Source organism: Neorhizobium huautlense (assembly GCF_030811685.1).
Taxonomy (GTDB): Bacteria; Pseudomonadota; Alphaproteobacteria; order Rhizobiales; family Rhizobiaceae; genus Neorhizobium; species Neorhizobium huautlense_A.
Map to the genome: position 1 here is coordinate 56,796 of NZ_JAUSRF010000021.1, position 40,855 is coordinate 97,650.

44 protein-coding genes (1 of these 44 running past the window's edge) are annotated in these 40,855 nt (G+C 59.1%); 17 read left to right on the forward strand and 27 right to left on the reverse strand.

Annotation, left to right across the window (positions count from 1 at the left end; all coding sequences use genetic code 11):
• Window positions 1–97: the start of a redox-regulated ATPase YchF gene (ychF, locus tag J2T09_RS23535; protein ID WP_306839181.1), read on the reverse strand. Its footprint begins 1,007 nt before the window's first position; only the first 97 of its 1,104 coding nucleotides appear in the window; it begins with the start codon at window positions 95–97; the stop codon falls past the left edge of the window.
• Between the two features lie 137 nt (window positions 98–234).
• Here ychF and J2T09_RS23540 point away from each other — a divergent pair, with 137 nt between their 5' ends.
• From J2T09_RS23540 to clpS, 3 genes are all read left to right on the forward strand, one after another.
• Window positions 235–537, forward strand: a complete 303-nt coding sequence (locus tag J2T09_RS23540) for an AbrB/MazE/SpoVT family DNA-binding domain-containing protein (RefSeq protein ID WP_306839183.1) — start codon at window positions 235–237, stop codon at window positions 535–537.
• The gene (locus J2T09_RS23545) at window positions 527–925 is read left to right on the forward strand and encodes a type II toxin-antitoxin system VapC family toxin (RefSeq protein ID WP_306839185.1); all 399 of its coding nucleotides are present in this window, start codon (window positions 527–529) and stop codon (window positions 923–925) included. The genes J2T09_RS23540 and J2T09_RS23545 overlap by 11 nt, the downstream gene beginning before the upstream one ends.
• Before the next feature lie 77 nt (window positions 926–1,002).
• Entirely contained in the window at window positions 1,003–1,311 is a 309-nt protein-coding gene (gene clpS, locus J2T09_RS23550; RefSeq protein WP_373458614.1) for an ATP-dependent Clp protease adapter ClpS, read from the forward strand.
• 8 nt (window positions 1,312–1,319) lie between these two features.
• Here the strand turns inward: clpS and J2T09_RS23555 are convergent, their stop codons facing one another.
• From J2T09_RS23555 to J2T09_RS23575, 5 genes are all read right to left on the reverse strand, one after another.
• Window positions 1,320–2,249, reverse strand: a complete 930-nt coding sequence (locus J2T09_RS23555) for an oxygenase MpaB family protein (RefSeq protein ID WP_306839189.1) — start codon at window positions 2,247–2,249, stop codon at window positions 1,320–1,322.
• Between the two features lie 81 nt (window positions 2,250–2,330).
• Window positions 2,331–3,068, reverse strand: coding sequence for an aminoacyl-tRNA hydrolase (gene pth, locus J2T09_RS23560; protein ID WP_306839191.1), 738 nt, complete (start codon window positions 3,066–3,068; stop codon window positions 2,331–2,333).
• A gap of 95 nt (window positions 3,069–3,163) precedes the next feature.
• Window positions 3,164–3,889, reverse strand: coding sequence for a substrate-binding periplasmic protein (locus J2T09_RS23565; RefSeq protein WP_306839193.1), 726 nt, complete (start codon window positions 3,887–3,889; stop codon window positions 3,164–3,166).
• A gap of 52 nt (window positions 3,890–3,941) precedes the next feature.
• Window positions 3,942–6,317: an EAL domain-containing protein gene (locus tag J2T09_RS23570; protein ID WP_306839267.1), complete on the reverse strand. Its 2,376-nt coding sequence runs from the start codon at window positions 6,315–6,317 to the stop codon at window positions 3,942–3,944.
• A 330-nt stretch (window positions 6,318–6,647) separates the two neighbouring features.
• Window positions 6,648–7,259, reverse strand: a complete 612-nt coding sequence (locus J2T09_RS23575) for a 50S ribosomal protein L25/general stress protein Ctc (RefSeq protein ID WP_306839195.1) — start codon at window positions 7,257–7,259, stop codon at window positions 6,648–6,650.
• 26 nt (window positions 7,260–7,285) lie between these two features.
• On the opposite strand from J2T09_RS23575, the gene J2T09_RS23580 reads away from it, so the two are divergent.
• The 3 genes from J2T09_RS23580 (at window position 7,286) to J2T09_RS23590 (ending at window position 11,229) form a co-directional block, all read left to right on the forward strand.
• Window positions 7,286–7,555, forward strand: a complete 270-nt coding sequence (locus J2T09_RS23580; RefSeq protein ID WP_306839198.1) for a hypothetical protein — start codon at window positions 7,286–7,288, stop codon at window positions 7,553–7,555.
• Between the two features lie 32 nt (window positions 7,556–7,587).
• The gene (locus tag J2T09_RS23585; protein WP_306839200.1) at window positions 7,588–9,663 is read left to right on the forward strand and encodes a putative bifunctional diguanylate cyclase/phosphodiesterase; all 2,076 of its coding nucleotides are present in this window, start codon (window positions 7,588–7,590) and stop codon (window positions 9,661–9,663) included.
• A 111-nt stretch (window positions 9,664–9,774) separates the two neighbouring features.
• A complete protein-coding gene (locus J2T09_RS23590; protein WP_306839202.1) occupies window positions 9,775–11,229 on the forward strand; it encodes a hypothetical protein in 1,455 nt (484 codons plus the stop codon).
• A 118-nt stretch (window positions 11,230–11,347) separates the two neighbouring features.
• Here J2T09_RS23590 and J2T09_RS23595 read toward each other — a convergent pair whose 3' ends face one another.
• The 6 genes from J2T09_RS23595 to lgt all read right to left on the reverse strand — a co-directional run bounded on the left by J2T09_RS23595 (window position 11,348) and on the right by lgt (window position 17,458).
• A complete protein-coding gene (locus J2T09_RS23595; RefSeq protein WP_153359654.1) occupies window positions 11,348–12,280 on the reverse strand; it encodes a ribose-phosphate pyrophosphokinase in 933 nt (310 codons plus the stop codon).
• Between the two features lie 150 nt (window positions 12,281–12,430).
• Window positions 12,431–13,264 (reverse strand): hypothetical protein, encoded by an 834-nt coding sequence (locus tag J2T09_RS23600; RefSeq protein ID WP_306839205.1) that lies wholly within the window; start codon window positions 13,262–13,264, stop codon window positions 12,431–12,433.
• Between the two features lie 93 nt (window positions 13,265–13,357).
• Entirely contained in the window at window positions 13,358–14,524 is a 1,167-nt protein-coding gene (locus J2T09_RS23605; RefSeq protein WP_306839207.1) for a M24 family metallopeptidase, read from the reverse strand.
• 1 nt (window position 14,525) lies between these two features.
• Window positions 14,526–15,323 carry a peptidoglycan editing factor PgeF gene (pgeF, locus tag J2T09_RS23610; protein ID WP_306839208.1) on the reverse strand — a complete coding sequence of 266 codons (798 nt, stop codon included), beginning with the start codon at window positions 15,321–15,323 and terminating at the stop codon, window positions 14,526–14,528.
• 201 nt (window positions 15,324–15,524) lie between these two features.
• The gene (locus J2T09_RS23615) at window positions 15,525–16,628 is read right to left on the reverse strand and encodes a class I SAM-dependent methyltransferase (protein ID WP_306839210.1); all 1,104 of its coding nucleotides are present in this window, start codon (window positions 16,626–16,628) and stop codon (window positions 15,525–15,527) included.
• Between the two features lie 14 nt (window positions 16,629–16,642).
• Window positions 16,643–17,458: a prolipoprotein diacylglyceryl transferase gene (lgt, locus tag J2T09_RS23620; RefSeq protein ID WP_373458615.1), complete on the reverse strand. Its 816-nt coding sequence runs from the start codon at window positions 17,456–17,458 to the stop codon at window positions 16,643–16,645.
• 269 nt (window positions 17,459–17,727) lie between these two features.
• Here lgt and J2T09_RS23625 point away from each other — a divergent pair, with 269 nt between their 5' ends.
• From J2T09_RS23625 to J2T09_RS23640, 4 genes are all read left to right on the forward strand, one after another.
• Complete coding sequence (locus tag J2T09_RS23625) at window positions 17,728–17,985, forward strand: accessory factor UbiK family protein (protein WP_306839216.1); 258 nt, start codon at window positions 17,728–17,730, stop codon at window positions 17,983–17,985.
• 462 nt (window positions 17,986–18,447) lie between these two features.
• A complete protein-coding gene (locus J2T09_RS23630) occupies window positions 18,448–18,948 on the forward strand; it encodes a YbjN domain-containing protein (protein ID WP_306839218.1) in 501 nt (166 codons plus the stop codon).
• Window positions 18,948–19,766, forward strand: a complete 819-nt coding sequence (gene proC / locus J2T09_RS23635) for a pyrroline-5-carboxylate reductase (protein WP_306839220.1) — start codon at window positions 18,948–18,950, stop codon at window positions 19,764–19,766. The genes J2T09_RS23630 and proC overlap by 1 nt, the downstream gene beginning before the upstream one ends.
• A gap of 2 nt (window positions 19,767–19,768) precedes the next feature.
• Entirely contained in the window at window positions 19,769–20,110 is a 342-nt protein-coding gene (locus J2T09_RS23640) for a tRNA-binding protein (RefSeq protein ID WP_306839222.1), read from the forward strand.
• A 39-nt stretch (window positions 20,111–20,149) separates the two neighbouring features.
• On the opposite strand, the gene J2T09_RS23645 is transcribed toward J2T09_RS23640, so the two are convergent.
• The 4 genes from J2T09_RS23645 to J2T09_RS23660 form a co-directional block, all read right to left on the reverse strand.
• The gene (locus tag J2T09_RS23645; RefSeq protein WP_306839224.1) at window positions 20,150–20,599 is read right to left on the reverse strand and encodes a MarR family winged helix-turn-helix transcriptional regulator; all 450 of its coding nucleotides are present in this window, start codon (window positions 20,597–20,599) and stop codon (window positions 20,150–20,152) included.
• A gap of 101 nt (window positions 20,600–20,700) precedes the next feature.
• Window positions 20,701–22,083: an ATP-binding protein gene (locus J2T09_RS23650; protein WP_306839226.1), complete on the reverse strand. Its 1,383-nt coding sequence runs from the start codon at window positions 22,081–22,083 to the stop codon at window positions 20,701–20,703.
• Window positions 22,084–22,135: 52 nt separating this feature from the next.
• Entirely contained in the window at window positions 22,136–22,834 is a 699-nt protein-coding gene (locus J2T09_RS23655) for a response regulator (protein ID WP_306839228.1), read from the reverse strand.
• A 6-nt stretch (window positions 22,835–22,840) separates the two neighbouring features.
• Window positions 22,841–23,299 (reverse strand): MarR family winged helix-turn-helix transcriptional regulator, encoded by a 459-nt coding sequence (locus J2T09_RS23660; protein WP_306839269.1) that lies wholly within the window; start codon window positions 23,297–23,299, stop codon window positions 22,841–22,843.
• Window positions 23,300–23,599: 300 nt separating this feature from the next.
• Here J2T09_RS23660 and J2T09_RS23665 point away from each other — a divergent pair, with 300 nt between their 5' ends.
• A complete protein-coding gene (locus tag J2T09_RS23665; RefSeq protein ID WP_306839230.1) occupies window positions 23,600–23,815 on the forward strand; it encodes a hypothetical protein in 216 nt (71 codons plus the stop codon).
• Between the two features lie 76 nt (window positions 23,816–23,891).
• Complete coding sequence (locus tag J2T09_RS23670) at window positions 23,892–24,539, forward strand: MBL fold metallo-hydrolase (protein ID WP_306839232.1); 648 nt, start codon at window positions 23,892–23,894, stop codon at window positions 24,537–24,539.
• 112 nt (window positions 24,540–24,651) lie between these two features.
• Here J2T09_RS23670 and J2T09_RS23675 read toward each other — a convergent pair whose 3' ends face one another.
• Window positions 24,652–24,867, reverse strand: coding sequence for a cold-shock protein (locus J2T09_RS23675; RefSeq protein ID WP_003494703.1), 216 nt, complete (start codon window positions 24,865–24,867; stop codon window positions 24,652–24,654).
• A gap of 584 nt (window positions 24,868–25,451) precedes the next feature.
• Complete coding sequence (locus tag J2T09_RS23680) at window positions 25,452–25,769, reverse strand: hypothetical protein (protein WP_306839235.1); 318 nt, start codon at window positions 25,767–25,769, stop codon at window positions 25,452–25,454.
• Between the two features lie 362 nt (window positions 25,770–26,131).
• Between J2T09_RS23680 and J2T09_RS23685 the strand changes: the two genes are divergently transcribed.
• A complete protein-coding gene (locus J2T09_RS23685) occupies window positions 26,132–27,334 on the forward strand; it encodes a pyridoxal phosphate-dependent aminotransferase (RefSeq protein WP_306839237.1) in 1,203 nt (400 codons plus the stop codon).
• A 75-nt stretch (window positions 27,335–27,409) separates the two neighbouring features.
• Here the strand turns inward: J2T09_RS23685 and J2T09_RS23690 are convergent, their stop codons facing one another.
• From J2T09_RS23690 to J2T09_RS23710, 5 genes are all read right to left on the reverse strand, one after another.
• The gene (locus J2T09_RS23690) at window positions 27,410–29,896 is read right to left on the reverse strand and encodes a TonB-dependent receptor (RefSeq protein ID WP_306839239.1); all 2,487 of its coding nucleotides are present in this window, start codon (window positions 29,894–29,896) and stop codon (window positions 27,410–27,412) included.
• A gap of 112 nt (window positions 29,897–30,008) precedes the next feature.
• The gene (locus J2T09_RS23695) at window positions 30,009–30,992 is read right to left on the reverse strand and encodes a FecR family protein (protein WP_306839241.1); all 984 of its coding nucleotides are present in this window, start codon (window positions 30,990–30,992) and stop codon (window positions 30,009–30,011) included.
• Between the two features lie 6 nt (window positions 30,993–30,998).
• On the reverse strand, window positions 30,999–31,559 hold the full coding sequence (locus tag J2T09_RS23700; protein ID WP_306839243.1) for an RNA polymerase sigma factor: 561 nt from the start codon (window positions 31,557–31,559) through the stop codon (window positions 30,999–31,001).
• Window positions 31,560–31,713: 154 nt separating this feature from the next.
• Window positions 31,714–32,937 (reverse strand): PQQ-dependent sugar dehydrogenase, encoded by a 1,224-nt coding sequence (locus tag J2T09_RS23705; protein ID WP_306839245.1) that lies wholly within the window; start codon window positions 32,935–32,937, stop codon window positions 31,714–31,716.
• A 220-nt stretch (window positions 32,938–33,157) separates the two neighbouring features.
• On the reverse strand, window positions 33,158–34,330 hold the full coding sequence (locus tag J2T09_RS23710; RefSeq protein ID WP_306839247.1) for a calcium:proton antiporter: 1,173 nt from the start codon (window positions 34,328–34,330) through the stop codon (window positions 33,158–33,160).
• Window positions 34,331–34,556: 226 nt separating this feature from the next.
• On the opposite strand from J2T09_RS23710, the gene J2T09_RS23715 reads away from it, so the two are divergent.
• On the forward strand, window positions 34,557–34,823 hold the full coding sequence (locus tag J2T09_RS23715; RefSeq protein ID WP_306839249.1) for a DUF2188 domain-containing protein: 267 nt from the start codon (window positions 34,557–34,559) through the stop codon (window positions 34,821–34,823).
• Window positions 34,824–34,893: 70 nt separating this feature from the next.
• Here the strand turns inward: J2T09_RS23715 and J2T09_RS23720 are convergent, their stop codons facing one another.
• The 4 genes from J2T09_RS23720 to trxB form a co-directional block, all read right to left on the reverse strand.
• Entirely contained in the window at window positions 34,894–36,021 is a 1,128-nt protein-coding gene (locus J2T09_RS23720; RefSeq protein WP_306839251.1) for an alkene reductase, read from the reverse strand.
• 38 nt (window positions 36,022–36,059) lie between these two features.
• Entirely contained in the window at window positions 36,060–36,380 is a 321-nt protein-coding gene (locus J2T09_RS23725) for an ArsR/SmtB family transcription factor (RefSeq protein WP_306839252.1), read from the reverse strand.
• A gap of 591 nt (window positions 36,381–36,971) precedes the next feature.
• Entirely contained in the window at window positions 36,972–37,868 is an 897-nt protein-coding gene (locus tag J2T09_RS23730; RefSeq protein WP_162700796.1) for a LysR family transcriptional regulator VtlR, read from the reverse strand.
• Between the two features lie 29 nt (window positions 37,869–37,897).
• Window positions 37,898–38,872 carry a thioredoxin-disulfide reductase gene (trxB, locus tag J2T09_RS23735; protein ID WP_306839256.1) on the reverse strand — a complete coding sequence of 325 codons (975 nt, stop codon included), beginning with the start codon at window positions 38,870–38,872 and terminating at the stop codon, window positions 37,898–37,900.
• Window positions 38,873–39,128: 256 nt separating this feature from the next.
• On the opposite strand from trxB, the gene J2T09_RS23740 reads away from it, so the two are divergent.
• From J2T09_RS23740 to J2T09_RS23750, 3 genes are all read left to right on the forward strand, one after another.
• Window positions 39,129–39,596, forward strand: a complete 468-nt coding sequence (locus J2T09_RS23740; RefSeq protein ID WP_306839258.1) for an Lrp/AsnC family transcriptional regulator — start codon at window positions 39,129–39,131, stop codon at window positions 39,594–39,596.
• A 75-nt stretch (window positions 39,597–39,671) separates the two neighbouring features.
• Entirely contained in the window at window positions 39,672–40,439 is a 768-nt protein-coding gene (locus tag J2T09_RS23745) for a hypothetical protein (RefSeq protein ID WP_306839260.1), read from the forward strand.
• A gap of 241 nt (window positions 40,440–40,680) precedes the next feature.
• Window positions 40,681–40,855: transposase (locus J2T09_RS23750; protein WP_306839271.1), on the forward strand; the 175-nt coding region annotated here is incomplete at its 3' end.

The following is a 40,855-nucleotide window of genomic DNA, read 5'->3' on the forward strand; positions in this document are numbered from 1 at the left end:
AGTTGGCGGCCTGCGCGGCTGCCGTCTTGGTGAGTGCGTTGAAGAGGGTGGACTTGCCGACATTCGGCAGGCCCACGATACCGCATTTGAAGCCCATGGTCGGGAACCCGTATCTTTGAATAAACTGGGTCTGGCTATGGGGGAAAGCGCCGTGAGGGTCAAGAGCGGGCTCGGATGCTTCTCTTGCGAGCCGGGCTTATATCACTTACTTTTAAGCTTCACGGAGTGTTGGTCATGACGATATTGACTGTCACCAGCAGGGGTGATGTGACCCTTGGCAAGGAACTTCTCGAAACGCTGGACATTGCGCCGGGCGACCGGTTGGTCGTGTTGCCGCGCGCCGATGGCGGGTTTTCGCTTTCGCCCTTGCCGGAGACGGGGACGACTTCGGCACAGGGCAAGAAGAAGGCAGGCGGGCTTGAGGCTTTTTATGGTTCACTCAAGAACAGGCATAATGTCCATGTGACATTGGACGAGATCAAAAAGTCGATTGAAGAAGGTTGGGCGTCAGAGATGCGCTTGCGCGATGATCCTTGATACAAATGTGCTTCTGCGCGCATCCATTGACGATGATCCCGCGCAAACGAGCGAGGCGCGTGCGCTGGTCGATGCCGCTGAGCGCCTCGTCATATCAAATACCACCTTGTGCGAATATGCCTGGGTGGCGAACCGGAACTACAAGGAAAGTCGCAAGAATATTGCCGACGCCATCCGTGCGCTGATTGCTGATCCGCGAACTATAATTGACGGCGATGCCGTAACCGCAGGGCTCGCCTTTCTCGATGCGGGCGGTGATTTTGCCGATGGCGTCATTGAATTCGAAGGAAGAAGGCTCGGCGGCAAGGTTTTTGCCACGTTCGATCGTCAGGCCGCCGCGATCGTTCGTGCTCAGGGCCGGCAATGCCTGCTGCTGGGTGCGGAATAACATCGTCATATTGTTGTATTATTGAAGCGAGCTCATGCGCACCATGTCTTGTCCGAGAGGCGCGTCATCACCAGGAGATGCCGATGGCCGGAAACACCACGCTCAAGCCGACGACCAATCCCAAGGTGGAGCGACCCAGGCTCTACAAGGTGATGCTGCTCAACGACGATTATACGCCGCGTGAGTTCGTCATCATGGTGCTGAAGGCGGTCTTTCGCATGAGCGAGGACACCGGTTACCGGGTGATGATGACGGCCCATAAACTCGGCACCAGCGTCGTCATGGTCGCCGCCAGGGATATTGCCGAGACCAAGGCGCAGGAGGCGGTGGATCTGGCCAAGGCGGCCGATTTTCCGCTGATGTTCACCACTGAGCCGGAGGAATAAATGCGGTTTCAGCGTTTCATCGGGCGATACAGGTAATCGTCCGGCAGACCGAGGCGGCGGCAGGCCTGTACGGGTGGGGAAGAGCGCAGCAGAAGCCGGTCGGCGCTGCGGGCCGCGACCGTGACCGTCGCGCGCTCCAGCCGGTTCAGCGACCATTCCGGGCCAAGTTCCAGCCTGTGCCGGATCCAGTGCGGCAGGATTTCCACGGCTGCCTTGATCAGCAGGCCTTGCAATGGACGCGCTGGGCCGGGAAGGGCCGGCACATCGCGCATGATTGACAGAAACTCTCCAACGATGGGCGAGGGCTCAAGCCGCGGTCCCATGGCGACGAAAAGGTGGTCCAGCTCTACCTGCGACCGTGGCGCGCCCACGGCTCCGTAGAGTTTTGCGGCGGGTTGAGCTTCGGAAAACAGCGCGTCGCGCTCTTCGGCAGCGAGAGGTCGCACGTATCGATGATAGGCCTCCATGAAGCCGAACCCGGCGGTGGCCTGCACCCAGTCGAGCAGGTCCTGATCATTGGCATTGTAAGCCTCGCCGCCGCTGGTTCTGCCCTCGACCTTGCCATGGCGGCGCACGACGCCCGCAATCATCGCCTCGGCCTGGCTGCGGGCGCCATAGACAGTCACCATGGCGGCAAGGCCGGTGCGTTGCAGGCGTGTCAGGGTATCGCCGCGAAACGTGCTGTGTTGCCAGACACCGTCGCGCACTTTCGGTTCGGCGAATTCCAGCAGCACGGCCGCAATGCCGCCGATGAACATCGAGATCTGGTTCTTGAAGACGACCCAGGACACGGAGGAGGCCGGGACGAGAGCAGGTTCGCCAGTCGGTCGGGAAAAGTCGATCTTCAGGCCGCTATTGCCGAGAAGATCGGTCGCGGCGCGGTCGAGTCGGTCATGCAGCAGTCCGGGCAGGGGCAGGGCGGTCGAGTGGTGGAACATGGGCATCTCCTTCCCGACCAGAATTCGGTCGGAAAGGAGTTTGTTCCAATATTGTGACTTTGTGTCGTCTTGGGGTTCTGCCTATTCGCCCTTGTTGCCGAACATCTTCTTCAGCATTTCGGCCATTGGTCCTGTTGTCGGAATATTCGGCTTTGCGCCGCCTCGGGCCTGATGGACATGCGATTTTCCAACAGGTTTTGGCGCGGCGGGTTTGTCCATCTTCGGCTTGTCAGTCTTTTCCGCTTCAGGCTTTGCGCCGACGGCCAGCGCCAGCTTGTTCATCAGCTGCGAATCCTCCCGCTTGGCCAGCATGTCGGCATTGTCCGCCAGCGTTTCGAGCAGCGGCTCCAGCCAGACCTTGTCGGACTTGGCAAAGTCTCCGAGCACGTGGTTATGCACCTGCTCCTTGTTGCCGGGATGGCCGATGCCGAGGCGCAGGCGGCGGTATTCCTTGCCGCAATGGGCATCGAGCGACTTGACGCCGTTATGGCCGCCATGGCCACCGCCCGTCTTGATGCGGGCGCGGCCGGGGGCAAGGTCCAGCTCGTCGTAGATGGCGACGATGTCGCCGGGGCCGAGCTTGTAGAAGCGCATCGCCTCGCCGACGGATTCGCCCGAGAGGTTCATGTAGGTCTGCGGTTTGATCAGCAGCACCTTTTCGCCGCCGAGTTCGCCTTCTGAAATGAGCGCCTTGAACTTTTTAGACCATGGCGCAAAGCCCGGCAGGCGCTGGATGGCATCGAGCGCCATGAAACCGATATTGTGGCGGTTGCCCGCATATTGCGTGCCGGGATTGCCCAGCCCTGCGATGATCTGCATGTCTGCACCGTTCTTGGTGATCTGTCTGGCCCTTCACCACCGCGAAACGGTGCGGAAGTCAACCGCCTTGAACCGTCCGTGCGTTATCAGTCGGCTCAGCGGGGTGGCTCCAACCCGTGGGTGCGATAAATTTTCGCCTGCGTGCCATCGGCGATCATGCGGTTGAGTTTTGTCTGCATGGCCTTGATGGTCTGCCAGGAAACGGAACGATTGCAGGCTATGCCGAGATGCTGGTCCGTCAGCTGTGCGACCTTTTCGATCTCGACACCGCGTTTGTGCAGTTGATCATAGACATCCTGGGACATCGGCATGAGATCGATGCGATCGCGCAAAAGCTTGGCAAGCGTCACGTCGAATGTCGAGCTGATGTCGATCTTCGGAAATTTCAGCTTCTGCAGAACGGTTTCCGTATAGTCCGAGCGATGGGTGCCGACCGTAAATGCCTTGGCTTCTTCGAGCGTCTGGGCTGCAACGCCGGCACCGCGGTGCCTGACAAGGATACTCTGGCTTTTGGCGAGCGGCATCACCCACCTGAACCGCGCCTGCCGCTCGGGCGTTTGGGCTGCGGAAAAAACGCAGGTTGCGGCCTGTGTTTCGGCAAGCGCTATGGCGCGTGCCCATGGCATGATCTCGATGCGATAATCGATATCGATGCCTTCCATGATGGCCCTGACCTGATCGGCGGAAATGCCGCTGACAGGGCCGGTGGCGCCTTGAAAGATGAAGGGCGGATAGGATTCCGTGGTGAAGAGCAGAGTGTCATCTGCCACCGCTTGTCCGGCAGCGAAGATCAGGCCGAATGTCAGAGCCGGAACCTTCATTTATTCTCCATGCCGGTGCGCCCTTGGCCGGTGCGACTGTGGACTGTCTTCATCAAACCGCCATTGATTTCAGTTCATGGTCCGTGTGTGCCAATGTCGTCATCAGGTCTGCAATGCCGAGCGGTTTGGCGTAAAGATAGCCCTGGGCGCAGTCTACACCAATTTCCTTCAGGAAGGTACGCTGATCATCCGTCTCAACGCCCTCGGCAATGACGGAGCATTTCATCTTGTGTGAGATCGCGCTGATGCCTTCCACCAGCATGCGACTTTTCTCGGCCTCTTCCAGGCGATTGCCGCCAAGCGAGCGGATGAAGGACTGATCGATCTTGACGATATCAACCGGAAAACGGCTCATGTAGCTGAGCGACGAGTAACCGGTACCGAAATCGTCGATGGCAATACGGCAGCCGAGCTGATGAACGGCGTCGAGGATACGACGGATTTCCGGGTTGTCATGCATCAACACTGCTTCGGTAATCTCGACGACAAGGCGCGACGGATGGATGTCGTAACGGTTCAGGATGCCGGCGAGATAGGGTGCCAGATGGCTGTCGAACTGTAGCGGCGAGAAATTGACGGCGACATAGGTCTGGCCAAGCCCCGGCAGACGCGAGACGCGAGCGAGGTTGGCAATCGCATCCTCAAATATCTGCTCGCCGATCTGGCCAATGGCGCCGGTTTCTTCCGCCACATCGATGATGGGAGCAGGCGGCAGCAGGCCCTTGCGCGGGTGGCGCATGCGCATCAGAGCCTCGAAGCCGATGATGCGACCGGTTTCGATCTCGACGATCTGTTGGAAATGCGCTTCGAACCAGTTGCCCGCAAGTGCGGCATGGATGTCGTTTTCGATTTCGGCGCGTTCGCGGGTACGGTCGAGAATGCTGGCATCGAAGACCTGGGCGCCGTTCTTGCCCTCGCGCTTGCGCTCATACATCGCCATGTCCGATTTCTGCAGCAGTTCGGCGGCGCTGTCGGCGTGAAGCGGATAGAAGGCAAGGCCCATGCTGGCGCTGAGGCGCACATGCTGGCCTTCCGCCTGGAACGGCAGGTCGAACAGGTTCACGACCTGATCGCACAATGCGGTCGCACGTGCCTGCACGTCATCGCCGGTGACGAGGATGGCGAATTCATCGCCGCCAAGGCGCGATGCCGAGTCACCGTGGCCGATCAGCGGAGCAAGGCGCTGGGTGAACTGGCGCAGGACGGAATCGCCGGCCGCATGGCCGAGATTGTCGTTAATCGCCTTGAAGCGGTCGAGGTCGATGAACAGGCAGGCGACTTCGCTGCCGGCGGCGTCGGCCTCGGCAATGCGCGCGTCGAGTGCGGACTCGAAACCCTGGCGATTGAGAAGGCCGGTCAGGTAATCGGAAATCGCCTGATGGTGGTTGCGCAGTTCCGACTGTTTCAGCTCCGTCACATCGGTCATGACGCTGAGCGAGGCCGGCAGGTCTGCTGCGGCCGACATCAATTGCGTTTCCGCGATCAGCGCGTCCATGACCCGTCCGTCAGCGCAAACGAAGCCGATGGTCACGTCGCTGGCAGCGCCCGCTACCACACCGCCGCCCTTGCGCCGTGTGTAGCGATCACGATCCGCCGGCGCAACGAGAGCACGGAACGGACGGCCGAGCACATCCTCGCGGCGATATCCCGTCGCCAGCAGCCAGTAATCGCTCACGGCCGAGATTGTGTCGTCGGCATCGAGGGAAAACAACATGGCAGGCGTGAGGTTATAGGTTTCCTTCATCAGTTGGTGGGCGCGTTTCAGCTCGCGCTCCTCGCGATCCAGCTGGATCTGCATGTCGTTGAAGCTCTTGGCGAGCCGCCCCATCTCGTCGCCGGAGCGCCAGTCGACATGGTGGCGCGAGCCGAGGCGGCGCGTGGCCTCTATGGCCGCCGTCAGGCGCATCAGCGGTTTGATGATCATGATGCGGTTGCCGATGATGGCGGCGCAGAAGACGGTGAGGATGGCGATCACAAAGATCGAGATGAAGGCCATTTCCATCTGGTTCAGCGCGGCGAACCAGCCGATCTTGACATATTGCAGCGTCAGCCTGCCGACATTGCGCGGGCCGTCCGCCGACTGGAAGAAAATCTGGCGGGAAATCTGCTCGACTTCGCCGCCTCCATCCTGCGGGTTGCTGTCGGTGATATCCAGCTTGCCGAGCGTATCGGTGATCTTGACCAGCGAAACGCCACGCTCCGCCACCAGCATGCCGGAAATGCGGCGAACGCTTTCGATATCGAGTTCCCACAGCGGCTTGCTCAGGGCCTGCGCATTGGCGGCAACGAGGATTTCGATCTGTTCATTGAGACTTTTGGCGGCCTGTTGCGATGACAGGGCGAGAAAAAGCGTAAATAACGGTGCGACGACAGCAAGCAGCGCGCCTGAAATGATGGCGACAAAACGGCTTTCGACAGAATGAGTCATCATTCGTACTTTCGGGGTCGCAGCGTTCTCTTTTATGGCGTTTTCTACGCCTTGATTGGTTCCGATTTTTACTCGGGACAGATTAAGCTTTGCTGAAAGATCGTCATGTTGTTCTTGTTCTTCCGCGTCGCATTGCAGCCGTTCTGCGGAAAGGCAAAGTTCAATCGCAAGACATCGATTATAATGCGATCGGTTATCACTTTCTGAACGGCTACGTTTTTTCAAGTGACGTTATGTGTCACCAGGGTGACGTGCTTAAGCAAGCCTTAAAAATGAAAAGGCCCGCCTTGGACAAGGCGGGCCTTCATGCGTGCATTGAAGAAAAACGTATTATTCCGAAGCAGCAGCTTCGTCGGCAGCGTCGTCTTCGATACCGGCAGCCGGAGCAACGATCGTTGCGATGGTAAAGTCGCGGTCGGTGATGACCGGACGAACGCCCTTCGGCAGCTTGACGGCGGAGATGTGGATGCTGTCGCCAACCTTGGCGCCAGCCAGGTCAACCGTCAGGAATTCCGGGATCTGGTCAGCTGGGCAGTGCAGTTCGACCGTGTGGCGAACGATGTTGAGAACGCCGCCCTGCTTGATGGCCGACTTGTCTTCGTTTTCGAAGTGAACCGGAACTTCGACGTTGACTTCGGTCTTTGCAGACACGCGCAGGAAGTCGACATGCATGGTGAAGTCGCGGACCGGGTCCAGCTGGTAGTCCTTCGGCAGAACGTTGATTTTCTTGCCATCGAGAACGATGGTCGCGATCGTCGTCATGAAACCGCCGGCGTGGATACGCTTGGTGACTTCGTTCGTGGACAGGGCGATAGAAATCGGGGCCTGCTTGTCACCATAGATGACAGCGGGAATGAGACCATTGCGGCGAAGTTCACGGGAGGACCCCTTACCGACCCGTTCGCGCGCCTCGGCCTTGAGCTCGTAAGTGTTCTGGCTCATGGCATTTCCTTTCGAGGTTATTTGGAGTGTCTGCCGCAGCTGATATGGCTGAAATTGGCAAACCGGAGGATATCTCGCGATACTCTCCCATCCGCATTGCCTCCAAGGGTGTCTACGCGGACGAGGGGGTCCTTAATACAAAGGCCCTCGATTGGCAAGCGAAGCTCGGTGGAAAGCGTTTGCAGCCTGCAGTTTATGGCGCGGCGACCTTTCGGCACAGGCTGCAACCTCACCCTGTTGATATTGCCAAAGCCTTAACCGTGCTCGCCAACGCTTCGATTATCATTTGTTTCTAAAACGGCATGGACACTCCAAGCCGGAACCTGAAATGCTGCATATATTGAATTGTATCGCCGTCGACCACGACTGGCGTTACGTGGCCACCGCCGTGATGATCTGCGTGGTGGGCGCCTTCCTGACCATCCGGCTATTTTCTCGCGCGCGTCGTGCGGCGGGGCTTGAACGGGCCATCTGGATCTTTCTGGCCGGTTTCATCGGCGGCACCTCGATCTGGACAACGCATTTCCTCGCAATGCTCGGTTATCATGCCGGTGGTGCGGCCGCATACGAAGGCGAGCTGACATTGCTGTCGTTGGTCATTGCTGTGGCGGCCAGTGTGTGCGGCATTGCCATTTCGACCTATGCCGGTCGTTCCGCCCTTGCGGAAGCCGGCGGGGTCGTTCTGGGTCTCGGCATTGCCGCGATGCACTATACCGGCATGGCCGCCTATGAAATCCGCGGCACCATCGTCTGGGATCAGGCCTATGTCTTGGCGTCGCTGGCTCTTGCAGCCTTTTTCGGTGCGCTGGCGATGAACCGCGTGGTGCGGCCGGTCAGCCGTTTCTGCCGGCATGGCGGGCCGCTTGCCCTGGTTCTGGGGATTGCCAGCACGCATTTCACCGGCATGGGGGCCATGTCGGTGACAATAGACCCGGCAATGGCGGCGGCAACGGAAACGATTTCGCCGGTTCTTCTTGGTTTCACCATTCTGTCCGTGATGATGGTCCTGCTGGTTCTGGCTGCCTGCGCCTATCTTCTCGATGCGCGCACCACGGAAGCCGCCGTTGAGCGTTATCGCCATCTGTCGCGTCACGATGCACTGACGGGCCTGCCGAACCGATCGGCCTTCAACGAGGAAATCGAAAGCCTGCCGCGCCGCAATCACGATACGTCCGCACGTATCGCCGTCCTGTCCTTCGATCTCAACCGGTTCAAGGAAATCAACGACGTCCATGGCCATGCGGCCGGTGATGCCGTTTTGCGCGAGATTGCCGCCCGGCTTGCGGCGTCACTGCGCGAGGGCGAGTTTCTGGCGCGTGTCGGCGGCGACGAGTTCATCGCGTTGACCCGCAATTATTATATCCGCGCCGATGCCAGTGCCATGGCCGCGCGCCTGATCGGAGAGATCGGCAAGCCGGTTGAGTGGAACGGCAATACGTTCATCGTCGGCTCCAGCGTCGGTATCGCCATCCATCCGGACGATGCTTCCGATATCGACGATCTGCTGGCGCAGGCGGATGTCGCCATGTACCGGGCCAAGCAATCCGGCGAAAACGCGGTCTGCTTTTACGATCCGTCGATGGATCGGCTCGCACGCGAACGCAACATTCTCGCCATGGACATGCGCGCGGGGCTGCGTCGAGGTGAGTTCGAGCTCTATTATCAGAAACAGAACGATACGCTGACTGGAGAAGTCATCGCTTTCGAGGTGCTGTTGCGCTGGCAGCACCAGACGCGCGGCATGGTTTCGCCAGTCGAATTCATCCCGATCGCCGAGCGTAACGGCTTTATCAACGAACTCGGAGAATGGGTTCTGCGGCAGGCCTGCATGGAGGCGGCAAGCTGGAAAAATCCGCTGCGCATCGCCGTCAACGTCGCGGCACCGCAATTGGCGGACATGTCATTCCCGGCAAAGGTTCGCGACATCCTTGCCGCCAGCGGCTTGCCGGCGGCACGGCTGGAGCTTGAGATCACCGAGACGGGTATCGTCGCCGACCAGCAGCGGGCACTCGTCATCATCCGGCAGTTGAAGGAAATCGGCGTGAAGATCGCCATGGATGATTACGGCACCGGTTATTCGTCGCTGTCGACGCTTTTGACCTTCCCGTTCGACAAGATCAAGATCGACCGTACCTTCGTGGACGGTGTGCCGACCAGTGCTCAATCCGCCGCCATCGTCCGCTCGACCCTGATCCTGGCGTCGAGCCTCGATATTCCGGTGCTGGCGGAGGGCGTGGAAACCGATGAGCATATCGCCTTTCTGCGCGACGAAGGATGCCGGCAGGTGCAGGGTTACCTGTTCGGCAAGCCGGGTCCCCGCGCCGGTATCGAGGAGATCGTCAACGGCCCGAATGATGGCAAAGAGGGTATTTCTACGGTTGCGGAGAGCGTCGCTGCGGCGTGATTTGCAGTTGTTCCGATCCACCGGCATTATCTTCGCAGGCCGCGCATTGACTTTCGCCTTTCGGCTTGCAGATTTGCCCACGAAATACATCAAAACGACAGGAGTCGATCCATGCGTCTCAACCTCGCTACGGCCAGCGCCGTGGCCATCGCTGCCGCGATGTTCCATCAGCCGGTACAGGCAGCCGACGTCAATGAACAGGGGGCCAAGGAGCTGCAGGGCAGCCTGACCAAGTGGCTGCCGGAAAAGGCGGTTGAGAAGGGCGTCGTCGCGGTCACCTCGCAGAGCGACAAGTATCAGATCCTCTTCGATCTGCCGAAGCTGATCGGTCTTTATGACACGCCGCAGTTTTCCCTGAAGCAGATCACGCCGATGACGCTGTTTGCCGCACCGGCGGATGGCGGCCTCTGGAAGGTGGACGGGACCAACGATTTTGCCATGTCCAGCACCGGCAAGGATCTGGAGGGCAAGGAAAGCAGCCTCAGCTATACGATTGCCAAGATTGCCTATAGCGGTCTTTTCGATCCGGCGATCAGCTATTTCCGTTCCGGCGACTTTTCCTCTGGCGCGGGCACGCTGGCGATGACGGTCGGCGAAGACAAGATGGATGTCGGCTTTTCGGGCATGAACTACACGCTGTCTTCCGTTGCCGGCGCTGGTGCCAATACGGTCGATTTCCGCGCCACTGCCGAGATCCGCGATTACAAGCAGACCATGAAGACGCCGCAGGCGCCGGTCGAGATTGCCGCCGAAAGTGTCACCGCTGATGTCGGTGCTGCTGGCGTCAATGCGCAGAAGCTGCGTGATCTCTATGTGTTTATTGCCGAAAAGGCGACCAAGGAGAAGCTCGACGCGGCCGAGGTCGAGGCCATGAAAGGTCACGTGCGTGGCGCATTGCCTTTCTTCACCAGCATTGACGAGACGTTTGAACTGCGCAAGCTCAAGGTCAACAATGGCGCGGAATCGGTTCTGGCCGATGCCGGCACCTATATGCTGAAGATTTCCGGCCCGCTGGAAGCGACGGAAATCGGGATCGGTTTTGGTGCGCAGGGACTTTCCCTGCCGGCCGGCCTGGTGCCGCCGATCTATGCGCCTTTCGTGCCGACAGTGACGGATGTCAATATTTCGGCGCCGAACCTGAACCTGCAGGCGCCGATCGACGTGATGCTGAATGCCGATTACAGCAAGGAAAAGCCGATCAGCGATGCTGAAGCGGCTGCCATGGGCCTGTCTGTGTTTCCGGGCGGAGCCTACACGGTCAATATCAGCAAGTCGATTGTGACCGCGCCTTCCTATGATCTCGAAATCAGCGGCAAGGTTTCCGGTTCGCTGATGGCGCCGGATCGTGTGGCTGTCGATGCCGTCATTCTGGCGCGTGACTTCGACAAGACGATGGCTGCCGTGCAGGAACTCGGCCAGGCCGATCCGCAGGCCATGCAGGCCTTCCTCGGTATGACCATGGTCAAGGGCCTTGCCAAGACCGATGCCGATGGTCGTTCGCGCTGGGAAGTCAGTGTCGACCAGAATCGCAAGGTGACGATCAACGGCAACCTCCTGCCGTTCTAAGCGGCGATTGGCGGATGCGGTCCTCCGCATCCGCTGCCGGCCCGGATGGGTGGAGAGACGACCAACAAAAAAGCCGCCCGGGCGAGGGCGGCTTTTTTAATGCGTGCTGATCTTTGGATCAGTCGAACAGGCTGGAAACCGATTCTTCCAGAGCCGTGCGGTTGATCGCTTCGCCGAGAAGGTTGGCGGTCGAGACCACGCGGATGTTCGGAGCGGACTGTACGGCCGTCGTCGGCTGGATCGAGTCGGTGATGACCAGTTCCTTCAGCATCGACGACGCGATACGGGTGACCGCACCACCGGACAGGACGCCGTGGGTGATATAGGCCGTCACGCTGGTGGCGCCGTTCTTCAGAAGGGCCTCAGCAGCGTTGCAAAGCGTGCCGCCGGAATCGACGATATCGTCGATCAGCAGACAGTCCTTGCCGGTCACGTCACCGATGACGTTCATGACTTCCGATTCACCGGCGCGTTCGCGGCGCTTGTCGACGATGGCCAGCTGGCAATCGAGACGCTTGGCGAGCGAGCGGGCACGGACCACGCCGCCGACGTCGGGCGAAACGACCATGACGTTCTTCAGGTCATAGTGTTCCTTGACGTCGCGCGCCAGGATCGGCACGGCGTAGAGGTTGTCGGTGGGGATGTCGAAGAAGCCCTGGATCTGGCCCGCATGCAGGTCGAGTGTCAGGACACGATCGGCGCCGGCCTCGGTGATGAGGTTGGCGACGAGCTTTGCCGAGATCGGTGTGCGCGGCCCGGCCTTGCGGTCCTGGCGTGCATAGCCGAAGTAGGGAATGACTGCCGTGATGCGCTTGGCGGAAGACCGCCTGAACGCATCAATCATGATCAGCAGTTCCATGAGATGGTCGTTTGTCGGAAAGGACGTCGACTGAATGACGAAGACATCTTCGCCACGAACGTTTTCCTGGATCTCTACGAAGATCTCCTGGTCCGCGAACCGTCTGACGCTGGCTTTTCCGACAGGAACATTGAGATAGTTGCAGATCGCATCGGCTAGGTGCCGGTTCGAATTTCCTGCGAAAACCTTCATTTCGGTCCGCCTATTGTGTGCTGGATGGGGGCCTTTTACCGTTGCCGTTTGTGAATGCAAGTCCGATTGGCAGATGCCCCTACTTTTTTATGAAGACTCGATGACGCAGGCGCTGTTTTTGCATCAGTCAATGTGGTCAAGCGCCGCGCTTCAGCCGGGTTGAGCATGTCGCCATTCCATATATGCATCGATTGTCTCGCCGGCGATCGCCTCCATCGTCGCGGCCGGTACCGAGGTCCATGGGTCACTGCCGCCGCCCGGCACCTTTTGCTGGCCCTGAATGCGGTTGAGGCGCGTGCCGCTGTTGTCGAGGATATCCCAGACATAAACCACGGTGATGCTGCCGCCATCCGGGAAGGCGGAAAGGTAACCCTTGAGGATATGTTCGGAGGACGCGTCCCCGGACGGCTTGATGGTGAGGCCGGCGGCGCGGGCCCGCATGCCGAGCTGGCGCGACAGAGGCGTGACGGCCTGTACCGGTGCGCCGATGATCGGCAGGAAACGAATGGTTTCGGAAGCTCCCGTGTTCTCTTGTGTCGGTGGCAGGCTGGCCTGCATGGGGGCGGCGTGATGCTGCGGAGGCGTGTTCGCCGGCACATTTTGCGGCGCGCTGGCGGCGTCGGGCAACGGATCGAGCGGGGCGGAGGCGATCGGTGAATTGCTTCCGGCATCGATGGCGCGGGCCTGCGCTTCCAGCGAATTCTGCGGTCCGCGGCGGCTTGCCGATGGCGCTTCCGGGAACTGGTCGTAATCTCTGCCGCCGGCATAGGCATTCGGGCTGCCATAGGAAGGCTGGCTGGAGGCCATGCGTTCGGTATCGGCCTGTGTGACCGGGCTTGATGGCCGCATGCCGCCGCCGACATCGACCTGTGGTGTCAGCGCATCGGTGGTGTTGCAGGCGGCAAGGGCGGCGAGAAGCATAAGGGCTGCCGCGCGAAACGGCGTGCCGCGGGCAAATCCGGGCATCGTCCTGCCTTGCCGCATATCCCGTCTCCTTTACCGCCAGTCCCGGCGGTAAATTTACGTGCGCGGTCGATGCCCGTCAATGCCAAGGGTGGCGCCGTCTTCCCGCCGCCATCACGCCGGGAAGGCGGGCAGGGCGATCAGGTCGAGCGGATGGCGCGAGAGGGCGCGCGGGGCTTCCTCGGTGATCAGGTATGTGTGGCCGAGCGTCATCGCAGCGCCGTTGTCGGAATCCATGATGATCATGTGCACGAACAGCGTCATGCCGGGCAAGATCTCCTGTGGATTGCCCTGATAGAACATCTGCTGTTCCATCCATGACGGCGAGAAACGCGCGCCGAGCGAATAACCGCAGGCGTTCAGGCGATGCCGTGTCAGGCCGCGCTCGTCCATGATGCGGGCATGCGTGTCGAAAACGTCGCCGAATGTGTGGCCGGGGCGAAGCACGTCCTCGATCGCGACAATCGTTTCTTGACAGGCGGCATAAAGTTCGCGGTGGCGCGCGCTGGGTTCGCCGACCAGAACGGTGCGCATCATGGCGGCGTGGTAATGGGCGCTGACGCCGGCCCATTCCAGCGTCAACTGGTCGGAGGCCGACAGGGTACGTCGTCCTGCCTTGTAACGGCACAGAAGCGCATCGTCGCCGGAACCGATGATGAACTCGTTGGCAGGATAATCGCCGCCGCCGGCAAATATGGCACCCTGCATGGCGGCCAGAATATCGGCCTCGCTGCCGCTGGCCTTGATCAGCGGCAGGGCGGCATCGAGCGCGTCGTCGGCAAGGCTTGCTGCCTTTTCCACATAGGCGATTTCGGCCGGGCTCTTGATCAGGCGCAGTTCGCCGACAAGGTAGGAGGCATCAACGAGCTGGGCAAAGGAGTTCAACTGGTTGTCGAGCAGCTTTGCAACGCGGCCGGTCATGCCGTGGGTGTCGTATTCGACACCGATCCGTGTGCCCAGCAGGTCGAATTCGCTCAGCATGTTTTTGAGGTCGATGGTCGGATCGGCATTGGCGCGATCGACCCAGACGACAATGTTTTCGATGATCGAGGTCTGGCGGGCCTGGCGCAGATCGGCCGAGCGGGTGATCAGCGACATCGTGCCATCGGCCTTGACCACAAGGCATTGGAAGAAACAGTAGCCAAACGTGTCGTAGCCGGTCAGCCAGTACATGCTTTCCTGAGCGAACAGCAGCATGGCATCGAGTTTGTCGGCCTTCATCCGCTCGGTCAGGCGAGCAAGACGGGCATCATATTCCGGTCTTTCGAAATGCAGGGCCATGTCAGTCTTCCCTCCTCAAAATGCTGATGGCCGAGATCTGGCGGCCATAATCGGGTTCCTTGGCATGCGTGGTGCGGCGGTAGGAATAAAACCGCTCCGCATCCGGATAGGTGTCGAGGTCGAGCTTTTCCGCCCGCACACCGGCTGCCTTCAGGCGCTTCAGGGTGAGGGAGGGTAGATCGAACAGGGCATGGTCCGGCTTGCCAGACGGCGTGAAGAATTCCTCATAGGCCGGATCGAAACCCAGAAAGCGTTCGACGAATTCCGGGCCGACCTCGTAGCTGGCGCCAGTGATCGAGGGCCCGAGACAGGCCGTGATGTTTTCGCGGGTGGCGCCGAGGCCGATCATCGCAGCGATGGTGTTTTCGGCGACGCCGCCAAGCGCGCCTTTCCAGCCCGCATGCGCGGCACCGATGACGCCGGCATCCGCATCGGCAAACAGGATCGGACCGCAATCGGCCGCGAGCACGCCGAGAACGAGGCCGGGTGTGCGGGTGGCCATGGCGTCCGCCTGCGGCCGTTCGCTGGCATTGTCGGCACTGACCACGATGACATCGGGTGAGTGGACCTGATGGACCGTCGCGAGATTTTCCGGTTGCTCACCGAACCAGGCGGCAACACGACGGCGATTCTCGACCACGTTTTCGCGCACATCATCCGAACCGAGCCCGACATTGAGACCGGCATAGATACCCTCCGACACGCCGCCCTGACGGGTGAAAAAACCGTGGCGAATGCGGCTGCCGGCATTTTGCGCGAGCAGGGGGCTTTCAATCGGCGTCGGCAAGTTTTCCTGCATCGGCTGAACGTTCTCGTCTTGAATGATATGGAAGGGTGAAGGTGTCAGCACCGGGGTGACCGGCGCAGGCGGAGGGTGCGGTGTTTCCCGGTTCGCTGCTTCGTTGGGCCGGATGTTGGCCCAGCCGAACGCCCTCTGTCAATCTCGCAGGGATTGTGCAGTGCGATGGAGTTCGCATCGGACGGAGCGTGGCCAGCCGGATCAATCGATCTTGCGGAACGGCGCCAGTGGCACGTTCGGGCTGGATACGGCCATCACCTTGAACAGCTCGCCCATCTTTCCCGCGCCTTCTCCGGCAAGGCGATCGACGGCCGCCGCGATCAGCTTCTGCTGCTCGAACGGCTTGTCCTTGGCCAGTCTGGATGCGCGCTCCGCAATGCCGAGGCCGTAGAGGAAATCGCCCTGTCGCAGGCAGCCATTGATCTGTACGCCGCTGGCGCGCGCCACCTTGGCCAGATCCTCGAAATCGACATGGCTGGTGAGATCCGCTTCGCCGGGGTGGGCCAGCGGATCGTCGAACTGGTGGCGCAGAACCGCCTGCAGCGTGTCGCCATAGCTGGTGACCATGGTGCCGTAATCGATGATCGCGGCGGTGCCGCCGTGATGGCGCAAGCGTTCCGACAGGGTCTGCATCACTGCCTGGCGGGCAGGGGCGATTTCGAAAATCGTGCCTTCCGGCTCGTGGCCGGGTGGGGCGGGCAGAACCGCCGGATCGATGGTGGCCACGCCGACGCCGAAGGCGAGTTCGTCATTGGCATCCAGCGTCACGAGGCGCTCGCGAAAACCGGTCGGGGTTTTGACGAACTGGCGGATCGGGATCGCGTCGAACAGTTCGTTGGCGATAAGAAGCGTAAACCCTTCCGGCACTTCCTCGAAATCACCGAACCAGCTGACCTTTGCCGAATAGGATTCGAGCGTGATGCGCTGCACGCCACGCAGGCGTTCGCTGGTTTCGACCAGATGCACATGGGCGGCATCGAAAAGCTGCGGCGCAAGTTTGGAAATGACCCGCAGCATATCGAGCATCAGCGTGCCGCGGCCGGGGCCGATTTCGACCAGACGGACGTTTTCGAGCGGGCTGCCGTGCTGCTGCCAGGCATGCACCATGAAGATGCCGAGCATTTCGCCAAAGAGCTGGCTGATTTCCGGCGCTGTGATGAAATCGCCGGTGCGTCCGAACGGCTCGCGCGTCATGTAATAGCCATGCTCGGGATCGGCGAGGCAGATGGCGAAATAGTCGGTGATGCTGAGCGGGCCGTTGTGGCGGATGATGTTCTTGATCTTGTCGGAAAGCGGCGTGGTCATGGGCGGCCTCGTCGTCAACCGGCCTTGCCGGCGGCAAGGCGGGCGCGGATGACGGCCCAGATGCCAAGCGCCACCATCGGCAGGGACAGGAGCATGCCCATGGTCAGCCAGCCGAAGGCAAGGTAACCGAGCTGCGCATCCGGTTCGCGGAAAAATTCCACGAAGATGCGGGACAGCGCGTAACCGATGACGAACAGGCCGGTAACGGTGCCCGGTGTCTTGAGTGCCTTGAACGCGTAGACGGTGATGGCAAGCAGGATCAGCAGCACGATACCTTCGAGGCCTGCCTCATAAAGCTGGCTTGGGTGGCGGGCGAAAGGGCCACCGGTCGGGAAGACGACGGCCCAAGGCGCATCGCTGAGCCTGCCCCAGAGTTCGCCATTGATGAAGTTGGCGACGCGGCCGAAGAACAGGCCGATTGGAACGACGGTGGCGATCGTGTCGAACACGCTCCATACGGGCAGGGAATGGCGTCGGGCAAACAGGATCATGGCGATCGTGGTGCCGGTCAGGCCGCCATGGAAGGACATGCCGCCCTTGGTGATGGCGAAGATGCGCATCGGATCGACCGAAACGGCGGCGAAATCGTAAAACAGCACATACCCCAGGCGTCCGCCCAGCACGACACCGGCGGCCGCCCAGAGCAGGAAGTCGTCGAGCTGCTGTTTATTCATCGGCGGCGTATCGTTGCGCCACAGTGCCGGGGAGGCGATCAGCCTGCGGGCATAAAGCCAGCCGAGAAGAATACCGGCGACATAGGCCAAACCATACCAGTGCACCGACAGCGGCCCGATGGAAAAGATGACCGGATCGATGTTCGGAAACGGCATGATGGCAAGGAGACTGGACGCTGATACCAAAATTCTATGCTCTCCCGGCGGGATAGATACTTAAAAGAGACCTAAAACAGGCGTTTACGGACCATGGAGCCAGAGAAAAACATGGTCAAGACGAATCTCCGTGTCGTGCCCCGTCATCCTCAGCGATCTTCTGATTCACGCCCTGTGGCGGCAAATCTGCTTGCAAGCGGCGGCGGCAGACCCTACCTGATTTCCAGAGATCAATGGCCCTTTTGCGGCCCCTTTAGACGGAGACCACAATGTCAACCGGAACGAACCGCATCTTCGACGAATTCGCACGGCTGATGACGGATGCCGCAGGCACGGCGCAGGGCATGCGCAAGGAAGTGGAGACCGCGTTCCAGGCTCAGGCCGAACGGTTCCTCAACAGCATGGAAGTGGTCAAGCGCGAAGAGTTCGAAGTGGTGCGCGAAATGGCAATCAAGGCGCGTGACGAAAATGACGCTTTGAAGGCACGCATCGAGGCTCTCGAAGCCAAGCTCGCCGACAAGGCCTGAAAGCCAAGCCTTTGTGGCCGGTCTTGTTCCGGCCACAATTTTCTCTTGATAATGCGGTCAACGAACATTTCGTTGGCAATCAGGGGCTTGGCAGCCCCATTTTGTTGTGCATCGCCCGCCTGTTGGTAAACGGCCCGTTAAAAAATCCGCGCCCTGTGGACACTGCCGAAAAAGCCAATTGCCAGAGTCAGTTATCGCTTCCGCTCAATCCAAATCCGAGCGCCGTTTCTGAGTCGTCCCCGCAAAATCGAAAGCCGGGGGCTGGAGTTGGGACTCTGTGCCTATACACTGATTTTACAAGATGATTCGAGATGAACACCGGCAAGCTCCGCACATGTTGCAGGGTCTAGGCTCACGTTCGTCGGCGATCATTCCAGATTATGTTTCCGGTTGGTTGTGTTGCGTTTTGGTGTGTTCGCACGTGAATTTCGCAAGGTTCAACTCCGGTCTAAAAGGTGCCGCATGAACGTGATGGAATTGGAAATTGAACGACAGTCGAACCCGGTCGATATGATCGAGTTTGTCGCTGCCTCCAATGACTGGACTTTCGAACGTTCCGGCGAGGACGAGATCGCCATGACGGTCGCCGGCCACTGGACGGATTACCACGTCTCCTTTTCCTGGATGGAGGATTTCGAGGCGCTGCATCTGGCTTGCGCCTTCGACCTCAAGGTTCCGGAACAGCGGGTCAACGAGATCCTCCGTCTTCTGTCGCATGTGAATGGCCAGACGCTGATGGGCCATTTTGACCTGTGGCGCCAGGAAGACGTGGTGATCTTCCGCCAGTCGCTGCTTCTCGCAGGTGGCGCCGAACCGACCAACCAGCAGGTTGAAGTGCTGCTGTCGAGCGCGCTCGAGGCCTGCGAAAACTATTACCAGGCGTTTCAGTTCGTGGTGTGGTCCGGCATGGAAGCCAAGGCCGCCATGGAATGCGTTCTGTTCGAAACCGTCGGAGAAGCCTGATGCGTGCAGCGGTGGCGGGACCGATCGTCCTCGTTGGAGCCGGCAATATGGGAGGCGCAATGCTTTCCGGCTGGCTCGGCAGCGGCAGGGACGGTTCTTCCATCATTGTGCTCGATCCGTCGCCATCGGAGGCGATCAAGGCGAAGCTTGCGGAGAAGGGGGCCTCCTCTTACGCCGTCGCGCCGGACGGCATGATTGCCGGTATTCTTTTTCTCGCCGTCAAACCGCAGATGATGGACACAGTCCTTCCAACGGTCGCCCGTCTCGTCGGACCGCAGACGGTGGTCGTGTCGGTTGCGGCCGGCACCACGCTCGCCTCGCTTTCCAAACATCTCGGTGATGCCGCCATGGTGCGCGCCATGCCGAACACGCCGGCCATGATCGGCCGCGGTATTACCGGCGCCTATGGCAATGCCCGGGTGACCGATGAGCAGCGCGGCCAGGTGACGGATCTGCTGAAGGTGAGCGGTCCTGTCGAATGGGTTTCGAGCGAAGCCGATATCGATGCCGTTACCGCCGTGTCCGGCAGTGGTCCGGCCTATGTTTTCTATCTCGTGGAGTGCATGGCAGAGGCGGGTCGCAAACTCGGCCTGCCGGCGGACCTCGCCATGCGGCTTGCGCGGGAAACCGTGTCGGGGGCCGGTGAATTGATGCGCCGGTCTCCCGATGACGCGGCGCAATTGCGCAAGAACGTCACTTCGCCCGGCGGCACGACGGCTGCTGCATTGTCAGTGCTGATGGCGGACGAGGGCATGCAGCCGCTGTTCGATACGGCGCTGGCTGCGGCCCGCAAACGGGCGGAAGAACTGGGTAGCTGAGCATGGCCGACGACATCACCTATGCCGACTTCGAGAAGGTCGACATCCGCATCGGCACGATCATCGAGGCGGAAGTGTTTCCCGAAGCGCGCAAGCCCGCCTACAAGCTGCGCATCGATTTCGGTCCCGAGATCGGCATCAAGCGTTCCTCGGCGCAGATCACCGTGCATTATACGCCGCAGACACTGATCGGCCGACAGGTGATGGCGGTCGTCAACTTTCCGCCGCGCCAGATCGGTCCCGTGCGCTCAGAGGTGCTGACGCTTGGTTTCGAGGACGAGGCCGGAGCGATCGTGCTTGGCACGCCGGAACAAGCGGTTCCGAACGGCCGGAAGATCATGTGATCTCCGGCAATTCCGACGGTTTTTTAAAATGCTGGATGATCAGGCGTCTTCAGGCTGAGGTTCATCGAGAGCCGCGCTGATATTGCGCATGACGCGAGAGGCGACCTCAAGCTCTTCGTCGGTCAGGCCCGACAGAACCTGATAGCGAACTTCGCTGGCGACCTGATTGACCTTGGTGAGTACCTCATGTGCCGCATCAGTCAGGATGATCGTCTTGACGCGGCGATCCTCCGGATGTTCGCGACGCTCGATAAAGCCGCTGGCCTGAAGGGCATCCAGCAATCGTACGACAGACGAACTGTCCAGAAAAAGTGCTTCAGCCAGATCCTTCTGGCGCATCGGAGCGCTGGCGCGCGACAATTGCAACAGCGGTAGCCAGGTTGCGTCGGTCAGGCCGTAGGGGCGCAGGCGCAGATCAAGCGCGCGACGCCACTGGCGGCTCGCCTGACCGAGAACATTTCCGAAATTGTCGCGTACGTTGGATGACATGCGGGCCTTATCTCGTTTCTCTATCAACTGTTGCTATTGCACATAATCGAACGACTGTCATCTTCTTCGGTCTGAACTATTTGTCAGCGAAAATTGACCTTTCAGGCCGGCACCCTGACGATTGCTCTGAGGCCTCCTTTAGGGCTTTCTCCAAGCGTGACATTGCCACCATGGGCGCGCGCGACGTCTCGTGCGATGGCAAGGCCCAGCCCGGTGCCCGATGCATTGAGATTGCGTGCTTCATCCAGCCGGTAAAAGGGTTTGAACACTTCTTCTCGGGCATTTTCCGGTATGCCGGGGCCATCGTCATCAAATACCAGCATCAGCCATTTGGCGCTGTGGCGGGCTTCCACATGCAGCGAACTGGCGTAACGCTGGGCGTTGGAAGCCAGATTATCGACAAGCCGCAGAAATGCGTTCGGCCGCACCGACAGTTCGTCTTCACCATCAATGGAATAGGTCATCGACTTGCCGTGCAGGGCAAAGTCGGCGCGAATCTTTTCCATGAGGTCGCTGAGCTTGAGGACGCCGATATCCTCCTCGGCCTCGTTTCGGGCAAAGGCGAGATACCCTTCCAGCATGGTCTGCATGTCGTCGGCATCGGCGCTCATGCCCTGCAGTTCGGGAATGTCGCCGGCAAGCGCCAGCTGTAGCTTGAAACGGGTGAGAATGGTGCGCAGGTCGTGGCTGATGCCGCTCAGCATGGTGGTGCGCTGGTCCATCTGCCGCTCGATACGTTCGCGCATCAGAACGAAGGCGAGGCCGGCGCGGCGGATTTCGTCAGCGCCGCGCGGCTGATACGCCTCGTCGCTGCGCTGGCCCTTGCCAAAGCTTTCGGCGGCATCGGCAAGGGCCAGGATCGGCCTGATCTGTCCGCGCAAGAAAAGCACCGAAATGCCGAGCAGGACCAGCGAGGTGCCGAACATCCAGACGAGGAAGATATGGGTGTTCGAGGCATAGGTCGAATTGCGGCGGGCAAAAACGCGCAGCACGCGGTCATCGATCTTGATGCGGATTTCCACCAGCCCGCTGTCGCCGACCGTATCGATCCAGAATGGCAGGCCGACATTGCTGTTGATCTGGCTTGCCAGAACATCGTCGAGCAGGGAGAAGAACGGTTTTGGCCGCGGCGGCGGCAATTGCGCGTTCGGCTCGATCAGGATGTTCAGGTCGAGCTGCTGGTCGGCGATGCGGGTGATCTCGCTGTAATTGCCGTCCTGCGGGTAGGTGCGGATGATGTCGATGATCGCGGCGATATCGCGCGTCACCGCCTGCGACAGGCGATCCGTCACCATGCGCCAGTGCCGTTCCATGAAAACGGCCGCCACCACCGTCTGCAACAGCAGCATCGGGATGATGACGATCAGCATGGTGCGGGTGTAGAGACCGGTCGGCATGCGCCGTTTCAGCCAGCGACCGAACAGGCGCCAGCCGGGCAGTTGCAGCCGGTTCGTCGTGCGCCTGAAGGTCTCGAAGATCGCCATGCTGCCTTTCCGGTTGCGGTGTGCCCGCCGCCTGTGGCGGGCGAAAGAAATATCAGTCTATGCTCAGACGGTAGCCGATGCCGCGCACGGTTTGAAGATAGACCGGGTTTGCCGGATCCTCCTCGATCTTGCGGCGCAGGCGGTTGATCTGCACGTCGATCGTGCGTTCGCCGACATCGGCATCGTCACCGATCAGTTCGTGACGTGGAATGGTGTCGCCGGCCCGCAATGCGAAAAGCAGCATGATTTCCTGCTCGCGATCCGTCAGGCGGATGTTTTCGGCAGCGCGGCGAAGCTCGCGGCGGGCGATCGAGAAAGTGAAGGGGCCGAACATGATCTGGTCGATTTTTGGCGTGTCCGGCGAGGTGTTGCGGCGCAGGATGTTGTTGACACGCAGCACCAGTTCGCGCGGATCGAAAGGTTTTGGCAGATAGTCGTCAGCACCGGCCTCGAGGCCGGCAATGCGCGATTCCGCCTCTGCGCGCGCCGTCAGCAGGATGATCGGGATGGCGCGTTTTTCGCGCATCGCCTCGGTCAGTGACAGACCGCTTTCGCCCGGCATCATCACGTCGAGAATGATCAGGTCGAAGTTCAGGCCTTCCAGCTTCCGGCGCGCCTCTGCTGCATCGGCTGCGACCGTGACGCGAAAGCCCTGATCGTTCAGATAGCGGCTCAACAGGTCGCGAATGCGTGTGTCGTCATCAACGACCAGAAGGTGGGCCGCATCATCCGAAAGAGGAACCTTGCTCATATCGTCTTACTCGCCTTTTGCCTGACGGCCCTTGTCGGTGTCGCGCATGTGCTGGAGAAATTGCATGACACCGTCGCGCGCTTCCTGAGAAAGCGGCTCCATGGCGCGCGCGATACGTTGCGATTGCGGCTGTGAAAGGGCAAGCGCGAGTTCGCGGCCGGCCAAAGTGGGGTATAATCGGCGCTCGCGACGATCCTTGGCGCCCGCCATCTGGCGAATGTAACCCTCGTCGATCATTTGCTTCAGCACACGTGCCAGCGATTGCTTGGTAATCTTCAGGATGTCAAGGAGGTCGCCGACCATCATGCCGGGCTGGCGGCTGACGAAATACACGACGCGGTGATGCGCACGCCCCATGCCGAGCTTGTCGAGAATGGCATCCGGATCGGAGATGAAATCGCGATAAGCAAAGAAGAACAGTTCGATGCATTCGAAATCGATCTCAGCCTCATCGACGGCTGGCATTTGCGGACGCACTTTCGTCACCGCTTTTCCGGTCGTTGCGCGTATCACGCGGCCTCCATTTCGCCGGGCCTCTTCATCGGCATCCCTGCCTTACCCTTGGGTTTCTGGATATCGCCCACGGCTGTCCTGTCAAGGCTTTAGGTCAATCGCTTAAATGTATGGGCGGCAAGTCCCGTCACTCTTGGTGATCCGTTGTCGTTAATTCGTGAACGAAGCCGCGATTGTTACCGGCTGCAACACTTCGTTTCGGAACCTTCATTGGCGCTGCCCGTTGCCTGATCCAGACGATAGGAGCCTTTCATGCCGACCGCCATGCCCACTGTTTTGCCCGCACAGACAATGACCGCTGACCTTGCCGAAACGCCGGCCAATTCGCTGCGCCCGCTGCTGCTGACCGTCCTGTCCCTGAAGGTCGCGGTGGCCGCGTTCCTGCTGCTTTCCGTGTCGCTGTCGCCGCCGCTTTCCGCCGAAAGCCGCTATCTTGCCGGTGATCCGCAATTGGCTGCTGCAAACTGATTTTTAGGGGCTGACCAGTCGCCGCCTTTATCGCTATACCCCACCCGAACATTTTTAGAGATCAGGCGGCAGAGACATGGGCAAGCTTCAAGCCGGTATCATTCCGGTCACACCGTTCCAGCAGAACTGCACCATCTTTTTCGATGCCGACAGCAAGGAAGGCGTGGTCGTCGATCCGGGCGGTGACGTCGATACGATCATCGAGACCATCGCCCAGAACGGGATTACGGTGAAAGAGATCTGGATTACCCACGGTCATCTCGATCATGCCGGCGGTGCCGACGAATTGCGCGAGAGGCTGGGCGTGCCGGTGATCGGTCCGCATGTCGATGACAAGCCGCTTCTGGAAAACCTCGAAATGCAGGGCCAGAAATTCGGCATTGCCATGCCGCTGCGCAATCTCGTGCCGGATCGTTATCTGGCAGAGGGCGATACCGTGTCGTTCGGAGAGCACGTGTTCGAGATCTTTCATTGCCCGGGCCATGCGCCGGGGCATGTGATCTTCTTCAATCGCAAAGAGAGCTTTGCGCATCTCGGTGATGTGCTGTTCAGCGGTTCCATCGGTCGCACCGATCTGCCGGGCGGCAATCACGAGCAGCTTCTGGCCTCGATCCGCGACAAGGTTCTGCCGCTGGGTGATGAGGTCGGTTTCCTGTGTGGTCACGGCCCCGGTGGCCGGATCGGCGAGGAGCGCCGTTCCAGCCCGTATCTGGTCGGGCTGTAACGGAAATGTCTGTGCCACGACGAAACAGAGAAAGGCTGGCACAGATGGAAAACGGCATAAAAAAACCCGGCATCGCTGCCGGGCTTCAACTCGAATAGAAAGCCGATTGGACTTAGCCAGCAATCTGCAGATTGACGGCCTTCGGGCCCTTGCCACGACGATCCGGTTCCGTGTCGAAGCTTACTTTCTGGTTTTCAGAAAGACCGGACAGGCCGGAAGCCTGGACGGCAGAGATGTGTACAAAGATATCGGCGCCGCCATTATCTGGCTTGATGAAGCCGAAGCCCTTGTCGGTATTGAAAAATTTTACAGTGCCAGTTTCGGCCATGCATCAGGTCCTTTTTCCTCTGTCCGTGTTCAGCGGGCGGACAGCATTACGATGTTTACCCCGAAGGGCAGCGGCAGGCAGTTCGAAAATTGAGGAAAGGGGCCCCGTATTACCGCGGCAGGCCGGCAGAAAGATCACCAAAAATCAGTCCCCCAGTCGTCCGCCCGGGGTTGTTTGCGCCCCCGGATCGCATTGATTATTAGGTCTTCCCATGCTCGCAAATTGCCCGAACAAACACAGATTGCTGTGTTTATCGTAAATTGGCAAGAAAAAGTTTTCTAACAGTCGTTGAAATTCCGCGAGGGCACGAGGCAGCAAAAGCCTTTGGTGGCAAGGCTTTGCGAAGGATATGGGCAAAATGCTACCGGATTTCCATCGCCAGCGATAAGAATATCTAAATTGGCGGCAAATTTTGGCACAGATTCCCGCAAAACATGCTGTTGTGCCGCCTTTTGTTGCATTTTAGAGAGTTGTTATTTTCTGGTTTTGCATGCAATTTTTGCGAGCATAAAATGTCCCGGTTTATGCGCTGCCGGAGTGAGGGAGGGGCGGAAGGGCGCCGTGGTTCACATTATGGCGCCGCGCTAGTGGCGGGAAGGGTGCCTCGCATTCCGCACCGCACGAAAACTGCGGTGCCAGACGCCGGCAGCTGCAAGAGAAAAGCCAAAAGTCAGCACGCCGAAAAGGAGGCGCTGGTCCGCGAAAGCCGCAAGCTGAAAGAGGCCATCCTCCGACACCGTTCTGGCAGTCGAGATCATTGGTTCGGCGTGCGCAAAGCCGGCCATGAAAAACGTGAAGCCGATACCGGCCGTGAGGGCTGCGATGGAGAACGAGGTGCGGTTCTTGCCGCGCGCAATGGCATCCGCTGTTCGGGGCGGGGCAGGGGCTGTGTCGTCTTCCATCGTATCGTCTTCCTGAGCCTTGGTTCGCTGCTCTGCGAACAGGTGAACGATCCCCCCGGAAAGCGACCCGATGAAGACTGATTTGCGGCCGCTCGCGGTTTTGATGTGGCAAAAATAAGGCTGCGGTTAACGGCAATTCGTTGACCGATATACCGCTGGGAAAAGGCTGCCACGGCCGCATCGAGACGGGAACGTTCAGCCCTTGTGGCAAAAGAAGTCTAGCTGTCAGACAGGCCTGGTTTTGTTGGCGAAAGAACCGTTTTGGGCTGCTTTGTGCTTGAATAAGACTGTCACATTCGACATAGAACCAGACGGCGAAAATTCAGTTGTGCGCCTACTCAAACCCTCAGGATGAATACATCATGGCCTTTCTTGCCGATGCCCTCTCCCGCGTAAAGCCCTCCGCCACCATCGCCGTTTCGCAGAAAGCGCGCGATCTCAAAGCAAAAGGCCGCGATGTGATCGGTCTCGGCGCCGGCGAGCCGGATTTCGACACGCCGGACAACGTCAAGCAAGCCGCCATCGATGCGATCAATCGCGGCGAGACCAAGTACACGCCGGTTTCCGGTATTCCGCAGCTGCGCGAGGCGATTGCCAAAAAGTTCAAGCGCGAGAACGGTCTCGACTACACCGCCGCCCAGACCATTGTCGGCACCGGAGGCAAGCAGATCCTGTTCAACGCCTTCATGGCGACGATGAACCCGGGTGACGAAGTCATCATCCCGGCGCCTTACTGGGTTTCCTACCCGGAAATGGTGGCGATCTGCGGCGGTACGCCCGTGACCGTGTCAACAAGCCAGGAAAACAGCTTCAAGCTGACGGCTGCCGAGTTGGAAGCTGCGATCACGCCGAAGACAAAATGGTTCCTGTTCAACTCGCCGTCCAACCCGACAGGTGCTGCCTATAGCCACGACGAGCTGAAGGCGCTGACCGACGTGCTGCTCAAGCACCCGCATGTCTGGGTACTGACGGACGACATGTACGAACACCTGACCTTTGGCGATTTCAAGTTCGTCACCCCGGTCGAGGTCGAGCCGAAACTTTATGATCGCACGCTGACCATGAACGGCGTTTCCAAGGCCTATGCGATGACCGGCTGGCGTATCGGTTATGCAGCCGGCCCGCTCGAACTGATCAAGGCCATGGACATGATCCAGGGCCAGCAGACTTCGGGTGCCTCCTCGATCGCCCAGTGGGCGGCCGTCGAAGCGCTGAACGGCCCGCAGGATTTCGTTGCCAAGAACAAGGCGATCTTCGAAGGCCGTCGTGACCTCGTCGTCTCCATGCTCAACCAGGCAAGCGGCCTCGTATGCCCGAAGCCGGAAGGCGCATTCTACGTCTACCCGTCCTGCGCCGGTCTGATCGGCAAGACCGCGCCCTCGGGCAAGGTCATCGAGACGGACGAGGACTTTGTCACCGAGCTTCTGGAAACCGAAGGCGTTGCCGTCGTTCACGGCTCGGCCTTCGGCCTCGGCCCGAACTTCCGCATTTCCTATGCGACCTCGGAAGAACTGCTGGAAGAAGCCTGCAAGCGCATCCAGCGTTTCTGCGCCGCTTGCCGCTAAGCGCTGAAAATTGACACTGAAATGCAGAAGGCCCGCCGGAAACGGCGGGCCTTCTGGTTTTTTGGGTGTCACGTCTCAGAACTTGCGGCTGAGCGAGATCTTGAAGTTGCGGCCCGGCATGGCGGTGATGCCGTCACTGAGATAGGGCTCGTATTTCTTGTCGAAGATGTTTTCGATGGCGGCGTGAAGCTCGGTGTCTTTCATGATGCCGTCCTGTGGTGTCCAGTCGAGGAAGAGGCCGTGGACAGCGTAGCCCGGGCTTTCCGGACGGGCATACGTGCTTCCAAAATACTGATTGTATGGGGTCTTTTCCTGGCTTTTAACAAAGTTGCCGGTCCAGCCGAAAGACAGATCCTGTTCGGGTAGCTTCATACCGAGGGCGACGTTTGCCGTGGTCGGTGCAAGATCGTTTACATAGGATCTGGGACCGCGAATATCGTTGACCGCACCGTGACGGGTACCCGTCATCATCGAAAAACCGAGATCGGCGAACATCCAGTCATTCTCATAATGGGTCTGAATTTCAACGCCGGTCGTATAATAAGCCGGCAAATTCCAGTACCATGGCACACCAACAGCCCCCATTCCCGAGAGATTGCGGCCTCCGAAGCGCCTGGCGACAGGATTGGTGACATGGTTGTTGAAGACGGCGACGCGGGCCGATGCGCTATCTCCTGACATGAGGACGTCGTCGAAATTGAACGAGGCTCCCAGATTGATGGTGTTGTTGCGCTCGATATGTAGGCCACGGCTGGTTGCGGGAGCTGTGGACGTGCTTTGAGTGGAATAGAGTTCATCGATATTCGGCGCCCGCATGGCATAGGCCCAGTCGGCAAACAGACGAATATTGGGCGTTGCATCCCAGCTAAGGCTGACAGCAGGTGTGAGGCCCGAGTGACTGACTGCCGAATAGTCATGTCCGCGCGCCGGATTGTTATAGAGCGGTGCCGCGCTCGGAACACCTTCAGAGCGGACATAGTCAAAACGCAAGCCCGGCGTTAGCGTCAGGTTGTCGGTAATGCCGATCGTATCGCGAACGAAGGCCGATGCCGTATCCTGAGTGCCCTCCGGCATGAAGTATGGTGCATAATAACCATAGTTATATTCGGGTTTGGTTTTGTTGAACACATCATACATCCACACATCACGTTTATGGGCATTGTATTGAAGGCCGTAATTCAGGCGATGCTCCAGACCATTGAACGTAAATTCGGACGTGTTCTCCAGTTCCAGATGTATGTCGGAGTACGTGGCTTCATTCCACAGTCCGCCGACTGAAGCGCGGGGAATCTCGTCGCTTTGTGGTCGCGTCGCGTGTTGTCCCGTCGAGGAGTAGCTCGCCATGAACCGAGGGTTCCAGAGGGTGCTGTCGCCAGTATATTTGTACTCGAAAGTCGTCGTCAGATCCTTGAGTTCTCTCCACGCCAGACGCTTGCGGGCGGCGGCATAAAAACCTTCATCTCTGATGTCATCTGCATCGACAGACAACTGCCCCCTGATCGCGGCCACCGGTCCCCAGTTGTTACTTTCTCCATATAGGACTGAGGCTTTCACCTCATGTCCTTCCGATTCCAGTCCGACCTTGGCCATGCCCGAAGCGAGTTTGGAATCGGAGTAGAAATAACGCTCGCCTCCGCCGATACGCATGTCGTCTCCCTTGCGCCATGTCAGCGACATCAGGCCGTCATAGGTGATCGGTGTGCCGAAATCGGAGCGGCCATACAATGCACCCGACTCCAGAAACTCCTTGTTGGCTGTCTGATAGGCAGTCTTGCCCCAGGCTCCCCAGTTCTCGCCGGGCCGCAGCATGTCCTTGGCGTCCTTGCTTTTCATGCGAATGGTGCCGCCGAAACCGCCATTGCCGTAACGCACCGAGGTTGCGCCCTTGTCGATTTCGACGCGTTTCAGAAGTTCCGGCTCGACGAATATCGTGCCTTGATCGTACTTCTCGAAATTTTTCGGTGCACCGTCCAGAACGATGCGCGTGTCGGATTGGCGGGAAAAACCGCGGATGGAGATGCTTTGCCCCTGAAGGCGGACGCCGCCGGTCATTGAGACGCCTGGTATGCGTTTGATAAGTTCGGGTATGCTGGCGGCTTGCGCCCGCGCAATCACCTGTTTGTCGATGATGGCGTTGCTTGGGCCACCGCTTCCGTAATAACCGCCGGCATCGACAACGATTGGCTCGAGATTGGTCGCATCGGCATCCGTTGCCGCCGCTGCATCCGTTACGCTCGCTCTCGCGAGTGTCACCGTCTTTCCGTTGACGTGATAGCTGATGCCGGTGCCGGAGAGCAGTTGCGAGAGCGCGGCATCGACCGGCAGGTTGCCGGAGACGCCCGGCGTGCGCAGACCCCGGGTGATCGCCGCATCATAAACGATCTGCAGTTTCGCCTGTGTGGCCAGAGCGTTGAGCGCCGTCGAAAGATTGCCGCTTGGCACGCTTATGCTGATCGATGTCGCCTGTTGCGCGCGTGCTGTGTCCGTGGTCGCAAAAATCGCCGCGCCGGCGAGAAGCATGGCGGCGAGGTGGTGTAGCCTGCGTGGGCTGTTGCCTGGCATAAAATGTCTGCTGGTCGAAACTATCATGGTTCCCGGACCCGTCCTCTCAAATGTTCGTCTGCCGGGTTGACGGATGAACATCCGGGATTGGGACAGGTCTCTTTAAAAAAAATTACTGGCGCAGGATCGTCAGGTAAGGACCAAGCCGCGTGACCTTGATGCCGATCGCCTCGGCAAAGCTTTCAAGTGCCGCCTGCGGTTCGCCGAGATCGAGGCTGCCGGAGATTTTTTTGTCCGCCAGATCGGATTGGACGATGACGATGCGGCCTGGAATATAACGACCGATATCCTCGACGACGTCGGAAAGTGGACGGTTGTCGAAGACGATGCGGCCCTGTCGCCATGCGGTGGCGATGCTGGGATCGGCCGGCTCGACTGTGCCCAAGCGGCCATCGCCATCGTAGGAGAGCTGGTTGTTTTCCGGCAGGCGTCGAGAGGCGCCGTCGGAAAGCGATGCGACCAGAACGGCATGTTCCGTCACCGTCACCTGCGTTGCATCCTGCGAGAGATTGATGTCGAAGGCTGTGCCCAGCGCCGTTGTGGTGGCATTGCCGGCTTCGACCACAAAGGGGCGGGCAGGGTCGGCGGCAACCTCGAAATAGGCCTGGCCGCGCAGCAGTCTGATCCGCCGCTCATTCGGTTCGAGGTCGATGGCGATGGCGGATGCGGCGTTGAGTTCGACCTTCGAGCCATCGGCGAGGGTCAGTGTCTGTTTCTGGCCGGTGTCGGTGATGACATCGGCACGCAGACGCATGGGGCCATCGGCAGCGAGGAAGGCCGCAGAAGCACCGAGTGTCAGCAACAGGGCCGTTGCGACATTACGGGCGCGCAGCAGCGGTTTGTGCGTGGCTCTCTGTGCAAAGTCGAGGTCATTTTTCAGAAGATGGCTGGCATCGCCCATGGCGCGCCGGGCGCGCTCAAAGATCTCTCCCCGTGCAGAATCTTTTGCCAGCCAGGCGTCGAACTGCGCTCGCAGCATCGGGTCATCGGGCTGGTCCTGCAGCCGCAGCAGCCAGTCCACTGCGTCTGCACGCAGCTTGCGTTGTCTGGTTTTGTCACCTGCCGAGGTCCCGGCTTTTTCCGCGCTTACCATCATCGGCGTTCAGAGTGTCTCTTCCAGCCGATCGAGGCAATGCAGATAAGCTTTTCGTAGATGCCGATCCACCATGTTGCGGCTGATCTTAATGCGTTGCGAGATTTCGTCAGCCGACAGGTTGCCGACGCGGCTGGCAATGAAGACGCGGCGGCGCTGCAACGACATGTCCATGATAGCGATCTTGAGGATCGCGATGCGGTATTCGAGATCCAGTCCCTGGTCCGGCGAAGCGATCGGCGCACTAACCTGCAGTGCTTCCTGCTCGGAGCCTGAAAACAGGCAGGCCTCGAAACGCTGGCGACGAAACCGGTCAATGCCGAGATTGATGCAGGCGCGGATCAGAAAGGCCTTGAGCGAAGCCTTGCCTTCGAGCGTCGTCTGCCTGTGGCGCAGGCGCAGGTAAACGTCATGGACGATTTCCTGCGAATTCGCCGGTGTATGCCCGTGGCGGCGCATGCTGGTGCACAGTTCCTCGTAGTGAGCAAGGAGGGCACTGTCCAGAAGAGCGGTCTGTATGGCTGTCGACGTGACGTCTCGGGTGGAGGAGGCGCCGAAATGCGCGGTCATGGCAGTCTCGGATGTGGCGGTGGATCGCCGGTGTCTTAAAAGCCATATCCGAATATTGCAACAAATATGATTTTTATAATCATGTTTGTTGTCGCTCTCTGATCGACTATGGCCGGCAGGCAACTTTTATACAAGTCACCTGCCGGCTTAGATGTTACGCCTTGGTCAGCTTGACGATGGTGGAGCTGCCGCCGCGGCTTTCGGTAACGGCATAGACGGCGCCATCAGGCCCGACCTTGACGTCGCGGATACGGGCATTTAGCGGCACGCGCTCTTCATGGGCAACCTTGTCGCCATCCATGTGCAGCACCACGACGCCCTGCGAAACGAGGCCGCCAACGAGGAAGGCGCCCTTCCACTCGGGGATGGCGTCGCCGTCATAATAGGCCATGCCGGAAGGTGCGATGACCGGGTCCCAGTAATAGACCGGCTGTTCCGTCTCGGCCTTGGCGGTGATGCCGTCGCCAACGGCGCGGCCGCTATATTCGACGCCATAGGTCACTTCCGGCCAGCCGTAGTTCTTACCGGCTTCCGGGCGGTTCAGTTCGTCGCCGCCCTTGGGGCCGTGTTCGACCGTCCACAGACGACCCTGGCCATCGAGCGTGGCGGCCTGCAGGTTGCGATGGCCGAGGCTCCAGATTTCCGGCAGTGCATTTTCCGTGGAAACGAAGGGATTGTCGGCAAGCGCCTTGCCTTCGGCATCTATTCGAAACACCTTGCCGAGACCGCTGGACAATTCTTGCGCCTGAACACGTGGTTCCGCATCCGAACGCTCGCCTACCGTCACGTAAAGCTCGCCCTGCGGGCCGAAAACGAGGCGGGAGCCAAAATGCTTGTTGCCGTCATAGCTCGGCATCTGGCGGAACACGATTTTGACGTCTTCCAGCGTGCCGCCACCGGCTGTGTCGGGCATCAGTCTGGCCGATGCAACGGAGGTTCCGTTGCCGTCCTCCCGTTCTTCGGAAAAGGAAAAATAGATCTTTCCGGAGGTTTCATAGTCCGGCGCCAGCGCCACGTCGAGCAGGCCGCCCTGGCCGCTGGCGAGCACTTTCGGCACGCCCTTGATTTCAGGTCCGGCTTCGCCTTCCTCGGAGATGATGTGCATGGCGCCTTGCTTGGCCGTCACCAGCATCCGGCCATCAGTCAGAAACTCCATCGACCAAAGATGCGGCAGGCCTTCAGCAACCGTCTCGGTGGCGATTTTCGGCATCTGTGCGGGCTGCGGCGCACGTGTCTGGTTTTCGAAGGCGGGTTTCTGGTCCGGTGCGTTGGCGGCCTTCGTTTCGGCCGGTTTTGCCGCGGATTGGGCAAGGGCCGGGCTTGCGAGAACAGCTGTGGCAAGGATGGTGCCGGTGAGAAGACGGGTGAGGCGCGTCATGGTGAACTCCCTTTCATCGTGGTGCGCTGGCATCGCGAAGGCGCTGGCGTATAAGTCGCCTATCTAGGGCGTCGCGCCGCCAAACCCGCACACGGGACGTTCAAGATTACTTTATCTGCCTGTCCGCCGGCACGGAGCCGGCTGACAAACAGATTCAAGCACTTGCGGACCTGATTCCGCTTTCCGCCGTAAGCCTCCGGTCTGAAGTCCATATTAGCAGTCACAAACCGAGCACGGTCAGCATGATGAAGGTGGCAAACAGGACGAAATGGGTCATGCCCTCGATGGCGTTGGTTTCGCCGTCGTTGAGGTTGATGGCGGCGACAATCAGGGTGATGACGACCATCACAGTCTGCACCGGTGTCATCGCCATGACAAAGGGCTGGCCGGTATAAAGCGCGATCGCTTCCATGACAGGCACGGTAAGGATAACGGTCGAAAGCGATGCGCCCATGGCGATGTTGATCACCGACTGCATGCGGTTTCGAAGGGCTGCGCGCAGCGCGGTCAGGATTTCGGGAGCAGCCGAGATCGACGCGACGATGACGGCCATCAGCGCAGGCGGGGCCGATGTGCCTTCGAGACCGCTGCCGAGGAAGGCGGCCATGAATTCCGCCAGGAAACCGATGACGACAACGCCGAACAGAATGACGCCGATGGAAACGGAGGCGCTTGCCTCTTCGCTTTTTTCGGTGCTCGGCGATGCGGCCGGTGTGGTTGCCGGCTGTGGCGAAAGCGGCTCCGAGCCGGCGGGTCCGTTGCCGCCTGAGGTCACTGCTGCCTGTGGTGTCTTCTTATAGCTGTAGCTGAAGAAATAGCTGTGCGGTCCGACCTGCATTTTGAGGAAAAGGGCGTAAAGCGCGATCATCGCAATGATGGTGAAACCGGAATAATAATGCCAGCGATCATCGGGCACGAATTCCGGCACGATCATGGAAATGCCCATGGCGGTGAGGATCATCACGCCATAGGTCTTTCCCGAATTGTCGTTATAGGGCTGTTCGCCATGGCGCAGGCCGCCAAGCAGCGCGGCGAGACCCAAAATGCCATTGATATCCAGCATCACGGCGGAATAGATCGTGTCACGCACCAAGGTCGGGGATGTGCTGCTGCCGAGCATGATGGCTAGGATCATCACCTCGACGGCGACGGCCGACAGCGTCAGGATCATCGTGCCATAGGGATCGCCGACCTTGTGGGCGAGGATTTCGGCGTGATGCGCAACGCGGGTGGAGGCGAGCACGATCACCCCGATCAACACGGCAGCGGCAATCAGCGACACGACCTTGCCGGCTTCCAGCAGGCTGTGTTCAACAAAGATGCAGGCGATGGCGACAAGTGCCGCCAGAACGAGCGATTTTTCCTGTTTCGGTAGTGCCGCGATATTCGCCATGATTCCCATCAAAGACATTCGTCAAAGTGTTGGGATTTAATGCCCTTATGGCGGCCATCAAGGGCGGGTTTTGCGCACTGGCGGCTTTGATGCCATAGTAATGCCAGACGGGTGGGAACTTCGGGCCTTCTCGACGCTTCTCTCCTGCACGCGAATGCCGGCTGGACTTCGATTGGCTTATGCCGGCGCCGCGCCAAAAGACAGGCCATAAGCAAGGAGGGAAAGCATGACCAAGGTTGTCTATCAAGTCGTCAGGCATGATGGCGGCTGGGCGTATCGCCTGGATGGAGCCTATTCCGAAACCTTTCCGACCCATGAGGACGCTTTGACGGCTGCCCGCATCGTGGCGGCGGAGCAGCAGGTCGGAGGCGAACCGGAAGAAATCAGCTGGCAGGACGCCAAGGGCGTATGGCACACCGAATACAGCGATGGCGGTGACCGGCCGGAAGCCGAGGTCGTGGATGGTGAGGAAGGCGAGGCGCGGCGCGCCTGAAACGCTTCTCATCTTTTGTCGAAGGACTGAAAAGGGCCCGCCTGTGGCGACCCCCTGTCAATAGTCGGATTTATTCGGCAGCCACGGCTTCCAGAACCGGATAGTCGGTATAACCCTTGGCGCCGCCGCCATAGAAAGTGGCAACGTCTGGGGTGTTGAGCGGGGCGCCGGTCTTCAGGCGCTCGACCAGATCCGGGTTGGAGATAAAGGAGCGGCCGAAAGCGACGACATCGGCGTAACCGCTTTCGATTGCCGCCTTGGCGCTTTCTCCGTCATAACCATTGTTGACCATCCATGCGCCATTGCCGCCGGCATGGCGGTAAGCCGCCTTCATGGCATGGTAATCGAACTGCTTGGCCCCTTGGGTGAAATCGCGCGGACCAGCGGTAGCACCTTCGATGATGTGAACGAAGGCAAGGTCGCGTTTGCCGAGTTCCGTTGCCACGTATTCGAACAGCGGCTGCGGGTCTTCCTCGGTGATATTGTTGGCCGGCGTGACCGGCGAAAGGCGAAGGCCGGTGCGACCGCCGCCGATTTCACCGGCAACGGCATCGACGATTTCCAGCAGCAGACGGGCGCGGTTTTCGATCGAACCGCCATATTCGTCGGTGCGCTGGTTGGCGCCGGTCTTCAGGAATTGATCAATGAGATAACCATTGGCGCCATGGATTTCGACGCCGTCGAAACCGGCCTCCATGGCGGCGCGGGCACCCTTGCGGAAATCATCGACAATGCCGGCTATTTCGGAATTTTCCAGCGCGCGCGGCTGTGAGGTTTCGACGAAGGCGCCGCTGCCATCCGGGTTGATAATATAGGTCTTTCCGTTGGCGGGCAGGGCGGACGGGGCAACCGGGGCGCCGCCATTCGGCTGCAGCGAGGTGTGCGAGATACGGCCGACATGCCACATCTGGGTGATGATCTTGCCACCGCGCTGGTGTACGGCATCCGTCACCTTCTTCCAGCCTTCGATTGCCTGCGGCAGGTAGAGGCCGGGCACGTCTGCGTAACCCTGGCCCTGCTGGGTGACGGGCGTGCCTTCGGTGATGATCAGGCCGGCGGTGGCGCGCTGTTCGTAATAGACGACATTGAGATCGTTCGGGACTGCCTTGGGCGAGCGGTTGCGGGTGAGCGGCGCCATGGCCACGCGGTTCTCGACGGCAATATCGCCGATCTTGATGGGGTCGAACAGGCTGGCCATGAGGGCTCCTTTTAGCTGCCTTTGGAATTTTTAGGAACTCAGAGAGTGATGCGCAGGTCTTCGATGAAGGCTGCGATGCGCTCCTCGTTGCGCTGGTAGAAGGACCATTGGCCAACGCGCTTGAGCGTGATGAGGCCGGCTTTTTCCAGGATGGAGAGGTGTTGGGAAACGGTCGACTGCGAGAGTTCGCAGCATTTTTCGAACTGGCCGGCGCAGATGCCCATGTCGAGCGGATGTGCCTGGCTACAAAAATGGTTTTCCGGCTGGCGCATCCATTCGAGAAACTCGACGCGCTTCGGGTGCGAAAGCGCCTTCAGTATCTCTGCCCTGTCTGCGGGGTCGATCTGCGTTTTACTCATATCGGTCATTGCCGATATATAAATCGGCTAAACCCGATTTTAAGGGGCGAGGGGAGCTTTTTCTGAATTGCCGGCAAAAAAATGGGCCGACGGAAAATCCGCGGCCCGTAGGTATGAAGGTTTCAAAACCTCCAGAGGGGAACAGCCGGCAATGACAACGAGGGGCGTCGCCAACGGGGCCGGCTAAGCAATGAGATGGGGTGTCGGATCCCGGATGACAAGGGGCATTTTCTGCCGGACGTCATTTTTGTTGAGGCTGCAGCGAATGTTTTGCTTGGCCCGTATCAGCATCGGCGGAGGCCGAACTGCGGGCAAAAAAAGAGGGCCACCGGATTGCTCCAGGGCCCTATAGGTATGAAGGTCAAAAAACCTCCAGAGGGGAACAGCTGATGCGGTGGAACTGGGAGGAAAGCCACCATGTGCATCAACTGAGTGCGATATGGGCGTTTTTTGTGCAGGTCGCAACGCTTTATTGTGCAATCCAGCCATGTCTCAAGTGCACGGCTTATGTCACGCGGTCGTCATATTTGCAAAGGTTGCGCGAACGGATGCCAATTCAGCATGAAAATGCTCCGTCGCGATCAATTGCGGTCAGAAGTTCCAGTTGCGCGCCTTGGCGACGATGAAGTCACGGAAAACCTTGAGCTTTGCCGCATTCTTGATTTCGTCGGGATAGCAGAAATAGGTGTCGAAGGATGGGATGTCGGCATTGATCGCCAGCTGGATCAGGCCGGGATCGCGCCCGACGATATAATCCGGCAGAACCGCAATTCCGATGCCGAGCAGGCAGGCACGCTTGATCGATGTCTGGCTGTTGATCTGCAGATGCGGGGTGCGCGGATTGTCAGAGGAGCGGCCGGCATCCTCCAGCCAGTTCACATCCAGCAGGTAATTCGGCGCCGGCAGGCCAAAGCTAATGATTCGATGATTGTCGAGATCCTCGACCGTCTGCGGCTCGCCGAATCGATTGATGTAGGAGGGCGCCGCATAAACGTGCATGTGCACGGTAAAAAGCTTGCGCTGGATAAGATCCGACTGCTGCGGCTGGCGAAGGCGGATGGCGCAATCGGCATGGCGCATGTTCACGTCGACTTCCTCGTTGTCGAGGATCAGCTGGATCGACATTTCCGGATAAAGCTGCAGGAATTCCTGCACCTTGTCGGTCAGCCAGCCCTGGCCGAGGCCGACCGTGGTGGTGACGCGCAGCTTGCCGGACGGCTTGTCCGTTGTCTCGGTCAGCTGCATTTTCACCGTCTCGAGCTTCAGCAGCACGTCATGGGCGGTGCGGTAAAGCAGTTCGCCCTGTTCGGTGAGAATGAGGCCGCGGGCATGGCGGTGGAACAGTTTTACGCCGACATCCTGTTCGAGCGCGCTGACCTGACGGCTGATGGCCGACTGGGACAGGTGCAGCTTGTCTGCCGCATGGGTGAAGGACCCGGCCTCCGCGGCGGCGTGAAAGATGCGCAGTTTGTCCCAATCCAGAGGCACCACCATGCCATGATCCCTTTTCGTCGTCGTTATTCGGCGGCTTCGGCAATCGGCTGGATGCCGGCAATGAAACGTTCCGCTTCGAGTGCTGCCATGCAACCCATTCCGGCGGCAGTGATTGCCTGACGGAACGTGTCGTCGGTGACGTCGCCGGCGGCGAAGATGCCGGGTACGTCGGTCGCGGTCGAATCCGGCGCGGTCCAGAGGTAGCCGTTGGATTTCAGCTTCAGCTTGTCCTTGAACAGTTCGACGGCCGGCGCATGGCCGATGGCCACGAACACGCCATCGATGACTTCCTCGCTGACGGTGCCGGTGCGGGTATCGCGCAGGCGCACGCCGGAAACCGACGGCGGCATCGGCGGCTTGGCCGGGGTGCCGGTGATTTCGGCGATTTCGGTGTTCCACAGAACCTTGACGTTCTCACGCTGGAACAGACGTTCCTGCAGGATCTTTTCCGAGCGGAAACTGTCGCGGCGGTGCACGACGGTGACCGTCCTGGCGATATTGGAAAGGTAAAGCGCTTCCTCGACAGCCGAATTGCCGCCGCCAACAACGATGACATCCTTGTTGCGATAAAAGAAGCCGTCGCAAGTGGCGCAGGCGGAAACGCCAAAGCCCTGAAAGGCCTGTTCGCTTTCGATGCCGAGCCATTTGGCCTTGGCGCCGGTGGCGATGATCAGCGTGTCAGCGGTCCACACCTGTCCGCTATCCGTCTTCACGGTGAAGGGGCGGCTAATGGTATCGACTTCGGTGACCAGATCGTTGACGATTTCGGCGCCGACATGTTCGGCTTGGCCCAGCATCTGTTCCATCAGCCAAGGGCCCTGGATGGGATCTGCAAAACCCGGATAGTTTTCGACATCGGTGGTTATCATCAGCTGACCACCCTGTTCCATGCCGGCGATCAGCACCGGTTTCAGCATGGCGCGTGCCGCATAAATGGCGGCTGTGTAGCCGGCCGGGCCGGAGCCGATGATGAGAACCTGAGTGTGACGGGCAGACATGGGACGATCCTTATTCGATGCCGCGGCGGAGAGCCTGCGCTGGTGAACTGCATCCCTATATGGGGATGAAATCGCATTCCACTGCCCGCGAACGTTCATTTATGATTGTTCCATGCGGAGATTCAAGGGCAGCCATGCGTTTCCAACAGGTCTTGGAGTTCCTGTGCAAGAATCTATCGCCAAGACGGAACTTTGTTGCGGAATCCTGCGATGTCTGTAGAGGATGCTTGCGTGACAACGACAGAAAGGCAGTGCCGTGATCCGCGTAGAACTCGACAGCATCGACCTGAAAATCCTGCGGGAACTGCAGGCGGACGGCCGCATGACAAATGTCGAACTGGCGGAGCGAGTCGGCATTTCGGCGCCACCCTGTCTTCGGCGCGTGCGCAAGCTGGAAGAAAGCGGCATCATCGAAGGGTATCATGCGATGCTGAACGGACCGAAACTCGGCTTCGATCTCGTCGCCTTCTGTATCGTCGGGCTAAAACACCAGTCCGAAGCCAACCTGAAGTCCTTCGCCGCCGCGACTGAAAAGTGGCCGATGGTGCGCCAAGCCTGGATGGTTTCGGGCGATAGCGATTTTCTGCTTCACTGCGTTTCGGAAAACCTGACGAAATTCCAGGATTTTGTGATCGAGGTTTTGACGGCCAACGAGCATGTGGACACGGTCAGGACGATGCTGACGATCCGGCAGGTGAAGAAGCTGGGGTTGGTTGAGGTTTGATGAGGCGCGAGCATAATACTCGAAACCATAAATATAAGCTCTTTCCGATGAGTTTTTGGTTGGGGAATTAAAATAATGACTCTAAAAAAACTGCGGATATCTATCTGGAGTAAAATACTCTACAGGTTGATCGGTAATCGATTTTATTTAGAGCCAGAATTTTTTCGCGATAAAAAAATAATAGTGGTTGGACCTGCGTCTACCGCGATTGATGAGCTTCGAGGTGTGAACCTTGATGACTACGATATTGTTGTGCGGATGAACAAGGCTATTGATGTTCCTTTGGAGATTGATGGTAAAAATATTTGGCGCTGTGATATTTTGTTTCATAATTTTGTAGAAGATGGCCCCCGAAGTGCCGGGAAAATCTCTCAGGATGGTCTTTGTCGGAGCAATGTTAAGACCGTTGTCTATAGGGCAACCAGCAAAAGAAAAATTTTTGAGATTTTATCCTTATCTCGCCGTGTGCCTTTCTCTAATTCGGGAGTGTCTTTTAAGATCATACCTGTCGAATTTTACGACAGATTAAAGGTCCGCCTAAATGGTTGCTCCGCCACAACGGGCCTCATCTGCCTTGCATTCCTGCTCCGATGTGATTTTTCCCATCTGAAGATCATTGGGTTCACCTTTTTTCGGACGCCCTACGTGGCGGGTTACAATGACGAGGTGAGGTCATCTTCCGATGCTCTGGCTTGGGCTCGCGCTGCCGGACAGCACGATCCTGAAAAAGAACTGCAAGTATTTGAGGAGGAGTTGGCTCAGGCCGCGCGTTCTGGGCGAAATATTTCGTTGGGCTTTCGTTTGGCAAGCATTATAGGTGCTCAAAAAACGAGCGGCGGCTAAAGCTGGTTCGTAAGTTTCTCTTGATTTTAGGGTGTGTTCAAATGCGGAAGCTGAAGGTCGGTATTATCAATGATACTGGTGGCCGAGGTCATTACGGATGCGATTTGGTGATGGCTCAATTAACCGGAGGTCTCAAAGGCGTTGGTGTTGAGATAGCGTGGTCGCATCCGGTTGGAGTTTGACCTGCCACTAAGAATTTCCTCCAGATTGGATTAAAGTCCGGCCCATTGAGGACGGACTTATGAAGAAGCAGAGATTTACGGAAGATCAGATTATTGGGGCGCTGAAGGAGCAAGAGGTTGGCGTTAAGGCGGCTGATCGTTGCCGCAAGCACGGGATTTCCGAGGCGACCTTTTATAATTGGAAGGCCAAATATGGCGGCATGGAAGTGTCAGAGGCCAAACGTTTGAAGGCGC

What these genes read in the sequence shown, in the direction of transcription:
- J2T09_RS23670 (WP_306839232.1), top strand. Translation starts at nt 23,892, where the DNA reads ATGGGCAAGCTTCAAGCCGGTATCATTCCGGTCACACCGTTCCAGCAG.
- pgeF (WP_306839208.1), bottom strand. Translation starts at nt 15,323, where the DNA reads ATGCAGGAAAACTTGCCGACGCCGATTGAAAGCCCCCTGCTCGCGCAA.
- J2T09_RS23585 (WP_306839200.1), top strand. Translation starts at nt 7,588, where the DNA reads ATGCTGCATATATTGAATTGTATCGCCGTCGACCACGACTGGCGTTAC.
- J2T09_RS23600 (WP_306839205.1), bottom strand. Translation starts at nt 13,264, where the DNA reads ATGCGGCAAGGCAGGACGATGCCCGGATTTGCCCGCGGCACGCCGTTT.
- J2T09_RS23720 (WP_306839251.1), bottom strand. Translation starts at nt 36,021, where the DNA reads ATGGCCAGCCTGTTCGACCCCATCAAGATCGGCGATATTGCCGTCGAG.
- J2T09_RS23640 (WP_306839222.1), top strand. Translation starts at nt 19,769, where the DNA reads ATGGCCGACGACATCACCTATGCCGACTTCGAGAAGGTCGACATCCGC.
- J2T09_RS23690 (WP_306839239.1), bottom strand. Translation starts at nt 29,896, where the DNA reads ATGCCAGGCAACAGCCCACGCAGGCTACACCACCTCGCCGCCATGCTT.
- J2T09_RS23715 (WP_306839249.1), top strand. Translation starts at nt 34,557, where the DNA reads ATGACCAAGGTTGTCTATCAAGTCGTCAGGCATGATGGCGGCTGGGCG.
- J2T09_RS23590 (WP_306839202.1), top strand. Translation starts at nt 9,775, where the DNA reads ATGCGTCTCAACCTCGCTACGGCCAGCGCCGTGGCCATCGCTGCCGCG.
- J2T09_RS23540 (WP_306839183.1), top strand. Translation starts at nt 235, where the DNA reads ATGACGATATTGACTGTCACCAGCAGGGGTGATGTGACCCTTGGCAAG.
- J2T09_RS23625 (WP_306839216.1), top strand. Translation starts at nt 17,728, where the DNA reads ATGTCAACCGGAACGAACCGCATCTTCGACGAATTCGCACGGCTGATG.
- J2T09_RS23655 (WP_306839228.1), bottom strand. Translation starts at nt 22,834, where the DNA reads ATGAGCAAGGTTCCTCTTTCGGATGATGCGGCCCACCTTCTGGTCGTT.
- J2T09_RS23630 (WP_306839218.1), top strand. Translation starts at nt 18,448, where the DNA reads ATGAACGTGATGGAATTGGAAATTGAACGACAGTCGAACCCGGTCGAT.
- trxB (WP_306839256.1), bottom strand. Translation starts at nt 38,872, where the DNA reads ATGTCTGCCCGTCACACTCAGGTTCTCATCATCGGCTCCGGCCCGGCC.
- lgt (WP_373458615.1), bottom strand. Translation starts at nt 17,458, where the DNA reads ATGCCGTTTCCGAACATCGATCCGGTCATCTTTTCCATCGGGCCGCTG.
- J2T09_RS23695 (WP_306839241.1), bottom strand. Translation starts at nt 30,992, where the DNA reads ATGATGGTAAGCGCGGAAAAAGCCGGGACCTCGGCAGGTGACAAAACC.
- J2T09_RS23700 (WP_306839243.1), bottom strand. Translation starts at nt 31,559, where the DNA reads ATGACCGCGCATTTCGGCGCCTCCTCCACCCGAGACGTCACGTCGACA.
- J2T09_RS23705 (WP_306839245.1), bottom strand. Translation starts at nt 32,937, where the DNA reads ATGACGCGCCTCACCCGTCTTCTCACCGGCACCATCCTTGCCACAGCT.
- J2T09_RS23680 (WP_306839235.1), bottom strand. Translation starts at nt 25,769, where the DNA reads ATGGAAGACGACACAGCCCCTGCCCCGCCCCGAACAGCGGATGCCATT.
- J2T09_RS23725 (WP_306839252.1), bottom strand. Translation starts at nt 36,380, where the DNA reads ATGAGTAAAACGCAGATCGACCCCGCAGACAGGGCAGAGATACTGAAG.
- J2T09_RS23575 (WP_306839195.1), bottom strand. Translation starts at nt 7,259, where the DNA reads ATGAGCCAGAACACTTACGAGCTCAAGGCCGAGGCGCGCGAACGGGTC.
- J2T09_RS23665 (WP_306839230.1), top strand. Translation starts at nt 23,600, where the DNA reads ATGCCGACCGCCATGCCCACTGTTTTGCCCGCACAGACAATGACCGCT.
- J2T09_RS23605 (WP_306839207.1), bottom strand. Translation starts at nt 14,524, where the DNA reads ATGGCCCTGCATTTCGAAAGACCGGAATATGATGCCCGTCTTGCTCGC.
- J2T09_RS23545 (WP_306839185.1), top strand. Translation starts at nt 527, where the DNA reads ATGATCCTTGATACAAATGTGCTTCTGCGCGCATCCATTGACGATGAT.
- J2T09_RS23570 (WP_306839267.1), bottom strand. Translation starts at nt 6,317, where the DNA reads ATGACTCATTCTGTCGAAAGCCGTTTTGTCGCCATCATTTCAGGCGCG.
- proC (WP_306839220.1), top strand. Translation starts at nt 18,948, where the DNA reads ATGCGTGCAGCGGTGGCGGGACCGATCGTCCTCGTTGGAGCCGGCAAT.
- J2T09_RS23650 (WP_306839226.1), bottom strand. Translation starts at nt 22,083, where the DNA reads ATGGCGATCTTCGAGACCTTCAGGCGCACGACGAACCGGCTGCAACTG.
- clpS (WP_373458614.1), top strand. Translation starts at nt 1,003, where the DNA reads ATGCCGATGGCCGGAAACACCACGCTCAAGCCGACGACCAATCCCAAG.
- J2T09_RS23645 (WP_306839224.1), bottom strand. Translation starts at nt 20,599, where the DNA reads ATGTCATCCAACGTACGCGACAATTTCGGAAATGTTCTCGGTCAGGCG.
- J2T09_RS23615 (WP_306839210.1), bottom strand. Translation starts at nt 16,628, where the DNA reads ATGACCACGCCGCTTTCCGACAAGATCAAGAACATCATCCGCCACAAC.
- J2T09_RS23595 (WP_153359654.1), bottom strand. Translation starts at nt 12,280, where the DNA reads ATGAAGGTTTTCGCAGGAAATTCGAACCGGCACCTAGCCGATGCGATC.
- J2T09_RS23660 (WP_306839269.1), bottom strand. Translation starts at nt 23,299, where the DNA reads ATGCCAGCCGTCGATGAGGCTGAGATCGATTTCGAATGCATCGAACTG.
- J2T09_RS23675 (WP_003494703.1), bottom strand. Translation starts at nt 24,867, where the DNA reads ATGGCCGAAACTGGCACTGTAAAATTTTTCAATACCGACAAGGGCTTC.
- J2T09_RS23745 (WP_306839260.1), top strand. Translation starts at nt 39,672, where the DNA reads ATGACTCTAAAAAAACTGCGGATATCTATCTGGAGTAAAATACTCTAC.
- J2T09_RS23710 (WP_306839247.1), bottom strand. Translation starts at nt 34,330, where the DNA reads ATGGCGAATATCGCGGCACTACCGAAACAGGAAAAATCGCTCGTTCTG.
- J2T09_RS23555 (WP_306839189.1), bottom strand. Translation starts at nt 2,249, where the DNA reads ATGTTCCACCACTCGACCGCCCTGCCCCTGCCCGGACTGCTGCATGAC.
- J2T09_RS23685 (WP_306839237.1), top strand. Translation starts at nt 26,132, where the DNA reads ATGGCCTTTCTTGCCGATGCCCTCTCCCGCGTAAAGCCCTCCGCCACC.
- J2T09_RS23565 (WP_306839193.1), bottom strand. Translation starts at nt 3,889, where the DNA reads ATGAAGGTTCCGGCTCTGACATTCGGCCTGATCTTCGCTGCCGGACAA.
- pth (WP_306839191.1), bottom strand. Translation starts at nt 3,068, where the DNA reads ATGCAGATCATCGCAGGGCTGGGCAATCCCGGCACGCAATATGCGGGC.